This is a genomic window from Sulfitobacter sp. F26204, assembly GCF_026410305.1.
In the GTDB taxonomy this organism is placed as follows: Bacteria; Pseudomonadota; Alphaproteobacteria; order Rhodobacterales; family Rhodobacteraceae; genus Sulfitobacter.
On record NZ_JAPMLQ010000002.1, the window covers coordinates 53,740 to 111,410 of the forward strand.

General features: G+C 56.4%; 56 protein-coding genes (2 of these 56 only partly in view). 33 read left to right on the forward strand and 23 right to left on the reverse strand.

Annotation, left to right across the window (positions count from 1 at the left end; all coding sequences use genetic code 11):
- A protein-coding gene (locus tag OS190_RS04125) for an ABC transporter permease (protein ID WP_267157404.1) crosses the window boundary here: on the forward strand, positions 1-1,466 show its 3' portion. Its footprint begins 52 nt before the window's first position; only the last 1,466 of its 1,518 coding nucleotides appear in the window; the start codon falls outside the window, past its left edge; it ends in the stop codon at positions 1,464-1,466.
- A 4-nt stretch (positions 1,467-1,470) separates the two neighbouring features.
- Positions 1,471-2,364 (forward strand): ABC transporter permease, encoded by an 894-nt coding sequence (locus OS190_RS04130; protein ID WP_267157405.1) that lies wholly within the window; start codon positions 1,471-1,473, stop codon positions 2,362-2,364.
- Here the strand turns inward: OS190_RS04130 and OS190_RS04135 are convergent.
- From OS190_RS04135 to OS190_RS04145, 3 genes are read right to left on the reverse strand one after another with little or no spacing between them, the layout of a single operon-like run.
- The gene (locus OS190_RS04135) at positions 2,361-3,095 is read right to left on the reverse strand and encodes a maleate cis-trans isomerase family protein (RefSeq protein WP_267157406.1); all 735 of its coding nucleotides are present in this window, start codon (positions 3,093-3,095) and stop codon (positions 2,361-2,363) included. The genes OS190_RS04130 and OS190_RS04135 overlap by 4 nt on opposite strands.
- Complete coding sequence (locus OS190_RS04140; RefSeq protein ID WP_267157407.1) at positions 3,095-4,255, reverse strand: M24 family metallopeptidase; 1,161 nt, start codon at positions 4,253-4,255, stop codon at positions 3,095-3,097. Before OS190_RS04140 ends, OS190_RS04135 begins: the two co-directional genes overlap by 1 nt.
- The gene (locus tag OS190_RS04145; RefSeq protein WP_267157408.1) at positions 4,255-5,298 is read right to left on the reverse strand and encodes a pyridoxal-phosphate dependent enzyme; all 1,044 of its coding nucleotides are present in this window, start codon (positions 5,296-5,298) and stop codon (positions 4,255-4,257) included. Before OS190_RS04145 ends, OS190_RS04140 begins: the two co-directional genes overlap by 1 nt.
- A gap of 155 nt (positions 5,299-5,453) precedes the next feature.
- Between OS190_RS04145 and OS190_RS04150 the strand changes: the two genes are divergently transcribed.
- From OS190_RS04150 to OS190_RS04165, 4 genes are all read left to right on the forward strand, one after another.
- On the forward strand, positions 5,454-6,416 hold the full coding sequence (locus tag OS190_RS04150) for an alpha/beta hydrolase (protein WP_267157409.1): 963 nt from the start codon (positions 5,454-5,456) through the stop codon (positions 6,414-6,416).
- Positions 6,417-6,502: 86 nt separating this feature from the next.
- Positions 6,503-7,822, forward strand: a complete 1,320-nt coding sequence (locus OS190_RS04155) for an aromatic ring-hydroxylating dioxygenase subunit alpha (RefSeq protein WP_267157410.1) — start codon at positions 6,503-6,505, stop codon at positions 7,820-7,822.
- A gap of 7 nt (positions 7,823-7,829) precedes the next feature.
- A complete protein-coding gene (locus OS190_RS04160; protein WP_267157411.1) occupies positions 7,830-9,284 on the forward strand; it encodes a glutamine synthetase family protein in 1,455 nt (484 codons plus the stop codon).
- Between the two features lie 65 nt (positions 9,285-9,349).
- Complete coding sequence (locus tag OS190_RS04165; RefSeq protein ID WP_267157412.1) at positions 9,350-10,117, forward strand: SDR family NAD(P)-dependent oxidoreductase; 768 nt, start codon at positions 9,350-9,352, stop codon at positions 10,115-10,117.
- A 42-nt stretch (positions 10,118-10,159) separates the two neighbouring features.
- On the opposite strand, the gene OS190_RS04170 is transcribed toward OS190_RS04165, so the two are convergent.
- The 10 genes from OS190_RS04170 to OS190_RS04215 all read right to left on the reverse strand — a co-directional run bounded on the left by OS190_RS04170 (position 10,160) and on the right by OS190_RS04215 (position 22,086).
- Entirely contained in the window at positions 10,160-10,549 is a 390-nt protein-coding gene (locus tag OS190_RS04170) for a Na+/H+ antiporter subunit G (RefSeq protein ID WP_267157413.1), read from the reverse strand.
- Complete coding sequence (locus tag OS190_RS04175) at positions 10,546-10,812, reverse strand: K+/H+ antiporter subunit F (protein ID WP_267158289.1); 267 nt, start codon at positions 10,810-10,812, stop codon at positions 10,546-10,548. The genes OS190_RS04170 and OS190_RS04175 overlap by 4 nt, the downstream gene beginning before the upstream one ends.
- 17 nt (positions 10,813-10,829) lie before the next feature.
- Complete coding sequence (locus tag OS190_RS04180; protein ID WP_267157414.1) at positions 10,830-11,330, reverse strand: Na+/H+ antiporter subunit E; 501 nt, start codon at positions 11,328-11,330, stop codon at positions 10,830-10,832.
- Between the two features lies 1 nt (position 11,331).
- Complete coding sequence (locus OS190_RS04185) at positions 11,332-12,876, reverse strand: monovalent cation/H+ antiporter subunit D (protein WP_267157415.1); 1,545 nt, start codon at positions 12,874-12,876, stop codon at positions 11,332-11,334.
- Positions 12,873-13,214, reverse strand: a complete 342-nt coding sequence (locus OS190_RS04190; protein WP_267157416.1) for a Na+/H+ antiporter subunit C — start codon at positions 13,212-13,214, stop codon at positions 12,873-12,875. The genes OS190_RS04185 and OS190_RS04190 overlap by 4 nt, the downstream gene beginning before the upstream one ends.
- A gap of 1 nt (position 13,215) precedes the next feature.
- Positions 13,216-16,098, reverse strand: a complete 2,883-nt coding sequence (locus OS190_RS04195) for a monovalent cation/H+ antiporter subunit A (protein ID WP_267157417.1) — start codon at positions 16,096-16,098, stop codon at positions 13,216-13,218.
- Positions 16,099-16,264: 166 nt separating this feature from the next.
- The gene (locus tag OS190_RS04200; RefSeq protein WP_267157418.1) at positions 16,265-17,038 is read right to left on the reverse strand and encodes an HpcH/HpaI aldolase family protein; all 774 of its coding nucleotides are present in this window, start codon (positions 17,036-17,038) and stop codon (positions 16,265-16,267) included.
- Positions 17,038-18,747 carry a hydantoinase B/oxoprolinase family protein gene (locus OS190_RS04205; protein WP_267157419.1) on the reverse strand — a complete coding sequence of 570 codons (1,710 nt, stop codon included), beginning with the start codon at positions 18,745-18,747 and terminating at the stop codon, positions 17,038-17,040. Before OS190_RS04205 ends, OS190_RS04200 begins: the two co-directional genes overlap by 1 nt.
- 3 nt (positions 18,748-18,750) lie before the next feature.
- Positions 18,751-20,856 (reverse strand): hydantoinase/oxoprolinase family protein, encoded by a 2,106-nt coding sequence (locus tag OS190_RS04210; RefSeq protein ID WP_267157420.1) that lies wholly within the window; start codon positions 20,854-20,856, stop codon positions 18,751-18,753.
- A gap of 126 nt (positions 20,857-20,982) precedes the next feature.
- Positions 20,983-22,086 carry a trypsin-like peptidase domain-containing protein gene (locus tag OS190_RS04215; protein ID WP_416237370.1) on the reverse strand — a complete coding sequence of 368 codons (1,104 nt, stop codon included), beginning with the start codon at positions 22,084-22,086 and terminating at the stop codon, positions 20,983-20,985.
- Between the two features lie 151 nt (positions 22,087-22,237).
- On the opposite strand from OS190_RS04215, the gene OS190_RS04220 reads away from it, so the two are divergent.
- From OS190_RS04220 to OS190_RS04280, 13 genes are all read left to right on the forward strand, one after another.
- The gene (locus tag OS190_RS04220) at positions 22,238-22,909 is read left to right on the forward strand and encodes a response regulator (RefSeq protein ID WP_267157422.1); all 672 of its coding nucleotides are present in this window, start codon (positions 22,238-22,240) and stop codon (positions 22,907-22,909) included.
- A complete protein-coding gene (locus tag OS190_RS04225; RefSeq protein WP_267157423.1) occupies positions 22,906-24,255 on the forward strand; it encodes a HAMP domain-containing sensor histidine kinase in 1,350 nt (449 codons plus the stop codon). The genes OS190_RS04220 and OS190_RS04225 overlap by 4 nt, the downstream gene beginning before the upstream one ends.
- Positions 24,256-24,342: 87 nt before the next feature.
- Positions 24,343-25,305 (forward strand): NADPH:quinone oxidoreductase family protein, encoded by a 963-nt coding sequence (locus OS190_RS04230; RefSeq protein WP_267157424.1) that lies wholly within the window; start codon positions 24,343-24,345, stop codon positions 25,303-25,305.
- Positions 25,306-25,365: 60 nt separating this feature from the next.
- Positions 25,366-25,881 (forward strand): SRPBCC family protein, encoded by a 516-nt coding sequence (locus OS190_RS04235; protein WP_267157425.1) that lies wholly within the window; start codon positions 25,366-25,368, stop codon positions 25,879-25,881.
- A 56-nt stretch (positions 25,882-25,937) separates the two neighbouring features.
- The gene (locus tag OS190_RS04240) at positions 25,938-26,891 is read left to right on the forward strand and encodes an ABC transporter ATP-binding protein (protein WP_267157426.1); all 954 of its coding nucleotides are present in this window, start codon (positions 25,938-25,940) and stop codon (positions 26,889-26,891) included.
- Positions 26,888-27,649 (forward strand): ABC transporter permease, encoded by a 762-nt coding sequence (locus OS190_RS04245; protein ID WP_267157427.1) that lies wholly within the window; start codon positions 26,888-26,890, stop codon positions 27,647-27,649. Before OS190_RS04240 ends, OS190_RS04245 begins: the two co-directional genes overlap by 4 nt.
- Before the next feature lie 64 nt (positions 27,650-27,713).
- Entirely contained in the window at positions 27,714-28,511 is a 798-nt protein-coding gene (locus tag OS190_RS04250) for a S49 family peptidase (protein WP_267157428.1), read from the forward strand.
- A 170-nt stretch (positions 28,512-28,681) separates the two neighbouring features.
- Complete coding sequence (locus OS190_RS04255; protein ID WP_267158290.1) at positions 28,682-29,623, forward strand: calcium/sodium antiporter; 942 nt, start codon at positions 28,682-28,684, stop codon at positions 29,621-29,623.
- Between the two features lie 11 nt (positions 29,624-29,634).
- Positions 29,635-30,426, forward strand: a complete 792-nt coding sequence (locus OS190_RS04260) for an SDR family oxidoreductase (RefSeq protein ID WP_267157429.1) — start codon at positions 29,635-29,637, stop codon at positions 30,424-30,426.
- A 288-nt stretch (positions 30,427-30,714) separates the two neighbouring features.
- Positions 30,715-32,580, forward strand: a complete 1,866-nt coding sequence (gene uvrC / locus OS190_RS04265; RefSeq protein ID WP_267157430.1) for an excinuclease ABC subunit UvrC — start codon at positions 30,715-30,717, stop codon at positions 32,578-32,580.
- Between the two features lie 117 nt (positions 32,581-32,697).
- Complete coding sequence (pgsA, locus tag OS190_RS04270; RefSeq protein ID WP_267157431.1) at positions 32,698-33,363, forward strand: CDP-diacylglycerol--glycerol-3-phosphate 3-phosphatidyltransferase; 666 nt, start codon at positions 32,698-32,700, stop codon at positions 33,361-33,363.
- A complete protein-coding gene (gene moaD, locus OS190_RS04275; RefSeq protein ID WP_267157432.1) occupies positions 33,363-33,608 on the forward strand; it encodes a molybdopterin converting factor subunit 1 in 246 nt (81 codons plus the stop codon). The genes pgsA and moaD overlap by 1 nt, the downstream gene beginning before the upstream one ends.
- Before the next feature lie 3 nt (positions 33,609-33,611).
- Entirely contained in the window at positions 33,612-34,055 is a 444-nt protein-coding gene (locus OS190_RS04280; protein ID WP_267157433.1) for a molybdenum cofactor biosynthesis protein MoaE, read from the forward strand.
- A gap of 47 nt (positions 34,056-34,102) precedes the next feature.
- On the opposite strand, the gene OS190_RS04285 is transcribed toward OS190_RS04280, so the two are convergent.
- Genes OS190_RS04285 through ubiA form a run of 3 tightly spaced genes read right to left on the reverse strand, consistent with a single transcriptional unit; the run spans position 34,103 to position 37,371 of the window.
- Positions 34,103-34,456: a hypothetical protein gene (locus OS190_RS04285; RefSeq protein ID WP_267157434.1), complete on the reverse strand. Its 354-nt coding sequence runs from the start codon at positions 34,454-34,456 to the stop codon at positions 34,103-34,105.
- Positions 34,449-36,350, reverse strand: a complete 1,902-nt coding sequence (locus tag OS190_RS04290) for an OmpA family protein (protein WP_267157435.1) — start codon at positions 36,348-36,350, stop codon at positions 34,449-34,451. The genes OS190_RS04285 and OS190_RS04290 overlap by 8 nt, the downstream gene beginning before the upstream one ends.
- Before the next feature lie 58 nt (positions 36,351-36,408).
- Positions 36,409-37,371 (reverse strand): 4-hydroxybenzoate octaprenyltransferase, encoded by a 963-nt coding sequence (gene ubiA, locus OS190_RS04295; protein ID WP_267157436.1) that lies wholly within the window; start codon positions 37,369-37,371, stop codon positions 36,409-36,411.
- Positions 37,372-37,382: 11 nt separating this feature from the next.
- Here ubiA and OS190_RS04300 point away from each other — a divergent pair, with 11 nt between their 5' ends.
- The 3 genes from OS190_RS04300 (at position 37,383) to OS190_RS04310 (ending at position 40,064) form a co-directional block, all read left to right on the forward strand.
- Positions 37,383-38,108: a 16S rRNA (uracil(1498)-N(3))-methyltransferase gene (locus OS190_RS04300; RefSeq protein WP_267157437.1), complete on the forward strand. Its 726-nt coding sequence runs from the start codon at positions 37,383-37,385 to the stop codon at positions 38,106-38,108.
- Complete coding sequence (locus OS190_RS04305) at positions 38,105-38,632, forward strand: hypothetical protein (protein ID WP_267158291.1); 528 nt, start codon at positions 38,105-38,107, stop codon at positions 38,630-38,632. The genes OS190_RS04300 and OS190_RS04305 overlap by 4 nt, the downstream gene beginning before the upstream one ends.
- Before the next feature lie 61 nt (positions 38,633-38,693).
- Positions 38,694-40,064, forward strand: a complete 1,371-nt coding sequence (locus OS190_RS04310; RefSeq protein ID WP_267157438.1) for a glutamate--cysteine ligase — start codon at positions 38,694-38,696, stop codon at positions 40,062-40,064.
- Positions 40,065-40,216: 152 nt separating this feature from the next.
- On the opposite strand, the gene plsY is transcribed toward OS190_RS04310, so the two are convergent.
- From plsY to OS190_RS04335, 5 genes are all read right to left on the reverse strand, one after another.
- Complete coding sequence (gene plsY / locus OS190_RS04315; protein WP_267157439.1) at positions 40,217-40,825, reverse strand: glycerol-3-phosphate 1-O-acyltransferase PlsY; 609 nt, start codon at positions 40,823-40,825, stop codon at positions 40,217-40,219.
- On the reverse strand, positions 40,825-42,105 hold the full coding sequence (gene pyrC, locus OS190_RS04320) for a dihydroorotase (protein WP_267157440.1): 1,281 nt from the start codon (positions 42,103-42,105) through the stop codon (positions 40,825-40,827). Before pyrC ends, plsY begins: the two co-directional genes overlap by 1 nt.
- Positions 42,106-42,177: 72 nt before the next feature.
- Complete coding sequence (locus OS190_RS04325; protein ID WP_267157441.1) at positions 42,178-42,609, reverse strand: hypothetical protein; 432 nt, start codon at positions 42,607-42,609, stop codon at positions 42,178-42,180.
- 133 nt (positions 42,610-42,742) lie between these two features.
- On the reverse strand, positions 42,743-43,276 hold the full coding sequence (locus OS190_RS04330) for a hypothetical protein (protein ID WP_267157442.1): 534 nt from the start codon (positions 43,274-43,276) through the stop codon (positions 42,743-42,745).
- A 7-nt stretch (positions 43,277-43,283) separates the two neighbouring features.
- On the reverse strand, positions 43,284-44,246 hold the full coding sequence (locus OS190_RS04335; protein WP_267157443.1) for an aspartate carbamoyltransferase catalytic subunit: 963 nt from the start codon (positions 44,244-44,246) through the stop codon (positions 43,284-43,286).
- A 105-nt stretch (positions 44,247-44,351) separates the two neighbouring features.
- Between OS190_RS04335 and OS190_RS04340 the strand changes: the two genes are divergently transcribed.
- The 5 genes from OS190_RS04340 (at position 44,352) to OS190_RS04360 (ending at position 51,262) form a co-directional block, all read left to right on the forward strand.
- On the forward strand, positions 44,352-45,122 hold the full coding sequence (locus tag OS190_RS04340; protein ID WP_267157444.1) for a uracil-DNA glycosylase: 771 nt from the start codon (positions 44,352-44,354) through the stop codon (positions 45,120-45,122).
- A complete protein-coding gene (locus tag OS190_RS04345) occupies positions 45,115-45,735 on the forward strand; it encodes a LysE family translocator (RefSeq protein ID WP_267157445.1) in 621 nt (206 codons plus the stop codon). Before OS190_RS04340 ends, OS190_RS04345 begins: the two co-directional genes overlap by 8 nt.
- Complete coding sequence (moaB, locus tag OS190_RS04350; RefSeq protein ID WP_267157446.1) at positions 45,735-46,277, forward strand: molybdenum cofactor biosynthesis protein B; 543 nt, start codon at positions 45,735-45,737, stop codon at positions 46,275-46,277. Before OS190_RS04345 ends, moaB begins: the two co-directional genes overlap by 1 nt.
- A gap of 128 nt (positions 46,278-46,405) precedes the next feature.
- Positions 46,406-47,857 carry an efflux RND transporter periplasmic adaptor subunit gene (locus tag OS190_RS04355; protein ID WP_267157447.1) on the forward strand — a complete coding sequence of 484 codons (1,452 nt, stop codon included), beginning with the start codon at positions 46,406-46,408 and terminating at the stop codon, positions 47,855-47,857.
- 15 nt (positions 47,858-47,872) lie between these two features.
- Positions 47,873-51,262, forward strand: coding sequence for an efflux RND transporter permease subunit (locus OS190_RS04360; RefSeq protein ID WP_267157448.1), 3,390 nt, complete (start codon positions 47,873-47,875; stop codon positions 51,260-51,262).
- A 9-nt stretch (positions 51,263-51,271) separates the two neighbouring features.
- On the opposite strand, the gene OS190_RS04365 is transcribed toward OS190_RS04360, so the two are convergent.
- Entirely contained in the window at positions 51,272-52,081 is an 810-nt protein-coding gene (locus OS190_RS04365; protein WP_267157449.1) for a protein-disulfide reductase DsbD domain-containing protein, read from the reverse strand.
- 167 nt (positions 52,082-52,248) lie between these two features.
- Between OS190_RS04365 and OS190_RS04370 the strand changes: the two genes are divergently transcribed.
- Positions 52,249-52,803, forward strand: coding sequence for a YqgE/AlgH family protein (locus OS190_RS04370; RefSeq protein WP_267158292.1), 555 nt, complete (start codon positions 52,249-52,251; stop codon positions 52,801-52,803).
- A 19-nt stretch (positions 52,804-52,822) separates the two neighbouring features.
- On the opposite strand, the gene OS190_RS04375 is transcribed toward OS190_RS04370, so the two are convergent.
- Complete coding sequence (locus OS190_RS04375) at positions 52,823-53,764, reverse strand: L-threonylcarbamoyladenylate synthase (RefSeq protein ID WP_267157450.1); 942 nt, start codon at positions 53,762-53,764, stop codon at positions 52,823-52,825.
- 144 nt (positions 53,765-53,908) lie between these two features.
- Here OS190_RS04375 and OS190_RS04380 point away from each other — a divergent pair, with 144 nt between their 5' ends.
- The 5 genes from OS190_RS04380 to OS190_RS04400 all read left to right on the forward strand — a co-directional run.
- Positions 53,909-55,621: an acyl-CoA dehydrogenase family protein gene (locus tag OS190_RS04380; RefSeq protein ID WP_267157451.1), complete on the forward strand. Its 1,713-nt coding sequence runs from the start codon at positions 53,909-53,911 to the stop codon at positions 55,619-55,621.
- Complete coding sequence (locus OS190_RS04385) at positions 55,621-56,673, forward strand: MBL fold metallo-hydrolase (RefSeq protein WP_267157452.1); 1,053 nt, start codon at positions 55,621-55,623, stop codon at positions 56,671-56,673. Before OS190_RS04380 ends, OS190_RS04385 begins: the two co-directional genes overlap by 1 nt.
- 6 nt (positions 56,674-56,679) lie before the next feature.
- The gene (locus OS190_RS04390) at positions 56,680-57,159 is read left to right on the forward strand and encodes a DUF6173 family protein (RefSeq protein WP_267157453.1); all 480 of its coding nucleotides are present in this window, start codon (positions 56,680-56,682) and stop codon (positions 57,157-57,159) included.
- 82 nt (positions 57,160-57,241) lie between these two features.
- Entirely contained in the window at positions 57,242-57,376 is a 135-nt protein-coding gene (locus OS190_RS04395; protein ID WP_267157454.1) for an aa3-type cytochrome c oxidase subunit IV, read from the forward strand.
- Between the two features lie 48 nt (positions 57,377-57,424).
- Positions 57,425-57,671: the start of a hypothetical protein gene (locus OS190_RS04400; protein WP_267157455.1), read on the forward strand. 359 nt of this gene lie beyond the right edge of the window; 247 of the gene's 606 nt are visible here — the first part of the coding sequence; the start codon lies at positions 57,425-57,427; the stop codon falls past the right edge of the window.

A 57,671-nucleotide genomic window follows, 5' to 3' on the forward strand; every position in this document is an offset into this window, starting at 1 on the left:
ATCGCGCTCTGCGCCGCCAAAAATTGCGGGCACTTGCGCTGATCGCTCCTTTGCTGATCTTTATTCTGGTGTCATTTGTGATGCCGATTGCAGACATGTTGTTTCGTTCCGTTGAAAACGAAATTGTTGAAAATACCTTGCCGCGCACGGTGACGGCGCTGGAAGGTTGGGATTCTTCCAGTGATCAGGTGCCGGGTGAAGAAGTGTTTGAGGCGCTTTATACCGATCTGGCAATCGCGGTTGAATACAAGTCCCATACGCGCCTGGGCAGCCGTTTGAATTACGAAGCGACTGGAATTTCCTCTCTCTTCCGCAAGTCTGGCCGTCGGGTCAAGAAATTTGATACCGATATTTATGCAGAGGTTTTTGCCGCAGCGGATCCGGCATATGCGGATCCCGGACAATGGGCCGCCTGGATGTCGGACGATACCGTCCGTGCGCAATTGCCCGTGACCACAAGTGCCTATGATGACTGGGCACAGATGATCATCGACACCGATGGTGATATTCCCGCAGAAGAAACACCCTGGAATTTTGTTTATACGGCCCTTTTCCAGGATGCCGCTGCCGGCGCCTCCCTGCCCATTGCTGTCGATGTTTCCACGGTCGAGCCGGTGTCGCTGCGGGCGGAGTTCGGCGACCTTGATGACAAATGGCTGGACCCAGAGGTCTGGCAGACCATCAAGATCTATTCACCCAAGTTCACCAATGGATATTTCCTGAATTCTGTGGACCTGATGAAGGGGCCCGAGGGCGTTGAATCGCGGCCCGAAAACCAACAAATCTATATCAAGTTGTTCGTGCGTACCCTCATCATGTCCCTGTCTATCATGGGCATGTGTGTGTTGTTGGGATACCCTATCGCTTGGCTATTGGCGAATTTGAAAGCACGGACTGCCAACCTGTTGATGATTCTGGTGTTGTTGCCGTTCTGGACATCGCTTCTGGTTCGGACATCTGCCTGGAAGGTATTGTTGCAACAGCAGGGTGTGATCAATGACACGCTTGTCTGGATCGGAATTGTCGCCGATGACAACCGTCTGGAACTGATCAACAATCAAACCGGCACAATCATCGCGATGACGCATATTCTGCTGCCGTTCATGATCTTGCCTTTGTATTCCGTGATGAAAACCATCCCACCCAGCTATCTACGTGCAGCCAAATCTCTGGGTGCGACCGACTGGACAGCTTTCTGGCGGGTGTATTTTCCTCAGTCTGTGCCTGGTATCGGTGCGGGCTGCATTCTCGTTTTCATCCTGTCTATCGGTTACTATATCACGCCGGAACTGGTGGGCGGAACCAAGGGTGTCTTCATCTCGAACCGGATCGCTTATCACATTTCAAGTTCTCTGAACTGGGGGCTGGCGGCGGCGCTGGGCACGATCCTGCTGGCGATCGTGATGGCGCTGTACTGGGCGTATGATAAAATTGTCGGTATCGATAACGTGAAGTTGGGGGGCTAAGGCCATGTCAGGATTGCCACCATATGCAACGACGGGCCAACGCGCCTGGTATTATTCCTTTCGCGTAATTTGCGGGTTGATTTTCTTTTTTCTGATCGCGCCGATCATGGTGATCATACCGCTTTCGTTCAATGCAGAGAATTTCTTTACCTTTACTCCAGAAATGTTGTCCCTTGATCCGGCGGGATTCTCGACCAAACACTATGAGGATTTCTTTACCAATTCTGATTGGCAACATGCGCTGCGCAACTCGCTGAAAATTGCCCCTGTTGCGACCCTACTTTCCGTTTCGTTGGGCACGCTTGCGGCCATCGGCCTTAGCCAAAGTCATGTTCCGTTTCGCCGCGCCATCATGGCGATCCTGATCTCGCCGATGATCGTACCATTGATCATTTCAGCCACGGGCATGTATTTCTTTTATTCCAACCCCTATATTCCGACACCCTTTGGCAAGATCGAATTGCCCTTTACCCTGACCGGTACCTATCTGGGTGTGGTCCTTGCCCATGCTGCACTGGGCATTCCATTTGTGATCATTACTGTGACGGCGACTCTTGTGGGTTTCGACAATTCGCTGACGCGCGCCGCCGCGAACATGGGGGCAGGGCCGATCACAACCTTTTTCCGCGTGCAAATGCCATTGATCCTGCCGGGAGTGGTTTCTGGTGGTCTGTTTGCCTTCATCACCTCATTTGATGAAGTGGTCGTCGTTCTGTTTGTTGGCTCTGCCGGTCAGAAAACGCTGCCATGGCAAATGTTTACCGGCCTGCGTGAACAAATTAGTCCGACGATCCTTGCTGTTGCTACAATCCTCATATCGGTGTCTATCGTTTTGTTGTTTGTTGTCGAACTCTTGCGTCGCCGTTCGGAACGGTTGCGGGGATTATCACCCAGCTAAGACAGCCAGAGCCGTCCGGGCAGACCCGCGGGCGGTGCGACGTTGGCAAGTTGCATCAAATGCCAGGCAAGAACCTGGTTGCTGGACAGGACTGGCTTGTTGATCTTGCGTTCTATCGCGTCGATGATGTCCAGGGTGCGCAGGTTCGTGCAAGACAGGAAAACGGCTTCGCAAGCCGTGGAACGCCCCATTTCGACCGCTGCGTCAATGATTGAGTCTGCGCTGATCCGGACGACATTTTCTTCCAGCGATTCCTCGAAGCTTAGCAGACGGATGACATTGATCCCTGCTTCTTCCAGTACTTGCCGCAATTGATTGGAAATGGTGGCGATGTAGGGCGTGATCAGACCCAGCGTCCTGATGTTCAGGGCAGCGCAGGCCGCGACAAGTGAGGTCACGGGATCGGTCACATGATCGGTTGCAACACCTTTCTTGATCAACCCGGCGACCTGTCGGGCACCGATCTGTGCGGTTGCGGAGGTACAGCCATAAGCGACCGCGCCAAACCCTGCGCCGCGCGGCAATAATTCAGCAGCAGCGGTAAGCTTGCCCTGCATCTGCGTGATCATCTGCCTGTCCAGTTCGACACCTGAAGCCACACGGCTGACAAGCATTTCGGTGCTGAGCGGCAAAAGGTGCCGCATGTCACGTTCAAGCGTTTCATCGGCTTGCAAAACCACCAACCCCAGTTGAACAGGTCGGACCGTCGTGAGTGTGTAGGGCACCGCCATCAAAGCACCCTTATGGCTGGCCCTTGGGGGGCAGAAAGCCATTCCGGAGCGTCCCCAGTCACAACGATATTTTCTTCGTGCACCATGATTTGACCGTTCGGCAAGGTCATTCCGGGTTCCAAAGTCAGGACCATGCCGGGCAACAAGGGGGTGTGGTCATTGGCGATCACCGATGGCCACTCGGTCAGTTGCAGACCCAAACCATGCCCAAGCCGACCGGCTCCTGATCCCGCATTGTCGGGATTGACCAAAGTGTTCATTGCATGAAACAGATCTGATATTAACGTCCCCGGTCGTGCAATTTCAAAGGCTGCATTCACGGCCTCGATCAGCCGCACATGCGCTGACAGCACCTGATCACTGGGCCGACCGACGCTGAAATTTCGATCGAAATCGCAAAAATAACCATCCCAGACCAGCCCTGTATCGAGCATCAGCACATCACCCGGTAGCAACGGCGCATCTGTCGCAGGCGAGATGACATCATCGTAACCACCCTGACCGGCCCCACCCGCCAGATAGGGAACCCAATCAGCGCCTTGATCCAGACATAGGCGCTGAAAATCCCGAAAGACCCGCGACAGCGGCACCTTCGCTTGCGCGATTTCAGGCACGCGGTCAAACGCGGTAGTGGCAATTCTCGCAGCAGTTCTGATCTTGTCGATTTCGGCCTTTGATTTCACCATCCGTAACTGTCTGGTCAGCCCGGCGTCACTGACGATCTGCCGAGGGGCAAGAAGGTGCTCTAACTGTCTGAAACTGGCAAGGGGCATGCGCAGGTGGCTTTCCATCTGATCTGCGATGCCGATGCGCTGACCTGTGGCAGTGACTTCCATCAGGGTATTTGCCAAAAGGGATATGCCGTCATCGGTGTAGTCCGGCGCTTGCCAGGTTCGCAGATCATCAAGCCATGTTTGCCTCATGAGGGGCTCTCCGATTGTCGGAATAACCGCGATGGGATCGCCTGATTGCGGCATGACAACAAACCAGGGGCGCGTAGGGCTTTCCCAGAAGCGGGTCAGAAATCCTGAATAATATTGCACCTCGGCCTGCATGGTAAGCAGCAAGGCCGCCAGATCGTTTTGGGCCATCAGGTCCTGGGCACGTTGGCAGCGGTTTCGAAACTCGGTTGCGGAAAACCCTCGCGGTGGCAGGTCCATCACGCGCTCGCTTCGCTCAGGATCACCAAAACGCGAGATTCTTTGGTCAAGCCAAAGGTCGCTGGGTCCTGCGCCGCGACCAGAAGCCCCGCAATTCCCGCCGCCCCGGATGGGGTGGACGGCAGCCCAGCCTCGGCACTTGCAGAGCTTCCGCTTTCTCCTTCGTCTTCGGTCACAAGCATGAAAAAATCTGCGTCGCGCGCCAACCCCTTGAGAGCGATCAGTGACGGTTCTTTGCAATCCAGCCGCCCCATCTCAGAGGGCGGGCCGGTTGTGACTTGTGGCGCGCCTGCCGCCATCGAGGCGAACAAAGCGGGTGCATACTCCGGTTCGACAACGGTGATTATTGGACCAGCCCCCCAAATCTCGCGTGCCAGGGCCGCTGTAGATGCGGCCAAACCGCCAACACCGGCCTGCAGGAAAATATGTGTCGGCGCGGTCTGCATTTGACCTGCTGCTTCGCGCAGCAGTACCAAATACCCTTCCATCAACCGATGCGGGCGCGCAATATAGCCGGGCCATGAACTGTCCGACAGCAAGGTCCAGCCCTGTGCCTGCGCTGCCTCTGCAGCCGCCTGCATGGCCTGTTCATAGATACGCCCTTCGCGACGGACGTCAGCCCCGATACCACGCAACCTGTCGGCAAAGCTTTCGGGTACGGTTTCAGCAAGAAATATGACGGACTTTGCGCCGAATGCGGCTGCGCCTGCTGCGACAGACAAACCGTGGTTTCCCGCGCTTGCCGTAACATATGTTTGCCCCTTGGTCTTTGCGTGTTCTGCATCATACGCAATTACATAGGCGGCACCGAGTGCCTTGAAACTACCTAATCCCATGCGACCGCGTTCGTCTTTGACATACACATCGGCGACGGCGGCTTGTGTCGCCAGGTGATCGGACCTCACCAGCGGCGTCTGTTGCGCGACGGGACAGCGCGCCAGAAGTGAACTGGGCGTTTCGGCATCAACGCTGGGCCAGGGAATATCAGAAAGAGCGGTCTGGACCTGATGGCGTATTTCAGACGAGGGGTGGATATGTTTCATGGTACGTGGCTATCACGAGAGGCGGGGCTACGGAATAATTTTCGCAAGACATCTGGGCATTGTCCTTGTGATCTATTGGCGGAATCCTAGGGTGGGTTGTCTGAAACTGCGCTTGTGACGGCTGTTGCAGTCCTGACCGGCATAAGGATCAGACAATGCGCAAGACCTTGGATGTTCGCGGCCGCCGGGGCATCTATAGCCGAGAAATGCTAGGAATGAGGAACCGGAAATTGGACGCCCGATTTGAACAGATGATGGCCATACCCCGTGCAGAACGCGATTTTCAATTGTCGCCCAGCCTGTCTGCAAAGAATGCAGAAGCCACATTGGAAAGCATGGTTGTGGCAACGCACAAGGCACGGCAAGATCCTGACCTGTTGGTGCGGGCCGATATTGCCTATGGGCCACGACCGCGGCAAAAGCTGGATGTTTATTGCCCTGCGGCACCTGAAAAACGCCCCATGCCTGCTGTCATATTTCTTCATGGCGGTTTTTGGCAGGAAGGCGATAAATCGGTATCGGGTTTTGGTGCTGCTGCCTTTGCCGGATTGGGATGGGCAAACATCGCTGTTGGTTACAGTTTGACACCGGATGTCAGCTTGAGCGCCCTCACATCCGAGATTCATGAGGCGGTCAAATTCATCGCAGATCATGCGGCCAGTTGGGGTATTGATCCGGAACGCCTTGTTTTGGCTGGGCATTCTGCAGGCGGACATCTGGCGGCGACCGTACTTTGTGATCTTTTGAAAAGCGGTGCACAACGTTTGATATGCGGTGCTGTGCTGGTGAGTGGCGTTTTCGAGCTTGGTCCCATTGCTGCGTCTTACGTCCGAGACTTGACGCCAATGACGGCGGATGAGGTGCATGGTTTGTCGCCATTGCGCCATCCGCTCAAAGTCTCATTACCGGTACATATCCTTGTCGGTGCCGATGAACCAGAAGCGTTTGATCTGCAATCCGTGGTGCTGCGCGACAAGTGGTCGGATGTGATCCCCGAATTGACGTTTGACCGGGCAAAAGGGCGTGATCATTTTGACATTCTGGAGGAGTTGTCTGCATCAGGATCGCCCACCGTTGAAGCAATCGCCAGGATGTTCAGCCCAACGATGAAAGACTGATTGATTTCACGGGGTTCCCTGCGCAGGATGTGCCGAACGTTCAGGCAATACAGGCCTAACCTGGTAATACACACAGAGGATGGATCATGATCAGCAAGGAATTGAACGATGCGATCACCCTTACCGGACCAGCGACAGATGCAGGAGCGGTCCTGCGCCGCTATTGGCAACCCGCTGCTCTGTCGGACGAGTTGATCGGTGATCGGCCCGTTGTTCCTGTGACATTGTTAGGCGAACGGCTTGTCCTGTTTCGGGACAATGAAGGTGAATTGGGATTGATCGACCGCCACTGCCCGCACCGCGGTGCGGATTTGTGTCATGGCAGGCTTGAGGACAACGGCCTGCGGTGTCCGTTTCATGGCTGGCATTTTGACCGAACCGGCCAATGTGTCGAACAGCCCGGTGAACCGGATGGCAGTCGGATGCACGAGAGCATTCGCAGCACCTCTTATCCGGTTGTGGAAAAGAACGGAATAATTTTTGCCTATATGGGACCGGGCGAACCACCTGTATTTCCGAATTTCGATTGCTTTCGCGCGCCTGATACCCATGTTTTCGCCTTCAAAGGTCTGTGGGAATGCAACTGGCTGCAAGCGATGGAGGTCGGCATCGATCCGGCGCATGCATCTTTCCTGCATCGGTTTCTCAAGGACGAAGACCCGGCGGAAAGCTATGGCAAACAATTCCGCGACAAGGCGGCGGATACCAATATCCCGATGACGAAACTGTTGCGCGAATATACGAATCCCGAAATCGAAGTGGAAGAAACCGACTATGGCTTGCGCCTGATCGCGCTGCGCCATCTGGACGCGGCGAAAACCCATATCCGCATTACCAACCAGATTTTTCCACAGGCTATTTCCATTCCGATGAGTCGCGAGATGATCATCACGCAATGGCACGTGCCGATAGATGATGAACATTGCTACTGGTATTCGATGTTTACCAGCTTCAGGGCACCGGTGGACAAGGAATTGATGCGTGCGCAACGGCTCAAGGAGCATCGCCTGCCTGACTACGCGCCGCTAAAGAACAAGCGGAATAATTACGGCTTTGACCCTGAGGAACAGCGCACCGAAACCTATACCGGCATGGGTATGGACATCAACGTGCATGACCAATGGGCGGTGGAAAGCCCTGGTCCGATCTTTGACCGCACCCGCGAACATCTGGGCAAGACCGATGTCGCGATCATTAAATATCGTCGTATGTTGCGGGCTGCGATAGCGGCGGTGAAAGACGGACAGGAGGACACCTTGCCGATGCGCAATGGCGTGGATCCGACGGCGGTCTATGGCCCGATCTCGAATGATACGATTGGCGACAAGAAGGAATGGCGCGAAGTGTCGGCAGCCAGCGACGCGGAGCGGCGGGCAGAGTGCACCGATTGGGATGCAACGGTGTGAGGGCTGTATGAAGGCGCTGAAAGACAGGATCGCCGCGGGAACCCTGGCGCGGGCCGGCGTTCTGGATGAAGCACGGATTGACCATTGTGTTGAAATCATTGCGCAGGCCGAGGCCGCCAAACTGGAAACAGTGCGTGTGCTTTTCACCGATCAGCATGGGGTGTTGCGCGGCAAGGCCATTGTAGCAAGTGCTTTGCCCTCGCTTTTTGCAGAGGGGATGGCGGCACCGTCGACCTTGCTGCTGAAAGACACGTCGCATCGTACCGCTTTTCCGGTCTGGGATGCGACGGGCGATGTCGCCGGAAATATGCGCGGTGCGGGCGACATTCTGATGCTGCCTGACCCTGCAACCTTTTGTATTCTGCCCTGGTCGCCCCGTTCTGCATGGGTTTTGTGTGATCTGGTCGATGCCTCAGGTGCCGCTACACCGTTTTGCACCCGCTCGATCCTGCGCCGTGCCCGGAACAGCCTGGCGGAACAAGGCATGGCGCTGGTGGTCGGGCTGGAAGTGGAATTTCATGTTTTTCGTAAATCCGATGCGCGACTGGATCACGCGGATGCCACGATGCCGGGTCAACCGGTGCGAACAACGAACCTCGCTCAGGGGTATCAATATCTGACCGAAACGACCTACGATACGCTTGAGCCGGTGATGGATGAACTGCGCCGTATATGTCAGGGTTTGGGCCTGCCGATCCGTTCCATGGAAGTGGAGATGGGGCCAAGTCAGTTTGAATTTACCTTTGATCCTGCCGACCCGATGACCCATGCAGACAACATGGTCAAGTTTCGCACGGCGGTGAAAGAGGTTTGTTCCCGTCAGGGGCTGCATGCAACTTTCATGTGCAAGCCGAATCTGGCGAATACGGCGGCAAGCGGCTGGCACTTGCATCAATCGTTGGTAAATATTGATACCGGTGAAAATCTGTTTGAGCAGTCGGGAAATGAACTTACTGCATCCTGTAGCGCCTGGATTGCCGGTTTGCTGAAACATGCCTGCGCATCCTGCCTGCTCAGTACACCGACGGTAAATGGATACAAACGCTATCTGCCACATCAACTGGCCCCGAACCGCGTTGTGTGGGGACGTGACAACAGAGGGGCGATGCTTCGTGTCTTGGCGAAACAGAGCGACCCGGCCAGCCGGATCGAAAACCGCGTTGCAGAGCCCGCAGCCAATCCTTACCTGTTTTTTGCCAGCCAGATCATCGGAGGAATGGATGGTCTGGCGCGCAAGCTATGTGCGACAGAAGCGGTAGAAGACCCCTATGATTCCGCGGCCGAACCGCTGCCCGACACCTTGTTAGATGCGATCGAAGCCTTTGGCAGTTCGCAACTTTTCCGGGAAAAATTGGGGGACGAATTTGTTGACTACCTTTGCCACATCCGGCGTTCCGAATGGGACCGCTATCACAGGACGGTGTCAGAGTGGGAGCAGCAGGAGTATTTTGGCTTGTACTGACCGGCTTGCAAAATGGCCGGATTGAATGTCTAAATTGACGAAGGAAATGAACAGGAGTTCTTTTAATGGAAATGTGGGCAGGTAGTGTGGCGATTGTTACTGGCGGCGCCTCTGGACTGGGGGCCGCAACGGCACAGGCGCTGGCGGATGCCGGGCTGAAGGTTGCTGTTTTTGACCTGAATGTCGAAGCCGGACAGGCCCATGCAAAAAAGCTTGGTGGGACCTTCCACAGTGTTGATGTCTCGGATCCAGCGCAAGTCAAAGCGGCGATGGATGAAGTGACGCAACAGTTGGGCAGCCCGCGTGTGCTGGTTAATTGTGCAGGCATCGGCCCCGCCAGCAAAACCGTGTCTCGTGGTGAACCGCATGATCCGGCAATGTTCGCCAAGGTAATCGGAATCAATCTGATCGGATCATTCATCTGCGCTTCCGAAGCCGCATCGCGCATGGTCGCAGCTGAACCGATGGCACCTGACGGCGCACGCGGTGTGATCATCAACACCGCATCGGTCGCAGCATATGAAGGCCAGGTCGGGCAAGTGGCCTATGCGGCGTCAAAGGGGGGCATCGTTGGAATGACGCTGCCTATGGCACGGGATCTCGCCGACAAGGGCGTGCGGGTTTGTACCGTTGCACCCGGTCTTTTCCTGACGCCTCTGCTGGAAGGGCTGCCACAGGAAGTACAGGACTCACTTGGCGCTCAGGTACCGTTCCCCTCGCGGCTCGGCCGGCCCGCAGAATATGGCAAGCTGGTGTGCCATATCCTCGACAATCCGATGTTGAACGGTGAAGTGATCCGTCTTGACGGGGCCATTCGGATGGCACCGCGCTAAACCAACGCTGTGATAGTAGAGACAGGACAGAATGTTCTTTCTCTACTCCTCTTCCACAGGGAAAAGTGTACGGTCCGCTTCGGGCACATTCAACGTCGACCATGTATCATCGCGTGGCGGCGCGGGCGGTGTTTCGCAGCTGCCTTTGTGAATGTTCACCTTGGCGATAAAATTCGCGGAAATCGGAGCCGTTACAAACAGAAATGCCATGATCAGCAATTCGTGCATCGATCCGTCACCGTAGGTATAGGAATGGATCATCGAGGCCAGTAGCAATGCGCCGATCCCTATCGTCCCGACTTTGGTCGGGGCATGCAGGCGGGTCATGGGATCGTTGAATTTCAACAGGCCAATCGTTCCCACCAGTGCAAAACCCGAGCCGATCAAAAGGCAAATGCCAACCAGATATGTTCCGATGATTTCAAAACTCATTCGATGATGTCCCCCCGCAGAATGAACCGCGCGTAGGCGACGGTCGACACGAAACCAAGCATTGCAATGATCAGCGTCACTTCGAAATAGATACGTGTGCCTTGGGCAATGCCCAACAAAACGATCAGGCCGATGGCGTTTACCACCATTGTATCCAGCGCGAGAATGCGATCGCCGACAGAAGGGCCAATGACCAGCCGCACCATTGACAGGATCTGAGCAAACCCAGTGGCGATAAAGGCGATGATAAAGGCGATGTTCATGAAATCGGTTGCAGCGCTCATAGGAAAATCTCCTTCAGCCGACGCTCGTAACGCTGTTTTATCTCGTCCAGGTCCGCTTGGGGGTCATCAGTATGCAGTACATGCACAAGCAGACTGTGCCCTTCGTCGGAAAGATCCGCGGATACGGTGCCGGGGGTCAGTGTTATGGTGCCGGCCAGCACGGTAATCGCCTCTGGCTGGACAAGATCCAGTGGCACCACGATCCAAGCCGGTTTAAGCTTGTTGTTGGGAACGCTTATCACGATCCAGGCCACCTGAATGTTGGCGATCATGATGTCCCACAATACGATTATCGAGTAAGAAAACATCCGGGCCAGATTGATATTGCCGGGGCGTTCAGGCCACCAGACAGCAGTGCCTTTGGTGATGACGATGCCCAGGATCACACCATAAACGACCATTCCTGCGGAAAAGTTGTTTTGTAACAGGATCCACACAAGCGCCAGCAAGACCGTCAACAGCGGATGCGGAAACAGCCAGTGGAAAAAGCGGGTCATTTCAGTGCTCCTCCTTGGCTGGGGTGCTCAGTTTGCCGGGGGTGTCCAATACGGTCGAGACATAGGGTTGCGGTGCAAAAAGCTGCGAGGCGGTATGTTCCACATAGCTGTAGGCAGGACCGGCAAAAACCGTATGGGCAACAAGCAACACAAGCAAACCGCTGACGGCGGCATAGGACAGGGCATTCGGGGCAGGTGCCGGTTCTTCGTTCTCTTCTGCGTTGATGGTCCTGGCTTTCCAGAACAGCACAGCACCGGCGCGGGAGAACCCCACAAGACAGACAAGACTGGACCCAAGAACCACAGCCCAAATCCAGACTGCTGCAGATGTGCCCAAACCTGCATTGAGGATCAGCAATTTACCGACAAAGCCCGATAGGGGCGGCAGACCAGCCATGGCAATCGCAGCAATAAAGAACAGGGCCGAAGTCAGTGCCGCACCCGAAATGGGGGGCATTGCCGTCAGCACCAGAGATTCCCTGCCTGCGCGAACGAGGTCGGTTATTAAAAACAGTGCTGCGGCGGCCAATGTCGAATGAATGATGTAATACAAGGCGGCGGTGATGCCTGCGGGGGTGAACATCGCAATAGCAACCAAAACCATGCCCATGGACCCAATAACGGAAAAAGCGACCAAACGGTCCAGTTTTCTGGCGGCCAGCACGCCAAACATGCCAAGCGCAAGGGAGGCAAGGGCCGCTGGCATCAGCCAGATGGTATGGAGTCCCATGGTCACGCCTGCATCCGGAGGAAAGATCAGGGTATAGACGCGAATGATGGCATAGGCACCGACTTTGGTCATGATCGCGAACAGGGCCGCAACGGGCGCCGGGGCTTCGGCATAGCTGGACGGGAGCCAGAAGTGCAGCGGTACGATGGCGGCCTTGATCGCAAAGACCAGGAGCAACAAGACGGCTGCAATGCGGATACCGGCGGTATCCGTCGCATCGATCATCGCTACGCGCTGAGCCAGGTCAGCCATGTTTAGCGTGCCGGTCTGCGCATAAATCGCGCCAAGCGCGAAGAGAAACAATGTAGAGCCGATGAGGTTGAACAACACATATTGCACGCCAGCCCGAAGGCGCAGGTTACCGCCACCGTGGATCATCAATCCATAGGAGGCAATTAGAAGCACTTCGAAAAACACAAAAAGGTTGAACAGGTCACCCGTCAGAAATGCACCCATGAGCCCCATCAACTGAAACTGGAAAAGCGCATGAAAGTGCCAACCGCGCTTGTCCCATCTGGACCCGATTGCATAGAGCAGCACGAATAGCGCCAGCACCGCCGTCAGGAGAACCATGAGTGTCGACAGCCTGTCGCCAACAATCACGATGCCAAAGGGCGCGGCCCAGTCGCTCAGTTGGTAAAGCGTCACCGTTCCGTCTGAGGCCTGCCAGGCAAGGCCGGCTGAGATGGCGATCAAGGCCAATACGCCGGCAACGGAAACTGCCCGTTGGATAATGATGTGATACCGAGCCGCCAGTACGATAAAAGGCGCAAGCAGCGCTGGCAAAATGATCGGCGCAATAATCCAGTGCATCATGACTGTTCCTCCGCGTCGGGATCATTGACCTTGTCGTTGCTGCCCCCCAGATAAGCCCCGAGCGCAATCATCACGATCACAGCTGTCATTCCGAATGAGATCACAATCGCGGTCAGAACCAAGGCCTGCGGCAAGGGATCAGTATATTGCACCGTATCGCTGAGAATTGGCGGAGCGGCGATTGTCAGACGGCCCGAAGCAAAGAGAAACACGTTCACAGCATAGGTCAGAAGGGACACGCCCATGATGACCGGGAAGGTGCGCAACCGCAGCACCAGATACATGCCTGCAGCAGTCAGAATCCCGATTGCGGAGGCGACAAGCAGTTCAAGTTCCATGCTATACGCCCTCCCTTTTCGGGTTGCCGGGATCGGCAGGGTCGTAGCCCTTGCGAGAGGGATCAATATCCATCGGATGTTCGCTGTCCTGCATATCGGTGCGCCGTGCAAGGCGCGAGAAACTTTCCAGGGACAACATCACCGCGCCAACAACAGCCAGGAAAACCCCAAGATCAAACAGGGCGGCGGTGGCCAGTTCGAACTTTTCAAAAGGTGGAATACGCACATAGGCGAAATCGGATGTGAGGAAGGGTTTGCCCACAAACCAGGATCCGATGCCGGTCAGTCCCGCGATCAGCACACCCGCCCCGATCACCCCGTGATAGGGATAACGCAGTCGTGTTGTGGCCCAGCTAAACCCGCTGGCCATATATTGCATGACAACGCCAATCGACACGATGAGCCCGGCGATAAACCCTCCGCCAGGTTCGTTGTGCCCGCGCATGAAGACATAAAATCCGACCAGCATGACCACCGGCATCAAGACACGGGTCAGCACAACCATCATCATCGGATGCATGTCCCCTGCACGCGGTTGATCCGGTGTTCGGTTCAGCAATCGTGCGCGCACCGGACCGTCAAGCAAAGCTTCGGTCAATGCGAAGATCAGCAATGCTGCGATGCCCAGAACGATGATTTCGCCGAAGGTGTCAAAGCCACGAAAATCAACAAGGATCACGTTCACCACATTGTTGCCGCCGCCACCCTTGTAGGAATTGGCGAGGTGGAATTCGGAAATCGGTGTGGCGACCGCGTCGCGCAACAGGAAATGATAGGCCATGCCAAAAGTTGCAAGTCCCGAGGCAACGGCAATGCCGCCGTCGCGTACCCGGCGCAGGACCGAACTTTCGATGGGGGTGCGATTGGGCAGAAAATTCAAGGCCAGCAATAGAAGAATGATCGTAACCACTTCGACAGTGATCTGCGTCATGGCCAGATCAGGGGCGCTAAAGAACACAAATCCGACCGAGACCATGAGACCGACAATCCCGATCAGGATAAGCGACAACAGGCGGTTGCGATGCAGAAAGACCAATCCGACCGTTGCCGTGACCAACATTCCCCATCCAGCGATTTCGACCGGGCCTGCGCTTTGTGGTGCGCGGGTAGCGGGGCCAACGGTGCCGGTCATCCAGGCATGATACCCCATGGCGACCATGGTAACGGCTGCGATGGCAGCATACCGTGAAAACGAACCGTTGTGCAGTGGGTGCATGATGGCGCGGGTGAGGGATACGATTGCTTCGATCAGACCTTCAAAGATGGTCTTGGCCTCGGGACGCGGTGTCGCATCCCACAGTCTCAGAAGCGGCTTGAACAGGAACAACGCGATCAAACCACCCACAACTGCAGCGATGGACATGAACAGGGCGGGAACCAACCCGTGCCAGATCTTGAAATGTGCTTCAGGCACCTCAGCCGCTTCGCCCAGTAGGGAGGCCGTGACGATCTTGACAAAAGGCTCGGCCAGAAACGGTGCACAGCCAATCATTACGACCAGGACAACCAATAATGCGGGCGGCCCCCACATGCCAAAACCCGGATCATGGGGTGCGGCAGGATAATCGTCGCGCTTGGGACCCAGAAATGTATGTGAAATCAAACGGAAACAATAGGCAGCGGAAAACAGCGATCCCAGCACAGCCAGTCCGGGTACAAGCCAGAGTGACCCAAACAGGATGGTGTGATGAGCCTCTTCCAGCATCATTTCCTTGGATAGGAAACCGTTGAGCAGAGGGATGCCTGCCATCGAAAGCGCCGCAATGGTCGCAATTGCAAAGGTGACGGGCATCAGGTGCCGCAAACCGCCCAGGCGGCGGATGTCGCGGGTATTGGTTTCGTGGTCGATGATGCCTGCGGACATGAAAAGGGCGGCCTTGAAAGTCGCGTGATTGAGAATGTGAAACACCGCCGCCATGGCACCAAAGGCGGTGCCCGTCCCCAATAACATCGTGATCAGGCCCAGATGGCTCACTGTTGAAAAGGCAAGCAAGGCCTTGAGATCGTGTTTGAACAAGGCGATCACGGCACCCAGGACCATAGTGATTAGGCCGGCCGAAGTGACGATGATCACCCATTCCGGCGTGCCCGACAGCACCGGCCAAAGCCGCGCCATCAGGAAAATACCGGCCTTCACCATCGTTGCAGAATGTAGATAGGCCGAGACAGGCGTAGGTGCCGCCATTGCGTGAGGCAGCCAGAAATGAAAAGGGAACTGTGCCGATTTGGTGAAACATCCCAGCAAGATCAGTAAAAGCGCAGGAACATACAGCGGGCTGGCCTGAATGATTTCACCCTTTTGCAGGATCACGCTCAGGTCATAACTGCCGGCGATATTACCCAGCAAGAGCATGCCCCCGATGAGGGCGAGCCCCCCCATGCCGGTAACCGTCAGCGCCATCCGCGCACCTTGGCGACCTTCGGGAAGGTGTTTCCAATAGCCGATCAACAGGAACGATGATAGCGAGGTAAGTTCCCAAAAAACGAGTAAAAGCAATATATTATCAGATAGTACAATGCCAACCATCGCCCCTTGGAACAACAGAAGGTAGGTAAAGAACTCTCCCATATTGTCGTCACGAGACAGGTAGAACCGGGCATAGGTAATGATCAACAGGCCAATACCGAGGATCAGCAGGGCAAAGAAAAAACCCAACCCGTCCAGCATCAAGTTGACGTTCATACCAAGCGACGGCATCCAGTTTATGCCAGTCGTCACAACCTCGCCTGCCAGAACAGTCGGCAGGTTGCTTAACAAACCGACAAAGGCGGCCAGTGTCACGGTAAAGGTAACGCCGGCGCAGGTCTGCCGCCCCGCGTTGTTCATGATGCCGGGTAGGAAGGCACCCAAAAAGGGAAGGGCGACGATAAGGAAGAGGGACACGCGAACTCCTGATCAAGGGCCTGAATGGCCTAACAACTTTTGGGTTATTAGTCCGGTTTTCTCAAGCGAAACCGGACATTTTCCTGCCAATTTTCACGATGAGCAAGGTGAGCGAGGATTTTGAGCCCGATCAATCGGTAGAATGGTGCAGACCAAGAGGTCCAATTCAGGACAGGTTTGCCTGCATATCCTCCAGCAATTTGTCCGACGCTTTGGCAAGCAAGGAAACATCCGATCCGCAGGCTACAAAACTGAAACCGTCCTTCAGCAACTCGGTTGCAAATGACGGATCCAGCACCAAAGTGCCTACTGGCATGCCTCTGGCCATCAGCTTTTTTGCCACTGGTTTGATCAAGGCCCAGACCTCGGGGTCCATCGGTTTGCCAACTTTTCCAATGTCGGCCGCAATATCCGCCGGCCCGAAAAAGATACCCGAGACACCGTCAACGGCCGCGATTTCCTCAGCGCAAGCCAGAGCAGCGGTGGATTCAAGTTGCAACAGTACTGTTGTTTCTTCTTCGATACGGGCAACATAATCGGTGACCCGTCCGAACTTGTTGGCCCGGACGGCACCTGACACGCCGCGTGTGCCGTTTGGCGGATAGCGTGTGCTGGCGACGGCCTGTTCTGCCTCTTGCACCGTTTGGATCATCGGGAACAACAGCCCTGATGCGCCTAGGTCCAGCAGGCGCTTGACCGTCACAGGGTCGTTCCATTCGGGGCGCACGATCGGCGTGGTTGTCGTGCCGGAAAATGCCTGCAACTGGCCCAGAACCGAAAAATAATCGTTGGGTGTATGCTCCATATCAATAAGGGCCCAATCAAATCCGGCGGGGGCTGTGACTTCGCTGGCAAAGGGGCTGGACAAGCTGATCCAGAGGCCGATCTGTTTCTTGCCGGCAGCAAGGGCGCGGGTAAAAGTGTTGGCTGCGAGTTTCATCAGACTGGTTCGCCCTTGGTGATCGCAGCTTGGACACTGGCAATGGCGTCTGCCGATAATCCGTAGGTTTCTGCTGCCGTCTGGGCTGAAATGTAACCACGCGCCAGATCGCGTTTGACCAATGCGACGGGGCGTTCGGCTGGCGTGCCGTATCCGCCGCCGCCCGGGAATGCCATCATCACCTTACGTCCGTGCGGGACAAATTGCTTTCCCTTGCCATACATTCTGGTGCCGTCATCCTGAGCAATCGTCGTGGATGCACCTGCGGCACCACCGCGCCGCCCGCGGGCAGGGTGGTCGACGCGATCAAACATCGCCTGAAGGTCAAATTCGTGCCCTTCACGTGCGCCAACAACCATATATTGGCCCAGCCCGCCGCGATGCTTGCCTGCGCCCCCGGAATCGGGGCGTAGCTCCTTGCGCCAGATGATCACGGGCCCCGCGTGTTCGGTTGCCTCAACCGGCATTGTCATCACGCCAGAGGGAAAGGCCGTGGCATTCAACCCGTCATGGGCAGGTCGGGCACCGGAACCGCCGGAGTTAAAGGTTAAAACCTCGCGGCGCACGGCATCATTTGGTGCAGGCGCATCCATTCTGGGCCGCAGTGACACCTGAAAGTTGCACAGACAACCTGCGCCCTCGGCAGGGACAAGGCCGGGCACGATCTTGTCAAAGGCGTTAAACACCACATCAGGAATGAAATGACCGACAATATGGCGCAGGGCTACCGGGGCAGGATGCAATGCGTTGACAATGGTGTTGTCGGGTGCCGTGATCTGGAACGGGGCAAGAGATGCCGCGTTATTTGGAATTTCCGGCGCGATCGCGACTTTGAGTGCATAACAGGCATAGGCCTTGGCATAAACCAGGGGACAATTGATTCCCTTGCGGTCAACACCGGACGAACCGGTGAAATCGGAAATGATGCGGTCTTCTTCGATTGTCAGTTTGACCTTGAGGGAGATCGGGGCGGAAAACCCGTCAACTGTCATTTCGCCGGTCGCAGTCTCGCGCGGGAGCGCCGCGATCCGTTCCAGAGTGGCGCGGCGTGAGTTGTCGAGGATAAAGGCGGCGATACTGTCCAGCGTTTCCAGTTCGAATTCCTGCATCATGTCGATCAATCGGCGATGGCCGATCTCGTTGCAGGTGGTCAGGGCATAGATATCGCCGATCAATTGATCCGGCTCGCGCACATTGCCGCGGATGATGCGCACCAGCGTTTGGTCGACCTCGCCACCGGCAGCAAATTTCATGATAGGGATGTACAGACCTTCTTCGTAGACGCTGGCCCCGTCGGCACCAAAACCGCGCCCGCCAATATCGACAACATGCGCAGTGCAGGCAAAAAAACCAACCAGGACATCGTTATGAAAGGACGGCGTGACCATTGTGATGTCGTGCAGGTGACCTGTGCCTTCCCAGGGATCATTGGTGATATAGACGTCCCCCTTGAAAATATTCTGCCGCCCGATGCGCCGGATGAAATGCGCGACCGCATCGGCCATGGCGTTCACATGCCCTGGGGTGCCGGTCACGGCCTGCGCCAACATCTGGCCATGGGTATCATAGACGCCGGCGGAAAGGTCGCCTGCCTCACGGACCGATGTGGAAAATGCAGTACGCACGAGGGCTTGTGCCTGTTCCTCGACAACTGAGATCAGGCGGTTCCACATCACCTGGTAGGCGACGGTTGAATGCTCTTTGGTCATGGATCAGCCTTTCATTTCGTTTACAGCGTCCTTGCCATGGACAAGCACGTCAATGCAGCCGTCAGGCTGGCGCAAGGCGGTACGGCTTGAGGGAACAATGATCGTCGTTTCATCCTCGGTTATCGCTGCCGGACCAACGGCTTGCATACCCTCCCTCATCTCTTGTCGCAAAATCACGGCGCTGTTCTGGAGGGCAGCCAAAGCAGGATCAAAAAGCGCACGATGCGTCGTGATCGGCGCGGTACCTGCCGGCTCGGCCGTGGCCACCCGCGCGATTTTCTCGGGAGGAGTTGTCGCATTCACAGACCAGACGGTGATCTCTATGTCGAGACCCTCGACCTTGCGGCCGAACAACTTGGCATAGTCTTCTTCAAACAAGCGCTGGAAAGTTGCGACATCTGGGTTTGTTGCCTCATCGACGTCAAGGATGATGGGAATTTCCCAGCCTTGACCCGAATATCGCATGTAAGCCTTGTATTCGGACAGGATTGTGGCGTCTGGCGCACAGGTGCGCACGAAACCTGTGGCCTCTGATTGTAACTCACCCAGCAGTCTCTTGATCCTGCCTGCGTCAAAGTCTGACAGTCGCATATAGACAGAGCGGTTTGCCTCAAAGCTGAAGGGAGCGCGTAAAAAGCCGATGGCCGATCCTACACCAGCGCCCGGCGGCACCAGCAACCGGTTCACACCAAGCTTTTCACAAAGACGTCCGGCATGCAGCGGGGCGGCACCGCCAAAGGCGATCATCGTATATTGTGAAAGGTCCTCGCCGTTTTCGACTGCGTGCACGCGCGCGGCATTGGCCATGTTTTCGTCAACCACTTCGGCAAGACCAAAAGCAGATGTGGCAGCGTCCATGTCCAGCACATCACCGAGAACGGAGGTCAAGGCGTTTTTGGAACTGTCGGTGTCTAACGTAATGCTCCCACCAGCAAAATTATCGGGATCGAGTTTGCCCAACACCAGATCTGCGTCGGTCACGGCGGGTTTCAGGCCTCCACGCCCGTAACAGGCAGGGCCCGGTTCGGAGCCTGCGCTTTCCGGTCCGACGCGAATCTGATGCATCGCATCGACATGGGCGAGCGATCCGCCACCTGCGCCGATCTCGACCATATCGATCACGGGAATTGAAATTGGCATGCCCGAACCTTTCTTGAACCGGTAGGTTCGCGCCACTTCGAAAACACGGGATGTTTTGGGCGTCTGGTTCTTGATCAGGCAAATCTTGGCCGTGGTGCCGCCCATGTCAAAGGACAGCACCTTGTCCAACCCGTAGCGCGCCGCGATGTGGGCGGCAAAGACCGCACCGCCTGCTGGACCGGATTCCACCAGACGCACGGGGAACTCCGCCGCACTTTCGATTGAGATAATCCCACCGCCCGAATGCATCAGGAATATGTTGCAACTGACACCCTCGTCCGCCAACCGCCCTTCCAGACGGCCCAGATAGGATTTCATCAACGGTTTTATATAGGCATTGGCAACCACGGTGTTAAAGCGTTCATATTCGCGCATCTGCGGCGATACTTCGGAGGAAAGTGAAACCATCGCATCCGGCATCATCTCTGCGAGGACATCGCGTACCAATTGTTCGTGACTGTTGTTGAGATAGGAATGGATCAGGCCAACGGCGACACTCTCATAGCCCGCCGTCTTGATCCGGGCAACGACATCCTCGACATCCGCCCGTGTGAGCGGGACCAGGATCGCACCCTGTGCATCCACCCGCTCGGTCAAGGTATAGCGCATCTGGCGGGGCAACAGAGGTTCAGGCAGGGTGAGATTCAGATCATATTGTTCAAACCGGGATTCGGTGCGCATTTCGATGACATCGCGAAAACCCTCGGTGGTGATCAACGCGGTCTTGGCACCGCGCCGCTCGATCAGGGCGTTGGTGGCCAATGTCGTGCCATGAATGATCTGGGTGATGGCAGCGGGTGTGATACCGGCTTTGGCGCAAACCTGGTGCATCCCGTCGATGATGGCATTTTCGGGTGCCACATAGGTGGTCAGCACCTTTGTTGAAAAAGTAGCGTCTTCAACCTCAAGCACGACATCCGTGAACGTCCCGCCTATGTCGACACCCAAACGAGCAGATGAAATGTGCATGAAGATCCCCCTAGGTTGCGCCAAACATAGGAACCAAAAACACCAAGATGCAAATCGTAATCTTGGCCATGCACTGTGTTTTGATAAATCAGGGCCCTGAATCCTCAGACACAGGGCCCTGTCGGGTTACGCCGCGTCAGGTGCGCGGGCGCCGATCGTTACGTTCAGGGTGACCTCTTTGCCACGGCGCAGAACTGTGATTTCTGCCGAAGCTTCCGGTGGTGTAGTGGCAACGGCGCGTGTCAGGTCGCGCAGTTCTGCAATTTCGACCTCGCCGAAGGACGTGATGATGTCACCCTTCTTCAGGCCTGCTTCTGATGCTGGGCTGTCCGCGCTTATCGCTTCGATGACTGCGCCTTTGGGCAGGTCGTAACCCAAAACTGCGGCCACTTCGGCTGTCATGGGCCGGATGCTGACACCCAACCAGCCCCGCGCCACCAACCCGTCGTCGGAAAGGTCGGCGACAATGGTCTGAACGAGGTCGGAAGGTACAGCAAAGCCAATCCCGACGGACCCGCCACCGGGAGAGATGATTGCGGTGTTGACGCCGATCACCCTGCCGGAGTTGTCAAACAGCGGGCCGCCTGAATTGCCACGGTTGATGGCGGCGTCGGTCTGGATGAAATCGTCAAAAGGACCCGACCGGATGTCGCGTGACAGGGCCGAAATGATGCCCGAAGTAACGGTACCGCCAAGGCCAAAGGGATTGCCAACTGCGACCACTTCGTCACCGACGCGCAGGTTTTCGGAGGTGCCAAAGGAAACTGTCGGCAGGTCCACATCGGCGATGATCTTGAGCACGGCGATATCTGTCAACGGATCGCTGCCGACAACCTCGGCGTCAAAACTGCGCCCGTCGGCCAACTTGACCTTGACCGTTTCTGCGCCTGCAACAACGTGGTGGTTGGTGACGATCTGTCCGTCTGCAGAGATGATGAAACCTGAACCCACGCCTTGATGCGGCGCATCCAGTTGCGGGAGGGCATCACGAAACTGTTCACGCAGTTGCGGTGGAAGATTGTCAGGCAACATGCCTGTCGCTGGTGTCGCCCTGGTGGTGACTTCGATAAAGACCACAGCTGGTGCCACGGTTTCCACCAAATCGGCATAGCCACCCGGAGGCACTGCAAATGCAGGTGAGGGCGCGAACGTCAGCGCGGAAGCAGACATGAGCGCAGCACTGAGCGCCAGGGCGGTTGCACGAGAGGTTAATTTCATTGGAGATCGCATTGGTATGCCTCATGATTGTCTTTGATGAGGGCAATATGCCTCCCCAAGATTACATCGGGCATTGGCCGTCTATACAAATTTGTAACCAGACGATGTCTGACAGCTTTATGTCCTATATAGGCAGGGTTGAACCCAATATCAGGCGGGCGAAATGAAACTATTGATTGTCGAGGACGACGCCACAACCGGCAGCTATATCGCACGGGGATTGCGTGAAGAAGGCCATGCTGTGGATCTTGTCGATAATGGCCGAGAAGGACTGATTGCCGCGACCTCGACCGCATATGATGTGGTCGTGCTGGACCGGATGTTGCCCGAAGTGGACGGTTTTACCATCCTGAAAACCCTGCGCGGTGCAGGGTTTACGACACCAGTTCTGTTGTTGACCGCACTCAGCGAAGTTGAAGACCGTATCGAGGGGCTGCAAGCGGGGGCTGATGACTATCTGGCCAAACCCTTTGCCTTTGGCGAATTGTCAGCGCGTGTTGCGGCGCTTGCGCGGCGGCCACAGGCGCTTGAGGCGGAAACCGTTTTGCGCGCGGGCGACCTGGAAATGAACCTGATCACCCGCAAGGTCACACGAAGCGGGGTCGAGATTGACCTTTTGCCGCGTGAATTTGCGCTACTCGAGCATTTCTTGCGCCGCAAGGGCCGTGTCCAGACCCGCACGATGTTACTGGAAAGCGTCTGGGACATTGGGTTTGATCCCGGCACCAATGTTGTTGAAACCCATGTCAGCCGGTTGCGGGCCAAAGTTGACAAGCCTTTTGAACGGGCGCTGATCGAAACGGTGCGTGGATCTGGCTATCGGATCGTCGCATGACAGGGCGGTTGCGCCAGATTTGGCGATCCATGCCCTTGCGGCTGGCAATTTTGCTGGTGGCGCTTTTTGCAACGGTCAGTTTGTTAAGCCTTGCGGCGAGTTATGCCGTGACGCAATCGTCCTTTGAGCAGACCATCCGCGCCGATCTAAGGCAGGACCTCGCAGGATTCCGCGCCGCCCCGACAGCACGCGCTGTCGCATTGCTTGTCGAGGCGGAATCGCGTGCGGCTGATCCCAACCGTTTCATCCTGAGTTATATCGCCCCGGACGGGCGCATCTATGGCAACGGGGCGATAGCGCGGGATGACAAGGGGTTTCACATTTTCTCGTTAAATCCTGATCGGGCGGAATTTGATGGTGAATATCTGTCGCTTACCGAGGCGCTTTATGGTGGCGTCATTACCGTTGCCCGTAGCCGTGTTGAAATCGTGGCCCTGCGCGATGTTTTCGTCAACATTCTGTTTATCAGCCTTCTACCAACCGTCGTAATCGCGCTTTCCGGTGGGTTGGTGCTTGCGCGTCGCTCCAAACGGCATGTGGAAGTGGTGAGTACTGCGCTTGATGAAATGACCAGTGGAGATCTGGCGGCACGGGTGGAGATCGGGCCGCGCTGGTCGGATGATCTCGTGCGAATTGGCGGCAAATTGAACCAGATGGCAGCGGCGCAGGAAGGTCAGATCCGTGCGCTTCGCGGCGTCACCTCGGACATCGCGCATGACCTGAAAACGCCACTGCAACGAGTAGCGCTTTACGTTCAGGATTTGCAGGACCGGGTAAAGGACAACGCACAAGCCGTTGAATTGACTGCACGGCTGGAGGGTGAAGTCGGAAACATGACACGTGTCTTTCAGGCACTCCTGCAACTGGCGCAAGTCGAAGCAGGATCACCAAAGGCACGGTTTGAAGAGGTCGATCTTGCTCAGGTGTGTCGTCACGTTGTTGAGGTGTTTGAAGAAAGCGCAGAAGCAAGCGGTCATAGTCTTGCGCTGGATCTCGATGTCGAATCGGCTGTGCTGCAAGGCGATCGCGCGCTTTTGGGGCAGATGGTTTCAAACCTGATCGAGAACGCCTTGCGTCATACCCCGGCAGGCACGGCCGTCACTGTCAGGCTGGGTCTGCACGGCCAAACCGCGCAGCTGCAGGTTGTTGACACCGGTTCGGGTATCCCTGTCGCAGAGCGGCAAAAGGTACTGCAACGCCTCTATCGACTGGACAGGAGCCGCAAGACACCGGGGCACGGACTTGGCTTGAGCCTTGTTGAGGCTGTGGCCACTTTGCACGGGGCAAGGCTGGTTCTGGAGGACAACAATCCCGGCCTGCGCGTCATCGTCACCTTCGTGACGTAACTGGGCAATTTATTCCTGCTTTTGCCTTGTCATTCGCGGGGCGCTCTGGCCATTTGCAATAAAAAGCCACAGATGAGGACAGGTTCCATGCGTGCCATGCAAGTTATTGCTTATGATACACCGCTTGCGCTGCAGGACATTGAAAGGCCGGTGCCCCTGTCGAGCGAAGTACTGGTTCAGGTCGACACTTGTGGTATGAACTTTGGTGATACTCTGATGATCAAAGGCACATATCAGGAAAAACCGGCTTTGCCTTTTACCCTCGGCATGGAACTGGCAGGGACAGTCGTTGCAGTTGGCGAAGGTGTCACCAGCCTCGCACCCGGTCAACGCGTCGCGGCCTATGCAGGCTCCGGCGGATTGGCGGAATTTGCTACCTTGTCCGCGGCATCTTGCGTGCCTATCCCGGATGAAATGTCGTCAATCGATGCCGCTGCCTTTCTGATCGCCTATGGCACCAGCCATGTCGCGCTTGATTACAAGGCGCGGTTGAAACCAGCAGAACGCCTGTTGGTGCTTGGTGCCTCGGGAGGGGTCGGGCTGACGGCGGTGGAATTGGGCAAGGTGATGGGTGCCGAAGTAATTGCTTGTGCACGTGGGGGTGAAAAACTGGAACTGTGCAAGGCTGCAGGAGCAAACCACCTGATCGATTCAGGAAGCGAAGATATTTACGAAAGGGTGAAGGTGCTGGGTGGTGCCGATATTGTATATGACCCGATTGGAGGCGATCAATTCAAGGCCGCGATGCGGGCATGCAACCCGGAAGCGCGGTTGTTGCCGATCGGTTTTGCCTCTGGCGAAGTGCCACAAATTCCGGCAAATATTCTGTTGGTCAAAAACATGACCGTAATGGGCCTCTATTGGGGGGCCTACGCCAAATTGCGCCCCTCGGTTCTGACCGACAGTTTCAAAACCCTGTTTGACTGGTACGTGGCGGGCAGGTTGAAACCGCATGTCAGCAATGTTTTCTCACTTGTTCAGGCGAATGATGCGCTTGATATGTTGCGCAAACGCACTGCCACAGGCAAGGTTGTCGTGCAGGTTGCATGATGATGACCTGTGCTGCGCGACGTCGTGAAGCCACATTAACCCCAGCCAAGGAATGCCCCTATGCAAATGTCCGATACCCGCCAGATCGCCGTACCGCCGGCGCAGGTCTATGCTGCCTTGCTGGATCCCGAGACATTGAAAAACTGCGTGCCTGGGGCACAAGAGGTGTCGGGTTCAGTTGAGGACGGCTTTGTTGCGACGGTTGTGCAAAAGGTCGGACCGGTTAAGGCGACCTTCAAGGGTGAGGTGACGATCTCTGATCTGGTGCCCGACACATCGCTCAAGATCGACGGATCGGGCAAAGGCGGCGCGGCCGGATTTGCCAAGGGCGGCGCCGAAGTTCGGTTGGCGGAAAAAGATGGCGGCACCGAACTGAGCTATGATGTCGAGGCCAAAGTGGGTGGTAAACTGGCGCAACTGGGCAGCAGGATCATCGACGGATTTGCCAAGAAAATGGCGGATCAATTCTTTGAAAATCTTCAGAAGTCGTTGGAAGGGCCAACCGATGTTGCAGCGTCAGAAGACGTAGGTGAAACGCCAGCCAAAAAAGGCTGGTTTGGTCGTTCAAAGTCGTGAACGCCCTGTTACCTTTGTGCAAGCTGGTTTAGGTCTTGCGTGCAAAGGGGAACAGCATGGCCAGCATTGTTCAGATCAAAGACCTGAAAAAATCTTACAAAGGCGGATTTGAGGCGCTCAAAGGCGTTACCCTTGACATTCGTGAAGGCGAGATATTGGCCTTGCTCGGCCCAAATGGAGCAGGGAAAACTACCTTGATTTCAACGATTTGTGGCATCACCACGGCGAGTTCCGGATCGGTTACGGTTGGCGGACATGACATCGTTCGCGACTACCGCGCTGCGCGTTCAATGATTGGTCTGGTTCCGCAGGAAATCAATCTCGAACCGTTCGAACGTGTCATCAATACAGTGCGATTTTCGCGTGGTCTATTTGGGAAATCAGGCGACGAGGCAGGACTAGAAAGCATTCTGAAGAAATTGTCTCTCTGGGAAAAGAAAGACAGCCAAATCAGAGAGTTGTCAGGCGGTATGAAGCGTCGTGTGTTGATTGCAAAGGCCCTGTCGCACGCCCCGCGCGTACTTTTTCTGGATGAACCCACGGCGGGTGTTGACGTGGAGCTGCGCAAGGACATGTGGGAAATCGTTGCAGGATTGAAACAGGCGGGGGTCACGATCATTCTGACGACACATTATATCGAGGAAGCCGAGGCAATTGCCGATCGTGTTGGTGTGATCACCAAAGGTGAGTTGATGCTGGTTGAGGAAAAAGACAAGCTGATGGCCCGAATGGGTCAAAAAGAGCTTGAGGTGCAATTGGCCGAAACGCTCGATGAAGTGCCCAAAGCACTTCAATCAGATACCCTGCGCCTGTGCGACAGCAAAACGGCGCTGATTTATACCTATGACGCCCGGGCCGAACGGACGGGCATTACCTCGCTTCTGTCTGCGGTTGCCAAAGAGGGGCTGACCCTGCGCGATCTGGTCACACGACAATCGAGCCTCGAGGAGATTTTTGTGAACCTGGTGCACGAAGGGGATGAACCTACTGATAAGGAGGGTGCGGCATGAACTGGACTGCTGTGCGCTCCATATATATTTTTGAGATGGCTCGATTTTTTCGGACCATCGCACAGAGCTTTCTGGCACCTGTCATCTCTACTTCACTCTATTTCGTGGTTTTTGGTGCCGCCATCGGCAGCCGGATCCAAGAGGTTGACGGTGTGAGCTATGGCGCATTCATTGTGCCGGGATTGATCATGCTTACGGTCATCACCCAATCAATCTCGAATGCCTCCTTTGGTATCTACTTTCCAAAATTCATTGGCACCTTCTTTGAATTGCTTGCTGCGCCGATCAGTTTTCTCGAGATCGTTCTGGGCTATGTGGGCGCGGCCGCCACCAAGGCGTTGATTATTGGCATCATCATTTTGGTGACGGCATTTTTCTTTGTCGATTTCTCGATCGTGCATCCCATGGCGATGATGCTGTTTCTGGTTCTGACCGCGATCAGCTTTTCACTCTTCGGATTTATCCTGGGCATTTGGGCTGGTAATTTTGAACAACTCCAAATCGTCCCCCTCCTGATTGTTACACCGCTGGTCTTTCTGGGTGGATCCTTTTATTCCATCTCCATGCTGCCTTCGGTCTGGCAGACGGTTTCGATGTTCAATCCGGTGGTCTATCTGATCTCGGGGTTTCGCTGGGCATTTTATGATACGGCGGATGTGCCGATCCTGACCAGTTTGATGGCCATTGGCGTCTTTACCGGCATTTGCCTTTATGTGATCTGGTGGATATTCCGGTCTGGCTGGCGCATCCGTCAATAGCTGGCGTTAATAATCGGGACATGCGTCCTTGTTTGCACCTGCTGCGCGTTCTACATGAGGATACATGAATAACTGGCTGCCTTTCCTCAAATCTGATCCGACCGTCGCTGTAATCCGCCTTTCCGGTGTGATCGGCGGACAAGGACGTGCACCCTTGAATGATGCCACGCTTGCGCCGGTGATCGAAAAGGCCTTTGCCAAAGGCAAACCTGTTGCGGTGGCGATAGAAATCAATTCGCCCGGTGGCAGTCCCGTCCAGTCGTCGTTGATTGGTGCGCGTATCCGGCGTCTGGCCGAAGAAAAAAATGTCCCCGTCATCGCCTTTGTCGAGGATGTTGCGGCGTCGGGTGGGTATTGGTTGGCTGCGGCAGCCGATGAAATCTATGCAGATCCATCCTCTATCGTGGGTTCCATCGGTGTGATCTCGGCATCTTTCGGATTGGATGAGTTTATCAAATCCCATGGGATCGAGCGGCGGGTATATACCGCAGGCAAATCAAAAAGCATGCTGGATCCGTTTCGCCCTGAAAATCCGCAAGATGTCGATCGGTTGAAAGCGTTGCTGGACGATATTCATGGTAATTTCAAAGACCATATTTCAACGCGACGTGCGGGTAAGCTGCGCGAAGACCAGGATCTGTTTACGGGAGAGATCTGGCTGGCCAAACGCGCAACAGAACTGGGTCTGATTGATGGCATTGGCCATTTGCGTCCGATGTTGAAAGAGCGTTTTGGCGACAGTGTCCGATTTCGGAATTATTCTGTCAAACGTGGGCTGCTTTCGCGTTTTTCCGCGCAGATTGTCCAGGATGCGGTGCAAGGCATCGAAGAACGCGCGGCCTATGCACGCTTTGGTCTGTAACAAATGATAGCGAAAATTGTCCTTCTTTTTCTGGTGCTTATGGGTTTACTTGCTTGGTTCGGTAAAATGCATTGGTTGGGTTCCAACCGGTTGAAACAAACCAAATGTGGCGGGTGTGGGCGATACCGAATTGGAAAAGGACCCTGCCCCTGTAGGGAGAAAACCTGATGTTGATGCCGTGGGTGATGTCCGGCCTGGGTCTGGTGATCTTGCTGCTGGCGGGGGACGCACTGGTCAAGGGGGCAGTCAACCTTGCGCTGCGTCTTGGTATTCCTGCGTTGATCGTTAGCCTCACTATCGTAGCGTTCGGGACTTCGGCACCGGAATTGTTGATCGCGATCAAAGCGGTGTTGGATGATTTACCCGGCCTTGCGATGGGCAATGTTGTCGGGTCCAATACTGCAAACATCATGTTGGTACTGGGGATCCCCGCATTATTGGCGAGGATGCATACCTCTGAATGTGACACACGCAAAAGCTACAACTTCATGATCGCGGCCACGTTGTTGTTTATCGCCTTGGCGTTTCGTGGTGTCTTTGACTGGTTAGCCGGCCTCGTGTTGTTGGGGGCTCTTGGCTATGTGTTGGCCGATCAATTTTGTGACGCCCGCAATCACCGGCGCGCTGAAAAAGCCATTGAAGCACCCGAAGGCGCGGATGAGAGTATGCCCACTTGGCAGATATTGGTTCTCGTGGTCATGGGATTGGTGGGCTTGCCGATTGGTGCATCGCTTTTGGTTGATAATGCGACCATCATCGCCAAAGCATACGGCATCAGCGACACGGTGATCGGCCTCACCCTGGTAGCAATCGGGACATCCCTCCCGGAACTTGCAACAACAGTGATGGCTGCCCTGCGGCGTCAGGCTGATGTTGTTCTGGGCAGTGTTATCGGCTCCAATATGTTCAACCTTCTGGCCATCATTGGCATTTCCAGTCTGATCGGCCCGATTGATGTTGACCCTGCGTTCCTGAATTTCGATCTTTGGGTCATGTTGGCCGCTTCGCTGTTTTTGGTGCCTTTTGTTTATCTCAAGATGGACTTCACGCGCATTTGGGGGATCTTCTTCACGGCGCTATATGCACTTTACTTGTATGTTGTTCTGATCTGAGGAGATGATCCATGGATGCGACGAACAGGCGCGCAATTGTCACGGGTGCAGGCCAGCGCATCGGCGCTGCATTGGCGCTGTATCTGGCCAGACGTGGGTTTGATGTTGCAGTTCACTATGCAAGCTCTGCAGATGGGGCAGAACAGGTTGTGAATGACATCAAGGCCATGGGGCGCAAGGCCGTCGCCCTAAAGGCTGACTTGTTGGACGACGCTGCGACCACAGACCTGTTTGACCGTGCAACAACGGCGTTGGGCGGGCCGATCATCTGTTTGGTCAATAATGCTTCGATCTTTGAATATGATACAATTCAAACCGCGACCCGCGATTCATGGGACAGGCACATGGGCAGCAATCTGCGTGCGCCTTTTCTTTTGACGCAAGCTATGGCGGCACAAGGGTTAAAGGCGACAACAGATGCGCAGGCGGAGCCGCTGGCAAGCGGATTGATCGTCAATATGGTAGATCAGCGCGTGCGAAAACTGACGCCGGAATTCATGACTTATACACTCGCCAAAATGGGTCTTTGGGCATTGACCCAGACCACGGCGCGCGCGCTTGCCCCCCAGATCCGTGTCAATGCCATTGGTCCGGGCCCCACGTTACAGGGTATGCGTCAATCAACGGAACATTTTGCAAAGCAACGCAAGAATACCGTTCTGGGGCGCGGGGCCGACCCTTCGGATGTTGTGGCGGCACTTGGTTACTTTCTTGATGCGCCTGCGGTGACAGGGCAACTGATTTGTGTCGATGGCGGGCAACACCTGGGATGGCAGACACCGGACGTGATTGGGGTGGAATGAGCGACCAGCCAATCAAAGTTCTGCACCTTTGCAGGGGCCCTCACAAATCTGTTACAATTCAGCCTGTATTATCAGTGACTTGGGAACAGGTTAATAAAATATTCTTTATAATCAATTGGTTCAATATGTGCCTAAAAAATAGGCAAATCAAAGAACTCTGCCAAATACAACGATAATTTCAGGCTGGTCGAAACTTACCCGCAGAGTTATCCACAGTATTCGTGGACAGGTTAACACTTGTCCCTGCGAACGGCATAGTGCAGGGCAAACAGAGAATCAGGCAGGCATATGACTGACCAATCCCAGCGACAGCCCCTTGGCCATGAGGTGATACAGGGTTACCTTAAAACCATCGACAGTTCTCCGGGCGTTTACCGGATGCTCGATAGCGAAAGCCGTGTGCTCTATGTGGGCAAAGCCCGGAACCTGCGGGCGCGGGTCAGCAACTATGCACGACCGGCAGGGCATTCGGGGCGCATCGCGCGGATGATCGCAAATACTGCGTCGATGATGTTTCTGACAACCAAGACAGAGACCGAGGCCCTGCTTCTTGAACAGAACCTGATCAAGCAGCTCAAACCCAAGTTCAATGTGCTGCTGCGGGATGACAAGAGTTTTCCCAATATCCTCGTCACTGCGGATCATGATTTCCCCCAGATCAAGAAACATCGCGGGGCCAAAAAGGAAAAAGGATCCTATTATGGCCCCTTTGCCAGTGCCGGGGCTGTGAACCGGACGCTCAACCAGTTACAGCGGGTCTTTTTGTTGCGGGACTGCTCCAATGCGATGTTCGAAAGCCGGACCAGACCTTGTTTGCAATACCAGATCAAACGATGTTCCGCGCCTTGTGTGGGCAAGATTTCACCGGAAGGCTATCGCCAGACGGTAAAGGATGCGGAAAAGTTTCTGTGCGGCAAGACCACCGACATTCAGGCGCGTCTTGCCAGCGAGATGAATGCGGCGTCCGAACAGCTGGAATTTGAACGCGCTGCTGCATTGCGTGACCGGATCAAGGCACTGACGCAGGTGCAAACAGCGCAGGGCATCAATCCAAAGGGCGTATCAGAAGCCGATGTCATTGGCTTGCATATGCAGGACGGGCTGGCCTGTGTGCAGGTGTTTTTCATTCGCGCCAATCAGAATTGGGGCAACAAGGATTACTATCCGCGTGTCGGGGTGGATGTGGATGCTGCCGAAGTGCTGGAGGCCTTCATTGGACAATTCTATGACCAGCGGGACCCACCGCCGCAACTGATATTGAGTAATCAGGTCGAGAACCCCGATTTGATGGCGGACGCCCTGGCAGGTAAACTGGGGCGCAAAGTGGAACTGGTGGTGCCCAAACGGGGCGAGAAAGCCGATCTGGTGGACGGAGCCCTGCGCAACGCACGGGAATCGCTGGCGCGGAAGATGGCCGAATCGGCGACACAGACGAAATTGCTCAAAGGGTTGGCCGAGGCATTTGAACTGCCGGCACCGCCCCAGCGGATCGAAGTGTATGACAACAGCCATATCCAGGGCACAAATGCGGTGGGCGCAATGGTTGTCGCCGGGCCGGACGGGATGATGAAGAACCAATACCGCAAATTCAATATTCGCGGTGAGGATCTGACCCCAGGTGATGATTTCGGCATGATGAAAGAGGTCCTGACTCGCCGGTTCAAACGTTTGCTGAAAGAAGATCCCGACCGTACCGAGGGGCATTGGCCCGATTTGTTGCTTATTGACGGTGGTGCAGGACAGGTGAGTGCCGTGGCCACGATCATGCGCGCATTCGGCGTTGAGGATATTCCGATGGTCGGTGTAGCCAAGGGGGTAGATCGCGACGCGGGCAAGGAGGAATTCCACCGGGTCGGCAAACGACCGATGGCTTTGCGACACAATGATCCGGTACTTTATTTTGTACAACGCATGCGGGACGAGGCGCATCGTTTTGCCATTGGCACCCATCGGGCCAAACGCGCCAAGGCGGTGGGGGCGACACCTTTGGACGATGTGCCGGGTGTGGGTGCCGGGCGCAAGAGAGCCTTGTTGGCGCATTTCGGTTCAGCCAAGGCCGTCGCACGGGCGAATCTGTCGGACCTCAAGGCGGTGGACGGTGTGTCGGATGCTTTGGCAGAAACGATATACGCTTATTTTCATGAACTTGGGTAAAGTTTTGGCGAAAAAACTTACCGTTGCGCAGGCCGAGAGTGCGGACGGTATATATGGCCAAAAAGAGGAGAGGTGTTGGTGCTTTTCCCTGACGCCGCGGCGCTGTAGAGTGGCGCCATGAAGTGGAATTTGCCCAATATTCTGACGCTCCTGCGTCTTGTCGCGGCACCGATGGTGGCGTTGATGTTCTTGTATTTTACGCGACCCTATGCGGATTGGTTCGCGTTGCTCTTGTTTGTGTCGGCGGCAGTAACCGATTGGTTTGATGGCTATCTGGCGCGGGCGTGGAAACAGGAAACCAAGCTTGGTGCGATGCTGGACCCGATTGCCGACAAGGCGATGGTGGTGATTGCGTTGATGGTGATCATCAAATATTCAAGCTGGTCACCCTGGCTGGTGCTGCCTGCCACCTTGATCCTGTTCCGGGAGGTTTTCGTGTCGGGACTGCGCGAATTTCTGGGGGATGTTGCCGGCACGCTGAAGGTAACCCGACTGGCAAAATGGAAAACCACCTTTCAGATGACGGCGATCGCGGTTTTGTTCAGTCAGGGTGTTTTTGAACATTATCTGGGCATGTCGGTGTTCGGAATGGATCAAAGCCTGATTGCTGCCATTCTCGACGGCTCTGAGGAAGATGTTCTTGGGCTAAGCTGGAAATTGACAGGTATGGAGTGGTCCGGCCGGATCGGGCTATGGTTGCTTTGGCTGGCGGCCGCTCTGACCGCGATTACAGGTATCGATTACCTGTTGAAAGCAATGCCACATCTGAGAGAGGGGCGTTGATGGATATTCTATATTTTGCCTGGGTGCGCGAACGCATCGGCCTGCCGCGTGAACAATTCGAGACACAGGCCGCAACGGTTATGGAACTGGTTCAGGAGTTGCGCGCGCGAGAAGACCGCTATGCCGTGGCATTCTCTGACCTGTCCGCGCTGCGGGTTGCGGTGGATCAGAAACTGGTCGATTTTGATGCGTCTTTGGCAGATGCGCGCGAGGTTGCGTTTTTCCCGCCAATGACGGGCGGTTGAGGCATGCGCGTTGCTGTGCAAGAGGCCCCTTTTGATCTGGGACAGGAGAGCATCGATTTTGCCCGCGGCCGTCACGAGATGGGGGCAATCGTAACCTTTACAGGGCTGGTGCGCGACTCACCCGAGGATCCATTGCAGGCGATGGAGATCGAACACTATCCCGGCATGACCGAAGCGGCGCTGGCGGATATTGCAGAGCAGGCCATTGCGCGGTTCGACCTGGGCGATGCCCTGGTTATCCATCGCTTTGGCCGGCTGGAACCAGGGGCCTTGATCATGATGGTTGCAACAGCTGCACGCCATCGCGGAAATGCATTCGAGGGGGCCGAATTCTTGATGGATTACCTGAAATCGCGCGCGCCTTTCTGGAAACGGGAGATCAGTGCAAATGGGGCAGAGTGGGTTGCGGCGCGCGATGCGGACGAGGACGCACTGAAACGCTGGTAACGTGCGCGGCCTTTCCTGTCTGAAGAACAATCTGCTGCGCCTGAAGCCTAGCGTTTGCTCGAAAACACTTCGCCGGTAGGTGCGGACTGACTTTCGATATAGCCACGCATTTCTTCGGCCTCCTGTCGGGCATCACGCAAACCTTCCATGGCGGCCCCCAGTTCGGCTTCGGTTTGTGCCAGCTGATTTGTCAGCTCTGCCTCGCGTTGTTGCAGATAGGTAATCGCCTGGTCGCGGGTTTCTTCGGCCTCGTGCAGTTCCTGACTCATCCGGTCTAGTTCAGCGACATCTCCGGGGGCCACGCGGGTAAATCGATGCAGCAGCCAATTGGCGAACCAGCCCAGACAGAAAGCCACAAACAGGATAATTGCCGTCGCAAAAACAAATTCGGTTCTACTCATCGTTGGGGCCTTCTTGCGAGGTTTGATCGTCTGTATCGCTGGATTGTTCGGTACTTTCCAGCGCTGTTTGGGAAGATGCATCACCTGTGTCGGAACTGATCAGGCGGAATTCGATTCGGCGGTTGGCTTCGCGGCCGGCTTCGGTGTCGTTGTCCGCAATCGGGTTTGCCTCACCATAGCCCTTGGCGGTGAAAGTCCCGGTCAGCACCCGCCGTGCGCGCAATTCGTTCAACACCGATTCAGCCCGGCTTTGGCTTAGCGACTGGTTCATCACCTCTCGACCCTGGCTGTCGGTATAGCCTTGGATTTCAAGGGGTAAATCGCCACAGCGTTTCAAGACTTCCGCGATCTGATCCATGATCCCAAGTGCCGAGGCGTCGATCGTGGCAGAGCCGGGTTCAAAATTGATTTTGCCCGTGGTCAGCACCTCACCGATTTCTGCGACACATTCCTCGGGCGTTGGCAGTCCCAGTACTGGATCTAGCTTTTCTTCATAGACGACACCGATGTTATATTCCGCGCCTTCCCCCAGTTTGCCTGCCAGGAGGGAGGCTATTTCGGTGCTGGCATTCGGGTTTCCGGTGTTGCCGACAACCGACAGGCTGTCTGGTGTCACAACGACCGATCCGTTGTTGAGTGCCGCCAGCGCTTCGAGGGCGGTCAGCACCCGCGGTGGCCAGTCAGCGGGCAGGTCTTCGACGATACGGGCGGCAGTATAAACGTTCTGAGAGCCAAAACGCGCCTTGGCATAGCTGTCGGCCAATTCACGAAGCGCGACATCGCTAAGGCGTCCACGCAACTGCACTTGGCCTTCGGGACTGAGTGTTGCTGTAAACTCAGGCGGGCCCTCGTTGGGGTCCAGCACCTTGGGCAGCTTGGAACGGAGGGCAAAGACCTCGGGCAAGCTGTTCTCAAGTTCGCCTACAACACGATCAAAATCGGATTGATCGCTGCCTGGTAGGGCAACCAATGTGATGTCTGCATCGGCAAAGGCGATGGATCCGCCCCCTAGATCTTTTACCGCGCGGATGGCCTTTTCGACGGCTTCACTCCAGCGTGGTGTCGGTACCCCGAGGCCGACGGTGCATCGGGCAGTTCCGGTCACGCCGGCACGGGTCGCGGCGGCCAGTATCCGGATGCGCGCTTCTTCTGTATCTGCAGAGCAGGCATCAAAACGGGCACCGTCGCCGTCCATTTCGAATCGCAAAGTGAACGGGGTGATTACCGGACGTGGAGCTGCAATGTCGAGGACCAGCTCGACACTTGGCGGCAGGCTGCGGTTCAGCTTGTTTTCCATTGCGGCCTTGGCGGCGGCGCTGTCGGCGATGGCGGTGATCGAAACGCGACCAGCTTCGATTGATGCTTTGGCACGGGGAAGCTGGGCCATGGCCGACAAGGCAAAGGCCAAGGCATCTTCCCACCCTTCTGGGGCCGGGTAGTTCGCCTGTTCAAGCAGGTCGGTGACATTTGCATCTCCGGCAATATCCGAAAAGCGGGCGATTGCACTCTCCCGGTCTGTTGTCGTCGGTATCAATCCGATGATCGAAATGCCGCTGTCATTGCGCAGTACCTCGGCCGAGAACCGCGGCGGAGCGATCGCAGCCTGCGCCTCGACTTCCATTTCGTCCAGCACGCGTGCTGCGTCTACAATGGAGCCGGCTGTGGTCAATGCCTTGAAACGCACAGCTTCGGTTGGCGCGATACCGGCAAGCGTGACCTGCAGACCATCGGCCTCGACCTCGGCCCATGTCATGCCGGCATCATCCAGCGCGTCGCGTACACCGATTTCAGAAGATTCCTCGATCAGTTTCACGCTGAAATTGGCTGCGACCAGGGACACCACCGCTGCGGCGAAAAAGGTCATTGCAATGATCAGCAGTGAAGACAGGCGCATGAGTTCGTTTCATCCAGTGAGGTTACGTGTTGATACGCCCAGCAACGGTGGGGTGCAATCACGCCAGGAGGGCTGCGGCAAAAAACACGAGCGGGATTATGCCAGCATCGCGATTTGCGAGAAACAATTGATGCATTTTGGCGGGATTGTTTATGTCAAGACCGCGCAGTTGCCACGCCATGTGCCAGCCCATCGCCCAAGGCCCGCCCAAGGCAATTACAAGAGCAAGTACCGAGGCATTAGGCAGGGCTGAAAACAAAGCCGCCAGCCCGATCAAGCCTACGGTCGCCATCAAAAACCGGCGCAACCACTGCGGCGATTTGTCGCCGAACAGGCGCGCTGTCGATTTAACGCCGATCAAGGCGTCGTCGTCAGTGTCCTGATGGGCATAGATTGTGTCGTAAAACAACGTCCAAGCGATGCCACCGGCATATAACAAAATCGCCGGCGAATTCAGCGTGCCAGCATGGGCAGTCCAGACCAGCAGGGCACCCCAATTGAACGCGAGGCCCAGGAAAACCTGTGGCCACCAGGTAAAGCGTTTGGCAAAGGGATACACAGTAACCAGCAACAAGGACAGAAAGCCCAGGCCGATGGCTGCCTTATTGAAGGTGAACAGGATGATAGCAGCAAGCAGGGCCTGAATAACCATCCATGCGACGGCCGCTTCGACGGAAACCTGTCCTGATGGGATCGGGCGAGAGCGTGTGCGCGCCACCTGCATGTCGATGTTGCGATCGGTGATGTCATTCCAGGTGCAACCTGCGCCCCGCATCAGAAAAGCGCCAATGCCACATCCGACCACAATCCACAGATCGAACCAGCGGGGACTTTGATCATAGAGGATGGCCAGTGCCAGTCCCCACCAGCAGGGCAACAACAACAGCCACGTCCCGATGGGACGATCCGCACGGGACAGGCGCAGAAAGGGCCGCGAAAAAGCGGGCGCATAGCGATCTACCCAATTGTCAATTGCGGCATCTGCAACAGGTGCATCTGGTGATGTGGGCATGTCTTGCATATATCAGGCTCATGAGTGCGAAGATCAGACTTTATGTAGAGCACCCTCTGGGGGTTGGGCAATCGGTTCCTTTGGAGAAAGGGCAGGCGCATTACCTTTTCGGGGTCATGCGGCTGGTGGTTGGCAGTCAGGTTTTGCTGTTCAATGGCAAGGATGGCGAATGGCGGAGCGAAATCGTGCAGTCAGGCAAGCGTGGGGGAGTTTTGGCCTGCGTCGAACGGACGCAGCCGCTGCAGATGCCACCCGACCTCTGGTTGCTGTTTGCTCCGATCAAAAAGGCGCGAACCGATTTTATCGTCGAAAAAGCAACAGAAATGGGCGCTGCCCGGATTGTGCCGGTGATGACAGAGTTTACGAATGCGGGGCGGGTGCAGCGAGATCGCTTGCAAGCCCATGCGGTCGAGGCCGCTGAGCAATGCGGTGGTACCTTTGTGCCCGAAGTCGCTGAAGCAGTGAAGATCGGGCGGTTGTTGGACAATTGGGATGTTTCTAGGCGGATCATGTTCTGTGATGAGACACTTGCGGGCGGATCTGGGGTCCTGCCGGAACTTGACGGTCCTTGGGCGATTCTGATTGGACCCGAGGGAGGTTTTTCCGGGCGTGAACGAACACGGTTGCACAAAGCGGAATTTACCGATGCTGTTACGCTTGGCCCGCGGATCCTGCGCGCGGATACAGCGGCGGTGGCCGCAATGACCGTCTGGCAGCAGAGGCTTGGCGACTGGCGGTGCCTGTGACATTCCTGCGTCCCGAAGCAAAGGATGCCGTCTGGCATTGGCGCGAAGTTATCGCAGGTTTTATTCTCTTCCTGTTGGGTCTTTGGCTGGTGACACGACCGGGGTTTCTGCTTGCCTTTCCCGGCTATGCCGCCCTTGCTGTTGGCGGGTTGTTGGTATGGTTGGGGGTGCAGCGTGGCCGGTTTCGTCGCGCGGATGATGGGGCCGGTGCAGTACAGGTAGATGAAGGGCAAGTGACTTATTTTGGTCCTCTGAGCGGTGGCACAATTGCCCTGCGGGAAATGGAAAGCCTCACCTTGGATGGCAAGATGTTTCCTGCCCATTGGCGGCTCGCGCAGCAGGGCCAACCCGCCCTGTTGATCCCCGTGAATGCCGTGGGTGCAGAGGCATTATTTGATGCATTCGCGGCTTTGCCGGGTCTCCGAACGGAACGGATGCTAACCAATTTACGCAGTGCACCGCATCAAGCAGTTGTGATCTGGCAGCGTGATCCCCTGCGTCCGGTTGGCACATTGCTACATTGACACCCTCGCGGATTCCGCCCATCCCTGATCCCCTAACGAAACGGCTTTCGAGGTCACACCCATGTCTATCCCTCAATCCGGAGGTGGCCCCATCGAGCGCCACGAGCAACTCGCCGAATATCTGGCCGATGGTTGCAAGCCTAAAGAAGACTGGCGTATCGGCACCGAACACGAGAAGTTCGGCTATTGCAAAGACACGCTCAAGCCGTTGCCCTATGAAGGCGAACGTTCGATCCGTGTGATGTTGGAAGGTCTGCGCGATCGGCACAATTGGACGCCGGTTGAAGAGGCCGGCAAACTGATTGGTCTTGAGAAAGACGGAGCCAATGTCTCGCTTGAGCCGGGCGGGCAGTTGGAACTCTCGGGCGCACCGGTCGAGACAATTCACGAAACCTGTGACGAGGTGAATACCCACCTGAAAGAAGTTCAGGACGTTGCTGACGAGATCGGGATCGGCTGGATCGGGCTGGGCGCTGCGCCGGAATGGACCCACGAACAGATGGATCTGATGCCCAAAGGGCGTTACAAACTGATGAATGACTACATGGGGCGCGTTGGCACCATGGGGCGCGTGATGATGCGTCGCACCTGCACCGTTCAGGTGAACCTCGACTTCGGGTCAGAAGCGGACATGGTTCAAAAAATGCGGGTCGCAATTGCATTGCAGCCTGTTGCCACCGCATTGTTTGCCAATTCTCCGTTTTTTGAGGGTAAACCGAACGGCTATAAATCGCTGCGGTCGATGGTCTGGCGCAATCTGGATAATGCCCGCACCGGCACCTTGCCCTTCATCTTCGAAGAAGGATTCGGATTTGAGCGTTGGGTTCAATATGCGCTCGATGTGCCAATGTATTTTGTTTACCGCGACGGCAAGTATGTGAATGCACTTGGTATGTCGTTCCGTGATTTCCTGGAAGGGAAATTGCCCGCATTGCCCGGCGAAATTCCCACACTCAGCGATTGGGCTGACCATCTGACCACGGCTTTCCCCGAAGCGCGGATGAAAAAGTTCATTGAAATGCGCGGTGCTGATGGTGGTCCCTGGCGCAGACTTTGTGCCTTGCCCGCCTTCTGGGTTGGGTTGATGTATGATCAGGCGGCGCTGGATGGTGCTTGGGATTTGGTCAAGAACTGGACACCCGCACAACATGACGCTTTGCGGGTGGCGGCATCCGTCGACGGGTTGCAGGCGAAAGTGACGGGTATCAATATGCACGACCTTGCCCGTGAGACGCTCGCCCTGTCAGAAGCAGGCCTCAAGGCGCGTAGCAGAGCCGGCGCAGGTGGCATGGTGCCTGATGAAACCCATTTCCTGAATGCCCTGAAAGAAAGCGTCGAAACCGGCAAAGTGCCCGCAGACGAATTGCTTGATGACTACTACGGCAAATGGAACGGTGACCTAAAGCAGATCTATAAGGACTACAGCTACTAATTCGTTGCGGCTGGGTAATGATAACCGCAATGAATTAGGCGGTTCCAGGCTCAGAACCCGGCCGCCCATTGTTGTGAGCAGGGCTGGCGCATCCGTCATCGGTCCGGTTTAATGTCAGGGCTTCGCTCCCTGCATCACTGCCGCTGGCGATGTCATCCCTTTTGGCCGATTTTCGGTTCTGTACCTGCCTTGATGCGCAAGATATTTGAGCGATGTCGGACATAGAGCAGAACCGTCAGTGTGATGCCAAGAATCAGCATATAACCAAACCCAAGCATCACCATTAGGATGGTTGACGCCGATGCGGCTGCGAGCGCCCCCATTGATGAAACCCGTGTCGCCCCTACCGCGACCGACCAGCACAGGCAGCAACCAACACCGACGGGCCAGGCGAGCGCCAGCATGATGCCTAGAAAGGTTGCCACGCCCTTGCCACCGTTGAATTTCAACCAGACAGGAAAGCAATGACCCAGCATTGCTGTTAAGGCGGAAAGTTGTGCCGCATCCTCACCAGCCATGGCACGCGCCAGAAGCACGATCACCGCACCTTTTGCCGCATCAAAGAACAGGGTTAAAGCGGCGGCTTTCTTGTTCCCCGTCCGCAGGACATTGGTGGCACCAATGTTACCCGATCCGATGTTTCGCAGATTGCCCAGCCCCATAACGCGGGCCAGCACCATACCAAAGGGGATAGATCCGGCAAGATAGCCTAGAACGGCCCAAAGGGTCAGGACCAAGGGCGAAGAATCGATTAACGGCATCAGTGCCCCTCAAATACGCAGGTTCCGGCAACGAAAGTTCGCAACACCTTACCCTGCATCCGTGTGCCGTCAAACGGCGTGTTGTGCGATTTCGACCGCAGTGTTGCACGGTCCATGACAAAGGGTGCATCCGCATCAAACAAAACCAGATCGGCAGGGGCACCAATGGCGAGGCGTCCACCGGGCAAGCCCAAGCGTTGAGCGGGATTGAACGACAGCGCCCGCCATAAGGTGGCAAGGTCGATAAGTTCCGCATACACAAGTCTGAGGGCGGCGGGCAAAAGGGTTTCCAGACCGACAGCGCCTGAAGCGGCCTCTTCAAAGGGCAGGCGTTTTGATTCCTCGTCCTGGGGGGTATGCATTGAGCAAACAATGTCGATGAGGCCACTGGCAACGGCATCGGCAACGGCCAATCGGTCGTCTTCGTCACGCAAAGGCGGCTTCAGTTTGAAAAAGGTCCTGTAATCCGCCACGTCCAGTGCGTTCAACGACAAATGGTGGATCCCGATGCCAGCAGTGATGTCGAGTCCATTTGCCTTGGCGCGGGACAATGCGGGCAATGCGCGTGCAGTTGTGATCTGGTCGGCATGGTATTTCGCACCGGTCATTTCGATCAGGGCAATGTCTCGGTCCAGGCCCATCCGCTCGGCCATTGGTGACACGGCAGGCAGACCACGCAGGGAGGCGAATTTGCCCGAAGTCGCGGCGGCCCCAGCGCTTAATGTCGGTTCTTGCGGATGCGCGATGACCAATGCACCAAGGCTGCGGGCATAGGTCATCGCCCTCGCAAAAACCTTGGTGTCGGTAATCACATGGTCGCAATCGGTAAAAGCGGCGGCACCAGCATCCATCAAAAAACCGATCTCGGTCATTTCATGGCCTGCGCGGTTCTTGGTCAACGCCGCCATCGGAACAACATTCACCGGCGCGGCCTCATTGGCGCGACGGGTGACGAACTCAAGCACTTCGGGGTTGTCGATGGTGGGCTTTGTGTCGGGCCGCGTGATCATCGTTGTCACTCCACCGGCCGCAGCCGCCAACCCGGCAGAACGATAGCTTTCCTTGTGCCGTTCACCCGGTTCGCAGACCTTGACTCCGAGATCAACGATACCGGGCGCAAGGTATTTTCCCTTGCAATCAATGATCTGTGCACCCGGTGGGGGCGACGAAACATCATGGGTGATCTGCGTAATTCTGCCTTCTGCAATGCTGAGTGTTCCGGTAGAAATAGTCCCTGCTTCGGGGTCGATCAGCTTGGCATTGAGAAAATGCAGCGTCATGGCGGGCCTTCGGTCTGGATAAATTTGTGCCGTCTTGCCTGAAAATTCACATTTAACCAAGCCTGTTCTGTTTTAGCGAGGCAGTGGACCACGGGCTTCTTCGATCTGAGCGGCCGTTGCGGCGGCATAGGGCAGGTAACGCATCAACATGCGCTGACCCGAGGCAAGTTTGATCACCACCCGTGATCCAAGCTGTGGTTTGGCGCTGACGATTTCTGACAGCGGCAATTGCGAACGCCCGTCAGGGCCGTCGTGAATGAACTGCCCTTCGCTGATTTGCCAAATATCGGTACGCAGGTTGCGCCAGCGCATCATGTCTTCAACCACAAACCCCAAGGTCAGCGTGGCAGAGATCAAAAACGCCCAGGCAGTTGACAGGTTAAAATATACGGCAAAGGCAAGCCCAACTGCCGCAAGCCCAACAAAGGTAATCGCGGTACTGATGGCCACACGGCGCAGGAACACGCGTCGCGAGGGAGCCCAGGATATTTCGTCAGCAGTCATGCGATCCAAAACATCATGCCCGCAATGCCAAAGGCAACCAGCAAGGCGATCATCGCAATGCGGCCGGACATCTTTGGGTCAGGTTTGGGTTCTTGCATCTGTTTTCCTTGTGATTGAGCGGGTTAAAACCGAGTTAAAAAAACGCCAACCAGAGAATGAATGCAGCGACGATGCACAGGATTGCAACGATCAGGGTAGCGCTGCCGCGATTGTCCTGAGCATTGGCTGCTGTGGCCGTCACCGACCCAGTATAGGGTTTGGCAGATTCAGCCGAAACGTCGATCTGCGTTGTTGGAGCGGGCGTTTGTGCATAGGTACCGATCAGAGTCAGAGCAGAATCAGGCGTCAAACTCCCGCCCGCTCCGCCGAAAGCCACGGAGTGTACAAGCATCACCCAGCCATCAAGAGCCGCCAGTTTCCCGCCATCGCGTTTGATGTCATCCTCGCGTGCATCTGTACCTTCGCGCAGGTACCCCGTCAGCCCGATGTCGCCCAAGTCGGTCAGCGGAAAGACTTCTACGCCATCGGTGTTTAGCGATTCCACCCCAAGGATTGCTGATTGTGCCTGAGGGCTATTGCGCAAGGCACGCGCCTGGGCGGGGGGCATGGACAGGGAAAAGACCCGTGTGGTGCCGATCTCTCCTGTGGGAATATCAATCCGGGTCATTGGCGGGTCATACCGGTTGCAACGTTTGGGCACGCTGGTTTCGCGCCAGCAGATCCATCGCGGCCATCCGCACAGCTACGCCCATTTCGACCTGATCCTGAATGACGCTGCGGTTGATGTCATCGGCCAGCGTGCCGTCAATCTCGACCCCGCGGTTCATCGGGCCGGGATGCATGACGATAGCGTCAGGCTTGGCATGGGCCAGTTTTTCCGCATCCAGACCGTAGCGGTGGTAGTATTCACGTTCCGAGGGGATGAACCCGCCGTCCATACGTTCCTTTTGCAGGCGTAGCATCATCACCACATCGACATCCTTTAACCCTTCGGCCATGTCATCAAAAACCTCGACACCGAATTCTTCGATTCCCGCAGGCATCAGTGTCGGCGGACCGATCAGCCGAATCCGGTTCTCCATCTTGCCCAACAGCATGATATTGGAGCGCGCCACCCGACTATGTGCAATATCGCCGCAAATCGCAATCGACAGCCGGTGCAACCGTCCCTTGGCACGGCGAATGGTCAGCCCGTCCAGCAATGCCTGCGTCGGGTGTTCGTGCCGTCCGTCACCTGCGTTCAGCACCGCGCAGTTCACCTTTTGCGCCAAAAGGTCCACGGCCCCCGATTGCGGATGGCGCACAACCAGCAAATCGGGGTGCATCGCATTCAAAGTCATCGCGGTATCAATCAGGGTTTCGCCCTTTTTGATTGACGACGCCTGCATCGCCATGTTCATCACGTCCGCCCCCAACCGCTTGCCGGCGATTTCGAAACTGGCCTGCGTGCGTGTGGAATTCTCAAAGAACATGTTGATCTGCGTCAGTCCGGCCAGCGCATCCGTATGCTTGTGCGGTTTGCGGTTGAGGTCGACATAGGTATCCGCCAGATCAAGTATCGCGATGATGTCGTTCTGGGACAGATGCTCTATGCCAAGCAGATGACGATGTTCAAATGAACTGGTTGAGAAGGACATGGGTGCGGCCTCTGGCTGGAGTTGCTACCTTATAGCGTTCCGCGAAGGGGTGCGGCAAGGCAATGAGGGATTTTGATTGCTGTCGCAGAGGCGTAAGCTGCCCCCATGGAATCAGCGAATTTTCATTACGACCGTGCAATGCTGGAATGGCAGATCGAACTTGGCGCGACCGAGGCGATTCTGGACAGGCCGGTGAACAGGTATGATGCCCCCGCCGCGGAGGAAAAACCCAAGCTGGCCGCTCCATCAGCCTCGGGGGTGACGCCTGCCGTCAAGGTAGATCATGTCGCTGTCGCCGAAAGCGCGGCCGCTGCCGCCGGGACGCTCGACGAACTGCGCGAAGCAATCGCTGCGTTTGACCTGTGTGACCTCAAGAAGGGTGCGCGTAATCTGGTATTTTCGGATGGCATTGCCGGTGCGCGGGTAATGCTGGTGGGCGAGGCACCGGGGCGCGACGAAGACGTTGCCGGCAAACCTTTTGTCGGTCGTGCAGGTGATTTGTTGGACAAAATGCTGGCCGCAATCCGGATGGGGCGCGCAAGCGCGCAAGCACCGGTTTATATCACCAGTGTCCTGCCATGGCGCCCGCCCCAGAACCGCGATCCGAAACCCGACGAGATCGCGATGATGAGGCCGTTTCTGTTACGTCACATTGAACTGGCGGCACCCGACGTGTTGTTGTTGGCCGGTAACTGGCCCTGTCAGGCCTTGCTGGGTAAACGCGGGATCACCCGGTTGCGTGGTCAATGGACAGAAGTTGCAGGCCGGCCGGCGCTGCCGATGTTTCACCCTGCTTACCTACTGCGTTCTCCGGAATACAAACGCGAGGCCTGGGCCGATTTATTGAGTCTTCAGAAACGGTTGCGCGATGGTTGATCCCATCACACTTTTGACATTTGTACCTGCCGCTCTTGCGCTGAACTTCACGCCGGGGCCGGATATGATGTTCTGCCTTGGGCAGGGATTGCGCAGTGGTCCACGCGCGGCCATTGCTGGCAGCGGCGGCGTTGCGGTTGGAGGCATGGTACATGTCGCCCTGGCGGGCCTTGGGCTTGGCGCGGTCATGGCAACACATCCCTGGGCGTTTGATGTGATCCGCTGGTTCGGTGTTGCCTATCTTGTCTATCTTGCTGTGGGTGCCTTGCGCGCCTTGCCACCAACAGGACCGACCGCGCCCGGGCTGCCTGTGATGCGTGCTTTTGGCTCTGGTCTGGTCATCAATCTGACCAACCCCAAGGTGATATTGTTTGTTCTGGCCTTTGTCCCTCAGTTCATTCAACCCGAAGCGGGTAATGTGCTGGGCCAGTTCCTGCTGTTTGGTGTCGTGATTGGTCTGGGTGGTTTTATCGTCAACGGGGCGGTCGGTGCCTATGCCGGGCGATTTGGCCCGACGCTGACAAAAAACCGACGCATGGGACGTGTAATGAGCCGGATCAGCGGCGGCATTTTTCTGGCCCTTGCCGCCCGATTAGCTGTATTGGAACGATGATGAGCCGTATCGACGAAACCCTTGAATTCATTCCTGTTCGCATTGCTGTGTTGACCGTGTCGGACAGCCGCGACCTGTCCCAGGATCGCTCGGGTGACGTGCTGGTCCAACGGATCGAGACTGCGGGCCATGTTGTCGCTGACAGACATATCCTGCCCGATGAACGCACGCTGATCGCGGATCAGCTGCGCGCCTGGTGCGCAGACAAGGGCATTGACGTGATCCTCTCAACCGGAGGGACAGGATTGACCGGTCGCGATGTCACGGTCGAGGCGCACCGCGATGTCTATGAAAAAGAAATCGAGGCGTTCGGCACGGTGTTTACCATCGTGTCGATGCAGAAAATCGGCACATCGGCAGTGCAAAGCCGCGCCACCGGTGGTGTAGCGCATGGCACCTATCTGTTTGCACTGCCAGGCTCACCGGGCGCTTGCAAGGATGCATGGGACGAAATTCTGGTCAAACAGCTCGACTACCGCCACCGACCTTGTAATTTTGTTGAAATCATGCCCCGACTTGATGAACACAAACGTCGAAAATAGGCTGGGCAAAGAAAGTTGATTTCCCTGCGACGGAAAAATCTGCAACAGCCGTTTAAAGATGTAACTTGGTATTTTCGCGCTGACCATTAGACTATGGGTCAACGGCAAATTCTATAGAACGGATGGCAATGCGGTTTTTGCGTCAAAGCATGATTGGCCTCTTCTTGGCGGCCTGTACGGTTGGGCTATTGGTGTTTGCAGCCTCTCTGATCGGGGGGGCTGTCAGCGAACGTATGGCGGACGATCCCAAGGGGCCGCCAGCCCGCGAACGGGTCTTCGCAGTGACAGTTGTACGGGCCGAAGCCGAAGACGTGGTACCGGTTCTCGAGACATTTGGAGAAGTACAAAGCCGGCGTTTACTGGAACTGCGCGCACCCGGCGGCGGCCGTGTTGTTGAACTGGCCGAAGGGTTCGAGGATGGCGGCATTGTAAAAGCAGGACAGGTGCTGGTCCGGCTTGACCCTCTGGACGCGCAATCAGCCGTGGATCGCGCCCAAAGCGATGTCGCCGACGCCCGTGCCGAGGGGCGTGATGCCGCCCGTTCACTGGAACTTGCCGGTGCGGAACTGGACGCCATGCAAGTGCAGGCCAATCTGCGCACCAGAGCGTTTGAACGCCAGCGGGATTTGGTTGAGCGTGGTGTGGGCACTGCTGCCACGTCTGAAACTGCGGAACTGGCGGCGGCGGCGGCGCAGCAATCCGTGGTGTCACGGCGGCAGGCCGTTGCCCAGGCTGAAGCACGGGTAGATCAGGCCAAGACCCGTCTGGCCCGTGCCGAGATTGCCTTGGGAGAAGCCAAGCGGCGGCTGGACGATACCACGTTGACCGCGCCCTTTGATGGCACATTGTCTGCGACCAATGTTGTCGTTGGGCGGCTGGTCTCGGCAAACGAGCGGCTCGCCGAACTGATAGATCCTCAGGATCTCGAAGTATCGTTTCGATTGTCAACGGCGCAATATGCGCGCCTTTTGGACACAAACGGAGAGCTGGTGCGTGCCGAGTTGACTGTCACCCTTGACGTAACCGGTGTCGACATCGAAGCAACGGGCCGCATCAGTCGTGCAAGCGCCGCCGCTGGCGAGGGCGCAACCGGCCGGTTGATCTTTGCCGCATTGAGCCGGGCCAACGGATTCAAATCAGGCGACTTTGTTACGGTTCGCATCCATGAACCACTCTTGCGCAACGTTGTACGTCTGCCCGCTTCAGCGGTGGATGCGCAAGGTGCATTGCTGGTGCTGGATGCCGAGAACCGTCTTGAGGAAATTGATGTGAACGTCCTGCGCCGACAGGGCGATGAAGTGTTCGTGCAGGGGCCTGTTCTGGGTCGTCAGGTGATTGAGGCGCGTTCCCCCTTGTTGGGAGCGGGCATTTCGGTGAAACCGATCACGCGGGATGCTGCCCCCGCCGAAGCACCCGAGATGCTGGAACTGACCGAGGAGCGCCGCGCGCGGCTGGTGGCCTTTGTCGAAGGCAATTCCCGTATGCCAGAAGAGGCCAAGGCCCGGGTTCTGGCACGGTTGGCGGAACCCAAGGTCCCCGCAAACATGGTTGCCCGGATCGAAAGCCGGATGGGGGGCTAGGGAGTGGTGCGTAAAATGCCCGTCACCGCCGGAGGTCTCTTGTCCTACTTCGTGCGGCACCGCACAGCTGCAAATCTGCTGCTGTTGGTGCTTCTGGTTGCAGGCCTGGCATCGGCACCCAACATGCGGGCACAGTTTTTTCCGGATGTGATCATCGATAATGTCACCGTCACAACAATTTGGGCAGGAGCCGGTGCCGAAGACGTGGATACCGCCATCGTGCAGGTTCTGGAACCGGCACTGCTGTCTCTCGAAGGGGTCGAGGGATCAAACAGCACTTCGCGCGAAGGGGCGGGCAGTATCGTGCTCGACTTTGAACCGGGATGGGATATGGCCCGCGCTGCAGCAGATGTGCAAACGGCAGTTGATGCGGTTTCTACCTTGCCGGAAGAGGCAGAGGAACCCAACGTGCGCCGCGGTGCATGGCGCGACAGGGTGACCGATGTCGTGATCACGGGGCCGGTGGCGCCCGAACAGCTTGGCCGCTTTGCGGATGAATTTGTTACCCGTCTGTTTGCGGTAGGTGTGACGCGCACAACCATACAAGGGATAGCAGCGCGCCAGACGATGGTTGAAGTGCCTTCGGCACAATTGATTGCCTATGATATTACCATGGCCGAGATTGCGGCGGTGATTGCATCAGAGGTCGACGCCGATCCTGCGGGGGATGTGACCGGTGCCAATGCAAGGGTACGCACCGGCACCGCCAAGCGCACAGCAGACGAGATCGCAGGCATCGTGCTGCGCTCCAATCCTGACGGGTCCAAGTTGACTGTCGGGGATGTTGCTGTGGTGCGCGAAGAGGGTGTCGATCGTGAACGCCAGTTTTTTGTCGGAGCGAACCCAGCGATGTCGGTGCGGGTGGATCGCTCCAACCGGGGGGATGCCATCGGTATCCAGGAAGACGTGGAACGCGTCGCAGCGGAATTGCGCGCAAGCCTGCCGGCATCGGTTACGGTCGAACTGATCCGCACACGGTCGGCAGCAATCACCGGTCGTCTTGACCTGTTGATCGACAATGGTTTGATGGGGCTTGGACTGGTTGTTACCCTTTTGTTTTTGTTCTTGAATGCACGCACGGCCTTTTGGGTTGCGGCGGGTATTCCGGTTGCGATGGGGGCGGCGATTGCGTTGATGTATCTTGGTGGGATCACGATAAACATGATCTCGCTATTCGGGTTGATCATCACTTTGGGCATTGTTGTGGACGATGCGATTGTGGTGGGTGAACATACCGATCATCGTTTCCGCACACTGGGCGAGCCACCCCTTGTCGCGGCGGAAAATGCGGCGCGGCGCATGGCAATGCCTGTCTTTGCCGCCACGATGACCACGATCATCGCTTTTTTTGGTCTGGTTGCCGTGGGCGGGCGGTTTGGTGACTTGATCCGCGACATTCCCTTTACAGTGATTGCCGTGCTCGGTGCATCACTTGTCGAATGCTTCCTGATCTTGCCAAACCACATGGCTCACGCCGTATCGGCAGCGGACCGCGAACATTGGTACGATCTGCCAAGTCGTCTTGTGAATCGCGGATTTGTCTGGCTGCGCGAAACGCTGTTCCGGCCATTTATGGCGGGGGTGATCAAGGCGCGGTATGTCGTGTTGGCCGGAGTGATCACAGTACTTGCCTCGCAGGTGGCGCTGTTTATCAAAGGCGATGTGCAGTGGCGTTTCTTCAATGCACCGGAACGCGGTTCTGTCACCGGTAATTTCATGATGTCCGAGGGGGCCACGCGCGCAGATACGCTGGCAATGATGCGTGAAATGCAGCGTGCCACCGAGGTCTTGGGTGCTGAATATGAGAAACGCTATGGTGCCAATCCGTTGGATTATGTGATCGCCCAGACCGGTGGCAATTCAGGGTACGGACTGGCCGGGTCGGACACCAAAGGCGCGGACTTGTTGGGAGGGATCTCTATAGAGCTGATCGATGCAGATCTACGTCCCTATTCCAGCTTTGCCTTTGTCGCCGAGTTGCAGGATACCGTGGTGAACCACCCGATGGCCGAAACGGTCAGTTTCCGCGGATGGCGCTCGGGCCCCGGTGGCGATGCGTTGGATGTGCAGTTTTATGGCGCAGATACCGACACGCTCAAGGCGGCGTCGGAAGCCCTGCAAGAAGCACTGCGCCAATATCCCGAAGTGAGTGCCGTAGAGGATAACCTAGCCTATGACAAAGAGGAACTGATCCTCGATCTGACGCCGCAAGGACAGGCTTTGGGTTTTACCATCGACACTCTGGGTCGTGCTCTCCGTCATCGGTTGGGCGGGATTGAGGCGGCAACCTATCCTGACGGGCCTCGCTCTGCGACAATCCGCGTCGAATTGCCCAAGGGTGAGTTGACCGCTGACTTTCTGGACCGGACGCAGATGCGTACCCCCGCGGGTCTATATGTGCCGCTGGCGGATATTGTGAGCGTCGAACGACGCACCGGGTTTTCAACAGTCCGCCGAGAGAACGGTATTCGGCTGATCTCTGTCACCGGAGATATATCAGAGGATGATCCGGCGCGGGCCACCGCGATTCAGCAAGCGCTCGAAGCAGAAATTCTGCCGCGCATTGCCTCTGAAAAACAGGTCGAGTTCCGCCTTGCCGGACTAAGCGAGCAAGAGGACGCATTTCTGAATGACGCAATGACGGGTTTGACCCTGTGTTTGACGGGCATCTATCTGGTGCTGGCTTGGGTCTTTGGCAGTTGGACACGCCCTGTTGTCGTCATGGCGATTATTCCCTTCGGGTTGGTCGGTACCATTTATGGTCACAACCTTTGGGAAGTGCCCCTCAGTATGTTTACGGTTGTCGGATTGTTGGGCATGACGGGAATTATCATCAATGATTCCATCGTTCTGGTGACAACAATTGACGAATATGCCGAAACACGCGGACTTATTCCGTCGATCATCGACGGGGCGACAGACCGTTTGCGCCCTGTGATGCTAACCACCCTTACGACTGTCTTGGGGATGGCACCGCTGCTCTATGAACAAAGCCAGCAGGCACAATTTCTCAAGCCAACGGTAATCACGCTGGTCTACGGGTTGGGGTTCGGATTGCTGTTGGTCTTGTTGGTGGTGCCGGCATTGGTCGCGGCACAACATGACATCGCTCGCCAGATAGCGGCGATGCGGCGTGGCCTGCGGGCACCGGTCGGGGCGTTGCGGCTGGGGCTTGTCGCGCTCTGGGGGGTCATTCTTGTTTGGGGGGCTGTGACCTTGGGCTGGGCCGCTTGGTATGGCATGCTGCCTCAAGCCATTGTCACATTAGTTCCATCTGTCGAGAATGTATCGGCACCACTGGCTGGATTGCTTCTGTTTATTGCCGGGGCCGCAGGGGTGGCCGTGACGGGGTATCTCTTGGCAATTGTTTCTTTTGCCCTGCGCAAGCGGACTGAAACGGGATAGCCACCCTGTCTAGCCGGAGGTACAGCCTCTAATATCAACAGCGTGTTTGCTTCCCAGAACCGTAATGCGGATCGCAGAGCGGTCCAGGGCAAGGGGGGCAGCGCTGCCCGCGATAATTTCACCGCGCGCCACCAGGGTAATCCCCTGTCGCGTCACCTTGGTTTCGCTGGCCCAAAGACCAGGTTGACCCGGCTCGATGATCACGACTTCTTCGCCACCAGTATGGGGCACCGACAACCGGGCCTCGATGGACAATCCGTCCCGGGTCGGACGCAATGCGCAGGTAGCGGTTTTGACGCCCGCTTCCTTTGCCGAAAAGGGCCGTGCGGCAAGGGCTGCCGCAATTTTCGGGCTTGGTGTCAGGTTGTTGTCGCCAAGCACTGCATCCAGTTGCATTTGATGCGGCACGCAAATGTCGCTGCAAACACCCAATTCCAGCTTGGCGCTGAGGGTAATCGGGTCATCCCTGTCCCGTGGCACCAGCGTCAGTGGCAAGATTACGTCGCCGGAATATCCAATGGTCCGCATGCCTGCGGTCAGGAATACGACCGGGGTGGGCCAGGAAACCGCAACCCCCTTCAGGTTGTCGGACTTCGACCAATCAAAGAGTGGCGGAATGCCCGCATCGCCAGGGCTGCGCCAATAGGTTTTCCAACCCGGAGCCAGCCGCAAACGCACTGCGGCGACCCGCGTACCGTCCGATCGTTTCCAACCGGTCAGGATTTCGCCGGTCACAGGCGTTTGAAAGCTGTCGCCCGCGACAAGTGGCAAGGCCGAGGCACAGGTAATCGCCAGAGCGGTGAGGATGCGTTTTATCATGGGCCCTAAATGGGCCAATTGTCTCAGACTGCCAAGTCACGATTGCATCAGCGGTGTTGTGTCATCTTGTTGCCGATTTGAGTAAAGCCCTTGTCTGAGGGACCGCTGACGGGCATCCTTGCGGGCATGTCATTCAATCACCCTTGTTGCCCATGACCAACACTGAACTGTCGCTTGTCGGTAAATTGCTGATCGCGATGCCGGGGATGAGCGATCCGCGTTTTGCTCACTCGGTTGTCCTTTTGTCCGCTCATGGCGATGAAGGGGCTATGGGATTGATGGTGAACAAACCGGCAAAGGGGCTGCGCCTGTCGGATGTTTTGGACCAGTTGCCACATGACTTTGGCAAGGCCAAGCGTCAACTGGATGTGTATTTCGGCGGGCCTGTGGAAACGGGCCGCGGGTTTGTTCTTCATTCGGATGAATATCAGTCCCCGATGCAATCCTTGCCGATAGATGGTGGTTTCGGATTGACCGCCACCCTGGATATTTTGGAGGACCTGGCCAAGGGGGGCGGCCCTGAAAAGGCGCTGTTGATGTTGGGCTATACCGGCTGGGGGCCGGGGCAGCTTGAAGGTGAAATCGCGCGCAACGGCTGGCTCACTGCAGATGCCACAGCAGAAATCGTGTTCGATCTGGCGGATGATCAGAAATGGGAGGCTGCTTTGCGCTCTCTGGGGATTGATCCCTTGCTTCTTTCGACGTCAGCCGGTCGGGCCTGATCCCACTGTCACAGAAAGGCTAACGGGGTGCTGCTGCGCGGCATAACCGGTCATTGATTGCCCGTCCCAGACCGTGATCCGGAATCGGTGCTACCGCGATTGGACGGGCCATTGCGTCCAGCCGGTGCAGATGGTCAAACAAGTTGGCGGCCGCTTCGACCAGATCTCCGGAGGGCGACAGATTCAGATCGCACTGCATTTGACCAAAACCTAACAGTACCTCGTCATTTTGCGCAGTTGTTGCGTTCAAACGTACCGCGGCACCCGGGGCATAATGCGACGCCATTTGTCCGGGCGATGTGATGCCCGTTTCGCCAGATTGCTTTAGCGGTTGACCAAGGGCTGCAGCCACCGCTTCCTGAGGCAGGCCTCCGGCACGCAACACTGTCGGTCTGTTGCTGCCCAGGCCGATGATCGTGCTTTCCAGACCGACCTGGCAGGGACCGTCATCCAGAACGGCTGCGATTTTGCCTGCAAGCCCTGCCAGAACGTGATCCGCCGTCGTCGGAGAAATGCGTCCCGACGGGTTGGCGGATGGCGCGGCGACCGGACCGCCAAAGGCACCAAGCAGGGCCTGTGCTGCGGGATGGGCCGGTACCCGCAGAGCCACGGTATCCAGCCCGGCCGTCACCAGCGAGGACAGGCCGTGATCAACCTTTAGCGGCAGTACCAAGGTTAGCGGGCCAGGCCAAAACGCCGTCGCCAGAATTTCCGCCATGTCGGACCATTGCACATAGCTTTGCGCATCCTGTTTACCGGCCAGATGAACAATCAGCGGATTAAAACTTGGCCGCCCCTTGGCCGCGTAAATGCCTGCCACGGCCAGATTATTGCGCGCATCAGCACCCAGCCCATACACCGTTTCGGTTGGAAACGATACCAATTCACCAGCAGTGAGCAGTCCAGCGGCATCGGCGACGCCAGCGGCATCTGCGGCCAATCTGCATGTCTTAATGTCCATCGAAGCTCCCGTGACGCGGCGTTCAGGTTGTGGTAGGGCGTCGCTGCATTCCATGCTGGAAGCCACAATTGCCTTTAGCAGGGCTTCGTCTGACGTGCCAGTCACGAGGGGCGCACCCCGCGAAATTCTCAGGAGACCATCTCAATGCCGTACCGTGCTGCCGTGAACGAGTATCTGTTTATGATCGACAATCTACTGGATGCGGACGCGTTGCGCGAAACTGCGCGTTTCGAAGAAGCTTCGGCCGATGTAACGACGGCGATCCTGGAAGAGGCTGGTAAATTGTGTGATGAAAAACTGGCTCCTTTGCAGCGCGAGGGCGACCTGCATCCTGCGCGGTTGGAAAATGGAGTTGTGCGCACCTCTCCCGGATTTGCCGAAGGGTTCCAAACGATCGCTGAAGGCGGATGGCTCGGCATGTCGGCAAGCCCCGTACATGGGGGCATGGGGCTGCCGCTGATTCTGAGCTCTGCCGTAAACGAGATGATGAGTGGTGCCTGCCTGTCATTGCAACTGGCTCCGCTGATGTCACAGGGCCAGATCGAAGCATTGGAACATCATGCTTCGGACATGATCAAAGACCTGTTTTTGCCCAAGCTGATTTCGGGTGAATGGACGGGCACGATGAATCTGACTGAACCGCAGGCGGGATCGGACGTGGGCGCTTTGAAATCGAAAGCGGTGGATAATGGCGACGGTACCTATGCGGTGTCGGGTCAAAAGATCTTTATCACCTGGGGAGATCACGATGTTGCCGAAAACATCTGTCATCTGGTGCTGGCGCGTCTGCCGGACGCCCCTGCAGGCACAAAGGGAATCAGCTTGTTTCTGGTACCAAAGTTCGTCCCTAACGAAGATGGCTCACTGGGGCCGCGAAATGGCGTGACCACGGTCAGCCTTGAACACAAGATGGGTCTGCATGGCTCTCCTACCGCTGTGATGCAATATGACGATGCAACTGGCTGGATCGTCGGACCAGAACAGGGCGGCATGGCCGCGATGTTTACAATGATGAACAATGCGCGACTTGGCGTTGGCGGGCAGGGGGTTGGTGTGGCCGAAGCGGCCTATCAACATGCCCTGGCCTATGCGCTTGAACGTAAACAGGGACGTGCCGGCCCCGACGGCACGGCAAGCATTGCCGAACATGCCGATGTACACCGGATGCTGGCAACCATGAAAGCGGATGTCTTCGCTGCCCGTTCCATCGGACTTAGTTGTGCCTATGCCATTGATATGGCGGCGGCGACGGGTGATCCTGCCTGGCGTGCGCGCGCGGCATTGCTGACGCCAATTGCCAAGGCTTTTGGCACCGACACCGGCGTCGCCGTTGCCGAGATGGCACTCCAGGTACAGGGCGGAATGGGTTTCATTGAGGAAACCGGTGCCGCGCAGTTCAGCCGCGATGTACGCGTGACCACTATTTACGAAGGCACCAACGGCATTCAGGCGATGGATCTGGTCGCGCGCAAGATGATGGATGGCGGAGAGGCCGCGGGATTGCTCTTTGATGAAATGGAAGAAGACATCGAACGCGCCCGCCCCGATTTTCCGAACATGGCTGACGCCGTTTGGCAGGCCTGCGAATCCCTGCGCGAAGCAACAGAATGGATCGTCGCGCAAGGTAATATGAATGATCGTTTTGCCGGTGCAGTCCCGTATTTGCGGGCCTTTGCACGGGTGCTGGGTGCACAATTGCACCTCAAGGCCGCTATGGCGGACAAGGGCGGAGCACGTGAAAAACTGGCACGTTTCTACATTTTGCGCCTGTTGCCAGAACATGCGGGTTTGCTGATTCATGCCCAGGCAGGCGAAGCAGACCTGTTTGCCGTGACCACTGCAGATCTGGCAAATTGATGGCAGATGTCGCGCCGCAAGGCCTGCGTTATCCGTGGCAAGCGCCCGCAGCCGACGGAAATGAAGCGATAGAGGTTGCGCCCGGAATCTTGTGGCTCCGGATGCCACTTCCTATGAAGCTGGACCATGTAAATATCTACGCGCTGGATGAGGGGGATCATTGGACGATCATTGATACCGGCTTTGCTTCGAAGAAATCCAAGGCGATCTGGAATGCAGCCCTTGCCGGTCCATTGGGAGGCAAGCCTGTAGGCCGTGTCGTGGTCACGCATCATCACCCTGACCACATCGGTTTGGCCGGTTGGTTCCAATCCGAACATGGCGCGGAACTGGTCACCACCCGCACGGCCTGGTTGACGGCGCGTATGCTGACGCTCGATGAACAGGCAACCTCGCCCGAGGAAACCCTCGCCTTTTACAGGCTCTCGGGCATGGACAAGGATCTACTGGAAAAACGGCGTACCGACCGACCGTTCAACTTTGCGGATATCGTTGCACCTTTGCCGTTAGGGTATAGGCGTATCCAACAAGGCGAAACGATGAGGATCGGCGGACGGGATTGGGACATTCACATGGGAAACGGGCACGCGCCCGAACATGCGACCTTCTGGAGCAGAGATGATAATCTGGTGATTGCGGGAGACCAGATCCTTTCCTCGATCAGTCCCAATGTAGGTGTCTACCCGACCGAACCGATGGCGGACCCCATCGGTGAATGGCTTGAGTCCTGTGAGCGACTGGCCCTCTTGGCACGTCCGGATCACCTGGTGTTGGGCGGTCACAAACTACCTTTTACCGGGCTTCCAAAGCGGATGGAGCAACTGATCGAAAATCATCACTCTGCGCTCGCTCGCCTGTTGGCTTTTGTGGACAAGCCGAAATCCGCCTCTGAATGTTTCTCGCCATTGTTCAAAAGAACGATAGGAGAGGCTGAATATGGCCTCGCCCTGGTTGAAGCGGTCGCGCATTTAAGCCACCTTTACCAGAAGGGCCTCGCAACGCGGGAACTTCGCATTGCTGACGGGGCTTGGGTGTATCAGAACAAGGAGTGATGCCAGATGGAAGACCAGATCAAGACTGCGGCAGAAGCGGTTGAGGCTGCGGCATTGCCACGCTGTCACGAGGTGCATCGCGACCCGGATCAACCCAAGGCCAACGCCAATAACCTGCCAAAGTCTGTAAAAGCCGAGCCGATGACACAGAAAAGCCCTGCGCAATGGGCCTATGAACGCACGGTATTGTATCTAAAGACCTTTGAGGAACAGCTAGATAACGAACAGGAAGTTGCAATGGGTTTTACCGGTGGTGATGCCGGTGTCCTGCGAATCGAAGGCATGGGCTACTTTGATCCAGATATTGTGACGTTTTATGGTACAGACAATGCCGGTGCCCGTACGCAACTGGTGCAGCATGTCAGCCAACTGAACGTGATGTTGCGGGCTTTACCCAAATCGGTAGAGGGATCAGCCCCCAATCGCATCGGCTTCCGGCTGGTTGAGGATTTGGAAAAGACCGACAGCACGGAAGCCAAATCCTAAGGTGTTGAGACGTTTTGACCGCGTGACAGCCCCTTGCAAATAGGGTAGTCACCCGCAAACGATTTTTTAGAGGAACGTACAAATGGCCGAGCACGAACATGGCACGATGGATACCACTGAACAGGAGAATATGTTCAGCGGTTTCGTTTCGTTTATCACCAAAACTGTAATCGCAATCATCGTACTGTTGATTCTCATGGCGATGTTTATCCGCTAACCCTTTTGGGTCACCCGTTCTGACGGGAAGACGAAGGGAATTTCACTTGTGAAACGACTTATTGCGAGCCTCGCACTTGTGGCCGCCATCTCGGGATGTGCTGCAAACACGGGCGGTGACGATTCTATTCAGGATGTTGCGGCTGCGGCCTATCGAGGACCTGCTCAACCGTCGCTTACCGTATTCACCATGGTGAATAACCGCACAGGCGGGGGCGGACATAGCGCATTGATGGTCAATGGCTCACAACGCGTCATATTTGACCCTGCCGGATCATTCCGTGATGATCGTGTCG

Coding starts and splice junctions, on each gene's coding strand:
- OS190_RS04340 (WP_267157444.1), top strand. CDS start 44,352: ATGGAATCAGCGAATTTTCATTACGACCGTGCAATGCTGGAATGGCAG.
- pyrC (WP_267157440.1), bottom strand. CDS start 42,105: ATGACGCTGCATTTTCTCAATGCCAAGCTGATCGACCCCGAAGCAGGG.
- OS190_RS04230 (WP_267157424.1), top strand. CDS start 24,343: ATGCGTGCCATGCAAGTTATTGCTTATGATACACCGCTTGCGCTGCAG.
- OS190_RS04325 (WP_267157441.1), bottom strand. CDS start 42,609: ATGACTGCTGACGAAATATCCTGGGCTCCCTCGCGACGCGTGTTCCTG.
- OS190_RS04365 (WP_267157449.1), bottom strand. CDS start 52,081: ATGATAAAACGCATCCTCACCGCTCTGGCGATTACCTGTGCCTCGGCC.
- OS190_RS04330 (WP_267157442.1), bottom strand. CDS start 43,276: ATGACCCGGATTGATATTCCCACAGGAGAGATCGGCACCACACGGGTC.
- OS190_RS04360 (WP_267157448.1), top strand. CDS start 47,873: ATGCCCGTCACCGCCGGAGGTCTCTTGTCCTACTTCGTGCGGCACCGC.
- ubiA (WP_267157436.1), bottom strand. CDS start 37,371: ATGCAAGACATGCCCACATCACCAGATGCACCTGTTGCAGATGCCGCA.
- OS190_RS04170 (WP_267157413.1), bottom strand. CDS start 10,549: ATGAGTTTTGAAATCATCGGAACATATCTGGTTGGCATTTGCCTTTTG.
- OS190_RS04355 (WP_267157447.1), top strand. CDS start 46,406: ATGCGGTTTTTGCGTCAAAGCATGATTGGCCTCTTCTTGGCGGCCTGT.
- OS190_RS04225 (WP_267157423.1), top strand. CDS start 22,906: ATGACAGGGCGGTTGCGCCAGATTTGGCGATCCATGCCCTTGCGGCTG.
- OS190_RS04220 (WP_267157422.1), top strand. CDS start 22,238: ATGAAACTATTGATTGTCGAGGACGACGCCACAACCGGCAGCTATATC.
- OS190_RS04385 (WP_267157452.1), top strand. CDS start 55,621: ATGGCAGATGTCGCGCCGCAAGGCCTGCGTTATCCGTGGCAAGCGCCC.
- moaD (WP_267157432.1), top strand. CDS start 33,363: ATGGATATTCTATATTTTGCCTGGGTGCGCGAACGCATCGGCCTGCCG.
- moaB (WP_267157446.1), top strand. CDS start 45,735: ATGAGCCGTATCGACGAAACCCTTGAATTCATTCCTGTTCGCATTGCT.
- OS190_RS04135 (WP_267157406.1), bottom strand. CDS start 3,095: ATGGCGGTGCCCTACACACTCACGACGGTCCGACCTGTTCAACTGGGG.
- OS190_RS04285 (WP_267157434.1), bottom strand. CDS start 34,456: ATGAGTAGAACCGAATTTGTTTTTGCGACGGCAATTATCCTGTTTGTG.
- OS190_RS04390 (WP_267157453.1), top strand. CDS start 56,680: ATGGAAGACCAGATCAAGACTGCGGCAGAAGCGGTTGAGGCTGCGGCA.
- OS190_RS04215 (WP_416237370.1), bottom strand. CDS start 22,086: ATGCGATCTCCAATGAAATTAACCTCTCGTGCAACCGCCCTGGCGCTC.
- OS190_RS04145 (WP_267157408.1), bottom strand. CDS start 5,298: ATGAAACATATCCACCCCTCGTCTGAAATACGCCATCAGGTCCAGACC.
- OS190_RS04240 (WP_267157426.1), top strand. CDS start 25,938: ATGGCCAGCATTGTTCAGATCAAAGACCTGAAAAAATCTTACAAAGGC.
- OS190_RS04290 (WP_267157435.1), bottom strand. CDS start 36,350: ATGCGCCTGTCTTCACTGCTGATCATTGCAATGACCTTTTTCGCCGCA.
- OS190_RS04160 (WP_267157411.1), top strand. CDS start 7,830: ATGAAGGCGCTGAAAGACAGGATCGCCGCGGGAACCCTGGCGCGGGCC.
- OS190_RS04185 (WP_267157415.1), bottom strand. CDS start 12,876: ATGATGCACTGGATTATTGCGCCGATCATTTTGCCAGCGCTGCTTGCG.
- OS190_RS04175 (WP_267158289.1), bottom strand. CDS start 10,812: ATGAACATCGCCTTTATCATCGCCTTTATCGCCACTGGGTTTGCTCAG.
- OS190_RS04380 (WP_267157451.1), top strand. CDS start 53,909: ATGCCGTACCGTGCTGCCGTGAACGAGTATCTGTTTATGATCGACAAT.
- OS190_RS04165 (WP_267157412.1), top strand. CDS start 9,350: ATGGAAATGTGGGCAGGTAGTGTGGCGATTGTTACTGGCGGCGCCTCT.
- uvrC (WP_267157430.1), top strand. CDS start 30,715: ATGACTGACCAATCCCAGCGACAGCCCCTTGGCCATGAGGTGATACAG.
- OS190_RS04130 (WP_267157405.1), top strand. CDS start 1,471: ATGTCAGGATTGCCACCATATGCAACGACGGGCCAACGCGCCTGGTAT.
- OS190_RS04310 (WP_267157438.1), top strand. CDS start 38,694: ATGTCTATCCCTCAATCCGGAGGTGGCCCCATCGAGCGCCACGAGCAA.
- OS190_RS04140 (WP_267157407.1), bottom strand. CDS start 4,255: ATGGACCTGCCACCGCGAGGGTTTTCCGCAACCGAGTTTCGAAACCGC.
- OS190_RS04190 (WP_267157416.1), bottom strand. CDS start 13,214: ATGGAACTTGAACTGCTTGTCGCCTCCGCAATCGGGATTCTGACTGCT.
- OS190_RS04210 (WP_267157420.1), bottom strand. CDS start 20,856: ATGCACATTTCATCTGCTCGTTTGGGTGTCGACATAGGCGGGACGTTC.
- pgsA (WP_267157431.1), top strand. CDS start 32,698: ATGAAGTGGAATTTGCCCAATATTCTGACGCTCCTGCGTCTTGTCGCG.
- OS190_RS04150 (WP_267157409.1), top strand. CDS start 5,454: ATGCGCAAGACCTTGGATGTTCGCGGCCGCCGGGGCATCTATAGCCGA.
- plsY (WP_267157439.1), bottom strand. CDS start 40,825: ATGCCGTTAATCGATTCTTCGCCCTTGGTCCTGACCCTTTGGGCCGTT.
- OS190_RS04280 (WP_267157433.1), top strand. CDS start 33,612: ATGCGCGTTGCTGTGCAAGAGGCCCCTTTTGATCTGGGACAGGAGAGC.
- OS190_RS04260 (WP_267157429.1), top strand. CDS start 29,635: ATGGATGCGACGAACAGGCGCGCAATTGTCACGGGTGCAGGCCAGCGC.
- OS190_RS04335 (WP_267157443.1), bottom strand. CDS start 44,246: ATGTCCTTCTCAACCAGTTCATTTGAACATCGTCATCTGCTTGGCATA.
- OS190_RS04235 (WP_267157425.1), top strand. CDS start 25,366: ATGCAAATGTCCGATACCCGCCAGATCGCCGTACCGCCGGCGCAGGTC.
- OS190_RS04345 (WP_267157445.1), top strand. CDS start 45,115: ATGGTTGATCCCATCACACTTTTGACATTTGTACCTGCCGCTCTTGCG.
- OS190_RS04155 (WP_267157410.1), top strand. CDS start 6,503: ATGATCAGCAAGGAATTGAACGATGCGATCACCCTTACCGGACCAGCG.
- OS190_RS04245 (WP_267157427.1), top strand. CDS start 26,888: ATGAACTGGACTGCTGTGCGCTCCATATATATTTTTGAGATGGCTCGA.
- OS190_RS04395 (WP_267157454.1), top strand. CDS start 57,242: ATGGCCGAGCACGAACATGGCACGATGGATACCACTGAACAGGAGAAT.
- OS190_RS04375 (WP_267157450.1), bottom strand. CDS start 53,764: ATGGACATTAAGACATGCAGATTGGCCGCAGATGCCGCTGGCGTCGCC.
- OS190_RS04205 (WP_267157419.1), bottom strand. CDS start 18,747: ATGACCAAAGAGCATTCAACCGTCGCCTACCAGGTGATGTGGAACCGC.
- OS190_RS04180 (WP_267157414.1), bottom strand. CDS start 11,330: ATGACCCGCTTTTTCCACTGGCTGTTTCCGCATCCGCTGTTGACGGTC.
- OS190_RS04200 (WP_267157418.1), bottom strand. CDS start 17,038: ATGAAACTCGCAGCCAACACTTTTACCCGCGCCCTTGCTGCCGGCAAG.
- OS190_RS04300 (WP_267157437.1), top strand. CDS start 37,383: ATGAGTGCGAAGATCAGACTTTATGTAGAGCACCCTCTGGGGGTTGGG.
- OS190_RS04250 (WP_267157428.1), top strand. CDS start 27,714: ATGAATAACTGGCTGCCTTTCCTCAAATCTGATCCGACCGTCGCTGTA.